The following is a 57671-nucleotide window of genomic DNA, read 5'->3' as shown; positions in this document are numbered from 1 at the left end:
ATGTTTTTTACTTTTATTCTTAAAGTTATTTACGTTGAGTTCGATAACTGTGAGTACCGCTTTTTTTGAGTTAGGAAGATGCAAAAAAATCAAAAAAAGTATAAAAAGTATAAAAAAATATTAAAGATCAGCGCGAATGTGTCGATAACTTTAATAAGAGACAAAAACCAAATAACTAATTAAATCAAAAGGTTGTCTCGTTTAAAAAATATTTTTAGGAGAGAAAAAATGGCTTTATATGTAAATACTAATGTGTCCTCGCTGAATGCTCAGCGACTACTTTCAAACTCTAGTCGTGACCTTGATACGGCATACCAACGCTTGTCATCTGGTCGTCGAATTAACAGCGCTGCAGATGACGCTGCAGGTCTTCAAATTTCAGATCGTTTGACCTCACAGATTAATGGTTTGAACCAATCTGTACGAAACGCGAACGATGGTATTTCTTTATCTCAAACAGCTGAAGGTGCCCTGGACGAAACGACAAGCATGCTACAACGTATGCGTACTCTATCTATTCAGGCAGCAAACGGATCAAATTCAGACAAAGACCGTGTCGCGCTACAGCAAGAAATGGCGCAATTGTCTAAAGAGATCAACCGTGTTGCGGAAACAACCACATTTGGTGGTGCGAACTTACTAGACGGTACTTACCAAGGTGTTTTCCAAGTTGGTGCCGACGCAAACCAAACGATCAGTTTTACTTTGGAGTTTGGTGGTCCAAATAATTCTATTGATTACCAAGCTAATAATGGTTTCACCATGTCCGGTTTGTCCAGCCAAGCTTCGGCTCAAGTTGACGAAGTTACTGCGTCTATTTCAACTATGGTGAATGCGCAAAGTATGATCGGTATTATTGATAGTATGATTTCTGCGGTAGATTTTAAACGAGCAGAGCTGGGTGCGGTACAAAACCGATTTAGTTCTACTATTACTAACTTGAGTAACATTTCTGAAAACGTATCTTCGGCTCGTGCTCGAGTTCGTGATGCCGACTTTGCTCAAGAGACGGCCAATCTGACTAGTACGCAAATTTTGCAGCAGGCGAGTAGTACCATTCTTGCTCAAGCAAATCAGCGTCCTCAGACTGCGCTTTCTTTATTAGGTAATTAATTTATACAAAATAGCGTGAGGTGAAGCCGCACTAGATTGCAGCTTTCGCAAATGATTCGAGTTTGTCTCGGAAAATAGGCTACTTCTCTCTCCTAGAGGTGCCTTTTATGCCGGGTGATTTTTTCACCCGGCTTTTTTTTGCCCAAATAGTGAGTTTTTGTGCGTTTTTTGATGCTTTTGGGTGGTTTAGGAGAGGGGATGTTTGGTGTTGAGGCTTATGCCGCAGGCGATTATTGAGCAAACAGATCGCGATATATATGTCGTTTTGCTCTTGACCGGCTTTGAGATGAGCTTTTTTGATGGAGTTCTTTTAAAAGTATAGATCATTCTTGATGAGTAATTTCAGTGATGAGTTTGTGCCTTAAATATATTGTTCAGTTTGCGAGAAGCTATAGATGATTTTGCTAGGTTTTCAGTGGTCAGGCTCGCATCTAAAAGTGAAGTATGCGGAATAGAGAAAGCTCTAGCGAATTGAAATGTGTCGAATGCATGTTGTGGCTATGCCGTATTTCGTTGTGTGTAAGGCTGTTGTGGTTGTATGAACAATGAATTTTTTATGGGCAGCGCAGCCGCGCCTTTTTTCACGGACTCGGGTTGCACGCTGAGCGCTTGGTTTTTGAGGAGTCAAGTTTGGTGACAGGTTGCTTATTCGTATTTTTGCATAGATTACTGCTGTGACTGTAGCACGGTCATTTGTTGATGAAAAAGTTAGGTTTCTGGCGCTATTTGTGTGGATGAATAACGGGCAGAATTTAGTTTTCCAGATGTTCCCGACGGCACAGCTGCGTCTTTTTTTTAGGATTTTGGCTGATTGTTGATTCTGAGGAGTCGAGCTTGGTAATAGGTTGCTTATCCGTATTTTTGCATGAGTTACTGCTGTGACTGTGGCGCGGCCATACATTGACACAAAAGTTAGATTTCTGACCCTATTTGTGTGGATGAATCGTGGGCGAAATTTTGTTTTTCGGGTTTCTTGATGGCACAGCTGCGTCTTTTTTTAGGGTTTTGGCTGATACGTTGGGTGTGTTGATTCTGAGGAGTCGAGTTTGGTAATAGGTCGCTTATCCGTATTTTTGCATAAGTTACTGCTGTGACTGTGACTGTGACTGTGGCGTGGCCATACATTGACACAAAAGTTAGATTTCTGACCCTATTTGTGTGGATGAATAACGGACGAAATTTTGTTTTTCGGGTTTCTTGATGGCACAGCTGCGTCTTTTTTTAGGGTTTTGGCTGATACGTTGAGTCTGTTTATTCTGAGGAGTCGAGTTTGGTGACAGGTCGTTTATTCGTATTTTTACATAGGCTACTGCTGTGGCTGCGATATGGCCACGCATTGACACAGGCGTTAGATTTCTGACGCGATTTGTGTGGATGAATAACGGGCGAAATTTCGTTTTTAGGGTTTTTTAATGGCACAGCTATGTCTTTTTTTTCGCGGTCTTGATTGGAGGTTGAGCCTGTTGATTCTGAGGCGTTGAGTTTGGTGGCAGGTTGCTTATTCGTATTTCTACATAGGCTACTGCTGTGGCTGCGATATGGCCACTCATTGACACAGCCGTTAGATTTCTGACGCTATTTGCGCGGATGAGACACGGGCGAAATTTCGCTTTTCGAATCCTTTTAACGGCGCAGCTGCGTCTTTTTTTCAGGGCTTTGGCTAATACATTGTGGGTTTTGATTCTGATGGCTAGCTTGGTGACAGATTGCTTATTTGTATTTTTGCATAGGATGTTGCCGTGAGCGTGGCATGGCCACTCGTTGGCGAAAAATCGGGGGCTGCCGGTATTTTTGTGGATGAAGAGTGGGCTGAATTTCTTTTTTAAGATGTTTCGAAAGGCATGGCCGAGTCTTTATTGATTTTTGAGCGAAACATAGACGACTTTGTCTTCAATAATGGTTTGAGTGGCAGTTTTTGTCTGTTTTTTAATGTGGTAGCCATTTCTTTGGTGATTGTTTGCCGTCTTGGTGAGTTGGAAGTGGAGACCTAGTGAAAGATCTTTGTCAGATTATTTACTTTTGGATCAGGTTTAAGGGATTTTAAGGCGTGTTTTTGGGGCTTTAAGGTAAAAAACACAGTGTTTTAAAAAAAAGTGTAAATAAATTTAATTGTTTTAAATTTATTTTAAAACAATTACTTAGGCATTTATTTGCCGCTATATAGGAGGTTATTTTCCGAAAAACGGAAAAATATTTCCTAAATTGACTAAAGGTTTTCAGATTCTTGTCGAAAACCTTATACGATCTGCTTTTTTGCAGGATTTAATAAAACCTAGGAGGCTATGATGGCTCTTTATGTAAATACGAATACTTCATCTTTAAGTGCACAGCGCCAGCTAATGGGCTCAGCTAAATCGTTGGATACTTCTTTCCAGCGTTTGTCTTCTGGTTTGCGTATTAACAGCGCGGCTGATGATTCGGCAGGTCTACTTATCTCTAACCGTTTAACTTCTCAGGTAAATGGTTTGAATCAGTCGGTTCGTAACGCCAATGATGGTATTTCTTTGTCTCAAACGGCAGAGGGTGCATTGGATGAAACAACAAACATGTTGCAGCGAATGCGTACGCTATCTATTCAGGCATCAAACGGTTCAAACTCAGATAAAGACCGTGCAGCACTACAGCAAGAAGTTAGTCAGCTATCTACTGAGATTAACCGTATCGCATCGGATACTACATTCGGTGGTGAAAACTTATTGGACGGTACTTACACTGGTATTTTCCAAGTAGGCGCGGACTCTAACCAAACTATTAGCTTTAACTTAACCGATGGTGGTATTAACAACACAATCGATTACGCTGGTAATGGTGGTTTCACTATGTCTGGTTTATCTAGTAATGCTACTACTGCTCAGGTTGATGTTGTAAGTGCTTCTGTATCTACAATGGCTAATGCTCAGAGCATGGTAGATGTACTAGATACTATGATTTCTGCAGTTGACTCAAAACGTGCTGAGTTGGGTGCGGTGCAAAACCGTTTTGGTTCTACAATTACTAACTTGAGTAATATTTCTGAAAACGTAGCCTCTGCTCGTTCTCGTGTACGTGATGCTGATTTCGCAGAAGAAACTGCTAAGCTAACAAGTTCTCAAATTCTTCAGCAAGCAAGTTCATCTATTTTGGCTCAAGCAAACCAACGTCCACAAACTGCTTTGTCTCTATTAGGCTAAGCATTATTGGTAGCGGAAAGCTGGGACCTAGTCCCGGCTTTTGTCTATTTGGGGGAACTCTGATATGTCTATTAATGCCAGTGATTTTTCTAAGCAGGGTCTCAATTACTCTTTAAAGCCAGAACAGCGTGCCGCAGAAGATTTTGCCGCATTACGCCAAGCAAATGCTAAAGTTGTACAAAATACAGCCGATACGAGCAGAGCAGATAAAGATAATCGAAACTCTCAATTTTCAAATTCTTCTGCAAAGGTAGAGCCTCACGACGTCGAGATCATGAATCAAAAAATGTCTCAATTAAATGTGCATTTAACCTTTGAAATGACAGAAGACAGGGCGCAAAATATCGTAAAAGTGTTAGATCAGACAACGGGGGATGTGGTACGCCAAATCCCAACAGAAGAGTTTCTTAAAATGTCTGATAGAATAGACGCTATTATGAGCCAGCTAAGTGATATCAAGGGAACCTTGGTAAACAGTGAGGTTTGATTTAGATAACAGATAATGTAGGTGTCAGGAGATAAAGTTATGTCGGTAGGCTCATTAGGTGCAGGGTCTGGTATTGACCTAGAGTCCCTTGTTAAACAAATGGTGAGTGCTCAAAAAGACGCTAAAGTAAAACTTTATCAAGATAAAATTGATGGCTATGAGGCGGAGTTGTCTGCATTAGGCAAAGTTGGCTCAGCTATTGATACTTTTAAATCTTCTGTCAAAGCTCTAAATGATGATGAGCTTTTTACTGGGCGTGATGCAAAAATCGCCCAAACAGAAGGTGAAGAAGTTATTGCTATTACGACAGACAATACGGCCTCAAATGGCTCTTATTCTATTGATGTCAATCAGCTAGCAAAGGGCAGTCGAGTCATGTCGGCGCCTGGTACTTTTTCCTCTGCGGATGATGTTGTTGCTAAACAAGATTCGCGACTTACCTTTAAGGCTGGTAGCAACGAGTTTTCTATTACCGTTGATGCTGGTACGACTTTATCCGAACTTCGTAATCAAATTAATACATCAGAAGATAACTTTGGTGTGTCTGCTAATTTGGTTGATGATGGTAACGGTAATCTATTCTTCACAGCTACCTCTGCCATTCAGGGGGCTGCAAATACACTTAAAATTATCAATACTGCTGTTGTGAGAGATGAAAACGGCAATATTATTGATAATCCTATTGAGGACAGCTCAGACAAAACACTTGATGAGCTTCCTGCTGAAGATGTCGCCGACGGAAAAGATGAATTGGACTTGGCGGGAGATGATGTTGACTTTGCTAATGATGGACCGATTCCTGCCGATGAAGAAAAAGACATAGCAGATTCAGAGAGAGATTCTGCTTCTGTTGATGGCAAAGATTCAGATATTGCTGATAAAAAAGATACTTCTCCTACTGCAAAAAATGCAGTGCTTAGTTTAGACACCATTTCAACCGAAGGAATATCTGCTGGCCTTTATACGCCTTTAGGAGATGAGGCTCGTGATGCAATTATTACTGTAGATGGTATTCAAATTAGAAATGATACCAATACTTTTGATAATGCCGTTGCTGGTTTATCCATTGAAGCATTAGCGCTGACAGATAAAACTACAAAAGTAGACATCAGCTTTGACCAAAAGACAGTTCAGGAAACTATAGAAGAGTTTATTGCTTCTTATAATGATGTTGTTGGATTGCTGCAAGCTAGCTCAGATAGGGGCGCTGTTTTAAATGGTAATAGCATGGTCCGGAACTTGCAGTCCTCCCTATCTACCCAGTTAATGAGTAGTCATGGTGATTCTGGAACCTTTACTTCTATTTTCGATCTGGGTGTGAAAATGGATAACAAAGGTAAGCTTAGTTTTGACAACGCTAAGTTTGATAATGCCATGAAAAAAGGCTATAGCGATATCGCACCATTGATATCTGGTGATAACGGGTTGGCTCAGTCATTAGAAGATCTGCTTGATAACTATACCGGATCTGATGGAATGACAAATTCATTAAAGGATTCGGTTCGCCGGTCGATAGATAATACAGAAGGGACGTTAGAGGCTTATGAAGACCGTATGGTCAAATATGAAGATTCTCTACGGTCCAAGTTTACAAGTTTAGATTCTCGCCTTGCAAATATGAATGCTCAAGGTGGCTATTTAAATTCTGTATTGTCGAAAATGTAGCTGTTTTAAATTGTAATACACGTATTAATGGGGTTGTTTATGTACAAGAGTAAAGGGATCCAAGCCTACAGAAAGGACTCAATTAAGTCCGACTTAGCCTCGGCTGACCCTCATCGCGTCATTCAGCTCTTAATGCAAGGCGCGCTTGAAAAGCTAGCTTTAGGCAAAGGTTGTATCGAACGTTCAGACTGGGAAGGAAAAGCCGCAGCATTAACTCGCGCTAGTGAAATTATTAATGCGTTAAGAGACGCATTAGACCGTGACGTTAATCCAGAGCTTGTGGATAATCTTGAGTCACTTTACGAATACATGATAGTTCGTATCACTGAAGCCAGCATTGCTAAAGACACGAGTATCCTTGATCAAGTAATGGGTCTTATTTTGCAAATTAAAGGTGCTTGGGATCAAATATCTACAGCCGATAAGCAAGCTGCTTATGAAGGTCAGACTGAAGCTCGAGTTGGAGCAGTTTAATGTTTGATATGTCTCACTTAACTGAGTTGAGTGCCGCATTAGAACAAAGTGTTATTGATAAAGACGTAGAAAAAATACAGCTATTATGTGAAGAAAATGATGCCTTTATTCGCTCCATTCAACCGCTTTCTACGGCAAAGGATAATGAGCGAATAAAGCATTTCATATTGGTTCATCAATCCGCTATTCGGTTTATTCGTGATGTTCATGCGGAAATGCAAAAACAACTTTACCAAACTAATAAAACTCGTAAGAGTGTGAATAAGTACAAAGGCGTGAAAAATGCAGAATGAGGAAAATTTATCCTCTCTTGATCAGGCTGAAGCATTCGCTTCGCTGTTTGAAAGAGGTGCATCACGCCTCAAAGAGCATGATCAAGAGTTGACTGAACGATACCTAAGAAACATGACCGTGTTTTCTCAGATCATGCCTCACATATTTGAATCCTTTCAAGATTATCAGCCTAAAAAACGTCATATTTACATGGAAGAAAGCGGTGAGCTTAATCTTTACCGTGAAGATGTTGGTGTGCCACTTTTTTCTAAAAAACCAAGAGCTCAGTCTGCCGAAAGGGTAAACCGAGCCTTTATCAAGCCTAATAAAACGGTATTGAATTTAGAACGCACAGCCAATCATCCAAGTCGCCATGTGTACTATAGTAATAAAATACTAGATCAAGTTGAGTTGCAATCGGCAGGATTAGAGCCACAAAGCGGTTGGCCTGAATTTGTTGGGTCTGCAATATTGTTTGGGGTGGAGTTTGGTTATCAGCTTGAAATGATTCTTGCTGAGCGAGAGATAAAACACCTTTATCTGTATGAGTGTGATCTGGATTTTTTTTATTACTCATTGTTTGCCATTGAGTGGCAGAATATTTTAGAAATCTGTAACCGTGATGGCCGTACCATTCATTTCTTTTTAGGAGTGAGCCCAGAAGAATTTACCGAAAAATATCTTCGTCAGTTAGAAGAAAATGGTTTTTTCATGGCGCCAGAAACTTATCTTTATGTCGGTTATGGCAGCCCTGAAAATGATCTGGCGATTGATTATTTTAAAAAGCAGTATGCTCGTCAGGTGATGGGTTGGGGTTTTTTTGATGATGCTCTAATTGGTGTTGCACAAGGTTTGAAATCCTTGCCTAAAACCAAAGTCGCTCATTTTCAGAGTCGTGAAGCGTTACCTAAATGGGTGAGTAATATTCCTGTTTTCATTCTAGGGAATGGCCCATCTCTTGATCAAGGCATTGAGTTAGTCAAAGAAGTTCGAGATCAAGTTTTGCTAATTTGCTGTGGCTCAACCATTAATACCTTAAAAAAGTTAGGTGTGACGCCTGATATTCATGTAGATATTGAACGCCTTAAGCAAACGGTTGATAAGTTCCAGTTTTTAGATCAAGACTACTTAGATAAAATTTGGGCTTTGTCTGTAAACGTCATGCATCCAGGCTTGTTTGATTGCTTTAAACGCTCAGGCATGGCGATGAAACCAGGCGAAGCCATAACCTCTTTAATGTTAAGCCAAGCGCGGTCCCATGGTGATAGCAAAGAATACGTGCAGCTGAACTACTGTAATCCCGTGGTTGCTAACTTGGCATTGTCTTATGTTCATCTCTTTGGTTTTAATAATGTCTATTATCTTGGTGTAGACAATGGCTTCAAAGACAAAGGCAGCCACCACTCAATTCACAGTGGATATTATAAAGACGGCAAAGAATCTGGATTCCAAACTTTCCAAGAAGCTAAATTGGTAGAGCGTGAAGGAAACTTTGGTGGCACAATTTATGCCACAGGGATTATGGATACTTCACGAGTTCAGTTGGAATCCCTTACTCGACAATTGAATAAACGCCGTAATTTTGCCAGTTTTAATTTATCTGATGGGGCAAAAATCGAAGGCGTAACACCGTTACGGTTTGAAGATGTTCTCATCATGGACCCTAAAATTGATCACGCTAAAGTCATCGATATTCTAGAAAGCGTATTTTTTACCGAGCCGCCAGAGTCGTTAGTCGGCCAATCAGCCGATGAGCTTATTTCTGTGGATGACTTCCGTAAGATTAGCCGGACGCTGCAACAGGGCTGGGATGAGTCAATAACAACACGCGAGCAAGTATGTGACTTATTTTGGTCTCATCATCGTCAGATTTATTTTTTGAAGGGCAGTATTCATCGCCATATTTATGATTTGTTAATTGGTTCTTTTACATACTCCACCTTTTTGATCGTGCAGTTTTTGTTTAAGTATCAGGACGAAGCAGAAGCCGTGGCTCGTGCCCGTCATTTATTTGCACCATGGTGTGAATTTCTTGAGGAAATGCCAAGCATGCTCCAGCAAGCGTCAGAGTATGTGGATCAAGGTAATGATCACCTAGTCACTTTTTACAATGGTTAATTATGTTCGAAGCTATGTTTGAAAAAATGCCTTTTATTATTGCTGAGTTATCGGGCAACCATGACCAAGATTTGGAACTCGCTAAAGCTATGATTCATGCCGCAGCTGATGCGGGTGTAGATGCGATCAAGTTACAGACCTATACACCAGATACCATGACGTTAGATGTTCGCCACGGCGAATTTATGGTGTCCGAAAGTGATAGCTTGTGGCGCGGTTCCAATCTTTATGACCTGTATAAAAAAGCCTCAACACCTTGGGAATGGCATAAGCCGTTATTCGAGTTGGCAGAGTCTTTAGGTTTGGTGGCGTTTAGTTCTCCGTTCGATTTAAGCGCAGTGGCATTTTTAGAATCCATCGACGTGCCCTTATATAAAATCGCGTCTTTTGAGATGACCGACATTCCGTTAATTCAAGCGGTAGCGAGAACGGGCAAGCCGATTATCATGTCGACCGGCATGGCAAGCGAAGAAGAAATCGCCGAAGCCGTCGCAACCATCAGAGCCATTGGCGATAATCCGCTAACATTACTCAAATGCACCAGTACGTATCCTTCCAAAATAGAAGATTCTAACTTGGTAACTATGGCCGATTTGGCAGCGAAAACCGGTTGTCCTGTTGGCTTGTCTGATCATACTAAAGGTCTGGGCGCGGCTGTTGCTGCAACAGCTTTGGGCGCAACCGTGATTGAAAAACACTTTGTGTTAGATCGCAGTGCTGGTGGTGTGGACGCAGAATTCTCCATGGAGCCAGATGAAATGAAAGCGCTGGTAGTTGCTTGTCGGGCCGCAAAAGCAGCGCTTGGTACGGTGACTTATGGCGGCTCAGATGCCGAGCAAGCAGCGAAGAAATACCGTCGCTCTATTTATGTGGCAGTGGATTTACCCGCTGGCACCATATTGACCGAAGAGCATCTGAAAATCATTCGTCCGTCGTTTGGTCTTGCGCCTAAATATTGGCCAGAAGTATTAGGTAAAAAATTAGTGGCAGATGCGCAAAAAGGCCAGCCGCTTGCTTGGGATATGATGGCGTGAAACTCTTGGTGCGAGCCGATGCCTCTGTCGAAATCGGCATGGGACATAGAGTTCGCTGCCAAGCCTTAGTCCATTCTTTTAACGAACTGGGCTGGCACTGTCAGTTTGTGGTTGATCGTCGGTATCAGGCCTTTGCCTCTCAGCAAGACTGTTTGATTGGTGGCGAGTCAGAAGGGTGTAAGTCTGAGTTTTTAGCTTTGGCGAGACAAGTTGATCTAGTGGTATTAGATCATTATGGCTACAGCGCCGAAGAAATTACCGAGCTTCATCAATACCAGCCGAACTTACTGGTGTTGGATGATATGAATGATCGGGGCGAATTCTCCTGTAAATGGCTCCTAAATCCACTGAAAGAAACCTATTCCCAACGGGTAGAACTTCCATTAACTGGAAGTTCTTATGCGTTATTAAGACCCACTTTTCAACACGTAGAAGAGCATGTAAGCAACCCTGAGCAACTGCTTATTACCCTTGGCGGAACCGACCCGCTTACTCTAACTTTGCCTATTCTAAACGCCTTGCTGGCGTCAGGTTTTCCTACGAAAGACATTCAGGTTCTATTGGGTGCTAATGCCAAAAATGCCGACCAAGTGATCAAATTTTGCAATGATAATAGTATCGCTTTTGAGCAAGGTTTAGCGGATGTCACGCCTTTGATGAAGCAAGCCAAGATGGCTATTTCTGCCGCTGGTGGCACCTTGTTTGAATTGGCTTGCATGGGTGTGCCGACAGTCTTTGCTCAAGTCGCAGACAATCAAACTCGCTCATTGGAGCAGCATGTTCCACTAGATTGGTGTCGTTCTATTCGTTTTGATAATGTGCCGGAAGAAGTTCGGCAGCAACGCGTTGAGCAGTTAGTCGAAGACGTGAATCGTTGCTGGCTGGATATTGAGTGGCAAGAAAATGCTCGTAAAACGGCTCGTAGCTTAGTTGATTGTGATGGTGCCAACCGCGTAGCAAAAACCATTAACTCATATTTTGCAGCTTCATAATTTGCGTTAAGCGCAACCAATCTTCCTCTGTGTCCAAATCCTGAATTCTATGTCTTGGTAATAATAAAGGCTTGGATTTAGGGCCAAATATTTCTTCATCAAACCAGTCTTGAGTGCTCGCCCAATAGAACTGCCCCGCATCATGAATAGCTTCCACCAAATCTTGTGAGCGTTTGCCGATATGTTCAGGGAACATGGGCGCCAATTCGCCGTTTTCTTTGAGGTGAAGTGCTCTTTGAATCGGGAAGGCAAAGGTAGTGGCTGAAAAGCAAAATGCTGTGTTTTGGTCTAGTTGTACCAAGCCTTGCTGCAAATCTTCTGGTGTCAGCATTGGGCAAGTCGCATAAATCAAACACGCTTGGTCTGGTATTTTGCCTTCATCAATCAAACAACGCAGTGCATGCTGCATTACCGGTGTTGTACCTGTCATATGATCGGCCAAATCGGCAGGGCGAAAAAACGGAGTCTCTGCGCCAAATTTGCGTGCGACTTCTGCAATTTCTGCGTCATCGGTAGAAACAATAACGCGATCGAATAACCCTGAAGCAGTCGCCGTTTCGATGGAATAAGCGATCAAAGGTTTGCCATCTAACAAACGAATGTTTTTTCTAGGAATGCGCTGAGATCCACCACGAGCTGGAATCACCGCAACTCGATAGGGCTTTTGGTTTTCTTGTGAAAGAGCGCTATTTTTCATTGTTTAGGCTCTCATTACACGATTAGCAATTAAGGCATGTTTTAAGATCAGTGCCACTCGCTCTTGTTGAGCATAAGTTAAGTCGGCAAAAAGCGGCAAACTCAGTGTGCGAGCGTAGTAATCTTCCGCGATAGGGAAGTCGCCTTGTTTAAATCCTAGCTCTTGATAATAAGGTTGGGTGTGCACAGGGATGTAATGCACCTGAGTACCAATTCCTGCTTGACGTAAAATATCAAACACGCCTTTTCTCGCGGTCTTGTTATGTTCTGGCAATAAAATTGGAAATAAATGCAGAGCTGAGTAATTATCATCCGCTTGATAAGGTAAGGTAATAGGTAAGTTTTTTAACAAGGTCTTATAATTGGCAAATTGCTGATGGCGACGTTCGATAAAGTCATCCAAGCGAGATAATTGTGATAAACCAAGAGCAGCCTGTAATTCCGTCATGCGGTAATTAAAGCCCAGCGTGTGTTGTTCATAATACCAATCTCCAGGCGTTTGCGTTAATTCATCAACAGATTTGGTTGTACCTTGTTGAGCATGCGTACGCATGTGCTTAGCAAGTTGTTCGTCATTGGTAATTGCCATGCCACCTTCAGCCGAGGTGATGATCTTCACTGGATGAAAGCTGAAAATACAAATGTCGCTAAATGCTCCGTTGCCCACGTAATTGTCTTGGTATTTCGCACCAATGGCATGGGAAGCGTCTTCTATAATGCGAAAACCATATTCTTTCGATAAAAGGTGAATGGCTTCCATATCACAGGATTGACCCGCGAAATGCACCGGAATCACAACTTTTGGTAATTTGTCTTGTGTTTTTGCTATGGCTAATTTCTCAGCCAATTTATTCGCACACATGTTGTAGGTGCGAGAATCAATATCGACAAAATCTACATTAGCACCGCAATAACGAGCGCAATTGGCGGAAGCAATAAAGGTGTTAGGCGATGTCCAAACCGTATCGGCTGCCCCAACACCTAATGCCAAGCAGGCTAGATGTAAGGCCGATGTGGCGCTGTTTGCTGACACAGCATAACTGGCGCCGACTTTTGTGCAAATAGCTTGCTCAAACTCACTGACGCAAGGGCCTTGGGTCAAAAAGTCAGAACGGAGCGATTTTACGACGGCAGCAATGTCGTCTTCGCTAATGGATTGTCGGCCGTAGGGAATAAAATCAGTGTGCGTCATCGAAGGTCAAAATCTCTTCAATACTTAAAAAATGTGGATTGCTGCCAGATTGATATTCATAGCCAGGCTCAACCAACTCGCCCGTTTCGCCTAAACGGTTGTGAGCAAAATCCATATCGTCTTGATAAAACTTGATGCTTGGCGAAATCACATAATGATCTTTAAATTCATAAGTATGAAAAGAATCATCCCCAGGACACATCACTTCGTGGAGCTTTTCGCCGGGACGAATACCAACGTCTTTGGTTGGAATGTTTGGGGCATAAGCCGCTGCCAAATCCATGATGCGCACAGAAGGAATTTTCGGCACAAATATTTCGCCACCGTGCATACGTTGGAAGTTCTTCAATACGAAATCCACACCCATTGGCAAAGTGATCCAAAAACGTGTCATGTCTGGGTGAGTAATCGGGATGGATTCTGCGCCATCAGCAACCAACTTTTGAAAAAACGGTACAACAGAGCCCCGTGAACCAACCACATTACCGTAGCGAACCACAGAGAAACGCGTGCGACCTTGGCCGACCATATTATTGGCGGCAACAAACAGCTTGTCAGAAGCAAGCTTGGTAGCGCCATAAAGGTTGATTGGTGCAGCGGCTTTGTCTGTGGATAACGCAATGACTTTTTCAACATCATTAGCAATCGCTGCAGCAATTACATTTTCAGCACCATGAATGTTGGTTTTGATACATTCCATCGGGTTGTATTCAGCGGCTGGAACTTGTTTCAGTGCCGCAGCGTGAATGACAAAATCTACATCTCGCATGGCTTGAGTTAAACGATCTTTGTCTCGAACATCACCGATAAAATAGCGCATGCAAGAAGCATCAAAATCTTGCTGCATTTCGTACTGCTTCAACTCATCACGAGAATAAATAACCAGTCGTTTAGGTTGGTAGTTGGCCAATAGTGTTTTCACATACTGACGACCGAAAGAGCCCGTGCCACCAGTAATAAGAATGCTTTTGTTGTTAAACATGTTTTTTACCAAACTAAATAATGGAATTTGAAAGCCCAATGAGCATGGACATTGTACAAAGAATCTTTTTACTATATCGACTACTTTAGGCTAAACATTAATGAAATCAAGGAACTGCTATTGATTATAACTGTTTAATCAATTTATTTTTCTTCCGCGAGACACAGTCTGCAATATGATCATTAACCATGCCCGTGGCCTGCATAAAAGCATAACAAGTCGTGGCGCCAAGAAATTTAAAACCTCTTTTCTTTAAGTCTTTGGCGAAACGAGTCGATAACTCGGTGACAGCGGGAGCATCAGTATGATTATTGATTGGGTTATCAATGATTTTGTTGTCGCTAAATGCCCAGTAATATTGGCGAAACGAGCCAAATTCGTCGGCAATTTTTAAAAAGGCTTTGGCATTGTTAATGGTGGCTTCAATTTTAGCCCGATGGCGAACGATACGTTCATCCATTAATAAGCGTTCTACGTCAGCTTCGGTCATGTTAGCGACCTTAACTGGGTCAAAACCATGAAAAAGCGCTCGATAACCTTCTCGTTTGCGTAAAATAGTAATCCAGCTTAGACCTGCTTGAGCGCTTTCTAGTACAATACATTCAAATAACGCTTGGTCATCATAAATAGGGATTCCCCATTCAGTATCATGATAATGAATGTATTCGGGAGATCCTAAACACCAAGCGCAACGTATATTTTCCATTTACGACACTCCAAATTTGTCATTGCGACTTTTGTAATAATGGCTTTTGTAAAAAGTGATTGCCTGAGTTGCTAATTAATCATATCAGACCTTATTTGAAATAGTGGTCTGCTTAGGACGAGATAATATGAAGTTTAAACCGACGTATAGCAAAAAAGATGTTGAGGTATTAGCCGACGAATGTCTTTACAAGGGCTTTTTCGAAATGCGCAAACTGACTTTGAAGCATAAGAAGTTTAACGGTGAATGGAGCCAACCCATGACCCGCGAAATGATGGTGCGAAACGATGCTGTATGTGTGTTGTTGTTTGATCCAGTAGCCGACAAAATTTTATTAATAGAACAGTTTCGTCCTACTGTGTTGAGAAGCGAATCGCCTTGGTTACTGGAATTGGTTGCGGGCATGGTGGAAGAAGGTGAAAGCGATGAAGACGTGGCGCGCCGTGAGTCTTTCGAAGAAGCCGGCGTGACGGTAAAGCGCCTTGAATACATGTTTAAGTTTGTGCCGTCACCGGGTGGATTGGTTGAGTACTTACGCATGTACGCGGGAGAGTTTGATTCGAGCCTTGTGGATACCACAAAAGTTCATGGTTTAGATGAAGAAAATGAAGACATCAAATTACATCTTGTTTCGTCCGACGATGCTATTGCTTTGCTTAAGAATGATGTAGAAAACGCCAGCACTATCATGGGGTTGCAGTGGTTTGCATTAAACAAAAGCGATATCGTAAAACGTTGGAGCGCTTAAATCAATGAAGTCAGACACAGCCATTTTTACAAATAAGAAAACTTTGTTGCAGCCAGTTGTAGGTCTCGTTTCTTTTGTTTTTATGTGTGGCAACGTACTTTTCTGGACCTTATTGGTTCATCTTGTTGCGCCTTTATTAGTGTTAAAAAATACCCGCTATGAGAATTTTGCAGAGCGTTGTTTCAATCGCTTGTATGATGGTTGGGTGGCTTCTTGTGAGTGGTGGTTTCAAAACATCTTAGGTGTAAGGTGGGAACTTGATGACACCATGAAAGCAGATTTTGATCATTGGAACTTGATCATTGCGAATCATAGATCTTGGGTTGATGTGTTTGTGATTTTTGCCCAGCTCAAAGGCCGTCGTCCTTTACCAAGAGTATTTATGAAACAAGCCCTCATTTGGTTGCCGTTTGTCGGATCGGCTGCTTACATAATGGGGTTTCCTTTTATGAAACGCTATACTAAAGGACAAATTCAACAGCATCCAAAATTAGCGGGAAAAGATTTAGCCACCACAAAACGCTCTTGTAAGCGCTTGCTTAAGCGTCCAAACTCAATCATGAGCTTTGTTGAAGGTACGCGTTTTACCGAGGCTAAACATAGACAGCAAGCATCGCCTTATCGTTGTTTGCTTAAACCAAAAGCAGGTGGCGTCGGTTTTATATTGCAAACTATGCCTGAGGCCATAAAAAGCATTACTGATATCAATGTTTTATATGAACAAAAGACAGTAACAGGCTGGGATTTACTGTGTGGGCGAATTGGAAAAGTTAAGGTCATGGTGCGAGAAGTAGCCATTCCTGACACCATGTTAATGCCTGAATACCAAGCGTCTGGAAAGGACAGAGAACACTTTTTTACTTGGTTTAATCTATACTGGCACGATAAAGACACTCGTATGAACCACCAACTTGTCGCCTTAAGACAGGCTTCTGTTGATGGTTCAGAACAAGATTTTTCAAAAGGAAACACGTCACAAGAATGACAGATACTATGAAGACACAGAAAACATCGAAACACTATGTGCCAGATTTGGTGAGTTTGCAGCTGCTCGGCGAGTTGAATTATCGTCGTTTAGGTAAACTCATGCGCGGTCAAGAAGAGATGGATTCTTGGAATTTTTCCGTTCATAGTGCAGGTGATCAAGAGAGTCGATTATGCTTAACGCTTGGCAAAGAAAGCCGTTTCACCTCTGAAATTGCATTAGAGTTTGGCCCTGAAATTCCTAAAAAACTTCTGTTCAAGACGACACTATCCATGACCGTGCGCTTGTATCATGATGTAGGCATTGCTGAAATTACTGATGGTCACCGACAATACAGTGGCACATACCCTTATCCAAATGATGCCATGCTGCATCGAGACGAGAAATTTCGTTTAAATCAGCAACTGGCAGATTTGTTGGAGCTGTGTTTGAAGCATGGTCATAGGCTGAGTAACACCTTGTCTTTTCAGTTTGCCTGATCTTAGCTTTTACCCTGATAACTTAACCTAAGTAAAGAGACGAGATCCTTTGACTGCTTTATTGTATATCCATGGTTTTAATAGCTCTGAACGTTCCCATAAGGCGACGGTGCTAGGTGAGGCTGCGAAAAAAATGGGCTTGCCTGATGCGGTTATTTCGCCACGTTTGTCTTGGCAGCCAGCGCAAGCCATTAAGCAGCTAGAAAGCATTATTGAAGCCAATCAACAACAAGGAATCACGTTAATTGGTAGTTCTCTTGGTGGATTTTATGCGGCATATCTTGCCGAAAAGTATCGTGTGAAAGCCATTTTGGTGAATCCTGCGGTACAAGCTCCCGTATTGTTACAAGACTTTCTTGGTCCGCAACTCAACCCTTATACCAATGAAGAATACGAATTAACTCAAGCGCACATGATAGAGCTTGAGCAATTGGTTGTTACAGAACCAACTGCTGATTTTTATTGGCTTATGGTTCAAGAAGGTGATGAAGTGTTGGATTATAAAGAAGCACTTAAGGCTTTTCCTAAAACAGCACGACTTACTCACGAAGAAAAAGGCGATCACAGTTTTACTGAATTTGAACGATTTTCCGCTGAGATTCTTCGTTTTGCTGAAATATTAACCGAGTAAGCTACTGCTTTTGTTGGACTATTTCACACTGCGTAAAACCAGTGATAGACTCTAGCCAATCTAATTTACACTCGCACGTAATACAGCGACTGAAACCTGTATTTCACGATCAACTTGGAAGTAAAAACACGCATGTCTGCAAAAGAATATAACGCCGGATCGATAGAAGTTCTTAGTGGCTTAGAACCTGTACAAAAACGCCCAGGAATGTATACGGACACCTCACGGCCAAACCATCTAGCACAAGAAGTTATCGACAACTCCGTCGATGAGGCCTTGGCTAACCATGCGGATCGTATCGAAGTTATCTTGTACAAAGACGGTTCTTTGAGCGTCGAAGACAACGGTCGAGGCATGCCAGTCGATATTCACCCAGAAGAGGGGATATCGGGTGTTGAGTTGATCCTGACAAAGCTTCACGCTGGTGGTAAGTTTTCTGGCGATAACTACCAGTTTTCAGGTGGTTTGCACGGTGTCGGTGTATCGGTTGTTAACGCCTTGTCTACGTCGTTGGAAGTTTGGGTAAGACGTAACGGCATTCAGTACCACATTGGCTTTGAAAATGGTTTTAAAACCTCAGAATTAAAAGAAGTCGGCACTGTTGGTAAGAAAAACACCGGTACGAAAGTAAAATTCACTGCCGACACCAAATATTTCGATAGCCCTAAGTTCTCTCTGTCTCGTTTAAAACATTTGCTGAAAGCCAAAGCGGTTCTTTGCTCTGGTCTTCATGTTGTTTTTATTGATCAAAGCGGCAGCGAAGAAGCTCGCGAAGAATGGTTTTATCAAGATGGTCTAAAAGATTATCTAGCGCAGGCCAATGCGGGTTTTGTGTTGTTACCAGACGAGCCTTTTATTGGCGGCTTGACAGAAAAAACGCAAGGGGTCGATTGGGCGGTACAGTGGTTGCCTGAAGGCGGCGAGTTGGTAACAGAAAGTTATGTCAACTTGATCCCAACGGCGCAGGGCGGTACTCACGTCAATGGTTTACGAACAGGCTTGCTAGAAGCAATTCGTGAATTCTGTGATTTCCACAACCTCTTACCTCGTGGCGTTAAGCTAACCGCAGAAGATGTATGGGATCGTTGTAGCTATGTGTTATCAGCGAAAATTCAAGAGCCACAGTTTTCTGGTCAAACCAAAGAACGATTATCGTCTCGTCAAATAGTGGCCTTTATTTCCGCGACAGTAAAAGATTCCTTTAGTCTTTGGTTGAATACACATGTTGAAGACGGTAAAAAAATCGCCGACATCGTGATTAACAGCGCACAAAAACGCCTAAAAGACAGTAAAAAAGTCGTTCGTAAACGAGTAACTCAAGGCCCTGCATTACCAGGTAAATTGGCGGACTGTTCTGGGCAAGACTCGTCTCGAAGCGAGCTTTTCCTTGTGGAAGGGGACTCTGCAGGCGGTTCTGCCAAACAAGCTCGTGAGAAAGACTTCCAGGCTATTTTGCCGCTACGAGGAAAAATATTAAACACTTGGGAAGTAGATTCTAACCAAGTGCTTGGCTCTCAGGAAATTCATGATATTTCCGTAGCACTTGGTGTCGATCCAGGTGATGAGGACTTGAGTGGCTTGCGTTATGGCAAAGTTTGCATCTTGGCCGATGCCGACTCGGATGGTTTACACATCGCAACGCTAATTTGCGCCTTGTTTGTTCGCCATTTTCCAGCCTTGGTAAACAGCGGACATGTCTTTGTTGCCATGCCGCCTTTGTACCGAATCGATATTGGCAAAGAAGTTTACTACGCCCTAGATGACGAAGAAAAAGACATCACCTTGCACAAAATCGCCGCCGAAAACAAACGTGGCACGCCAAACGTACAGCGATTTAAAGGTTTGGGTGAGATGAACCCATCACAGCTTCGTGAAACTACCATGGCGCCAGATACGCGCCGCTTAATCCAGCTCACCATGGAAGACAAGCCGGATACTAATGAGCTTCTAGACAAACTGCTGTCGAAAAAACGCGCAGGTGATCGTAAAAGCTGGCTAGAAACCTACGGTAACTTGGCAATTATTGATTAATGAATCAATAATTTATCGCTTTTGCCCAAGCAAGCTAAAATATATGTATAGCTCAACTAAATGGAAACGAATGAATGTCTGAAGAAAAAGACGATGATGTCATCAGCGAAGAAGTCCTGTACGAAAAAATAGACCACTATTTATTGACCTTTGGGACAGATCGCTCACTGATGTGTGTATCGGAGTTAGATGGCTTTTTAACGGCACTGGGTTGCTCTGTGCAAGAGTTAGAGCCTGATGTTTGGTTGAATGCTATTTGGGGCGCGGACGAAGATCAGCCTGTTTGGGAGTCAACCGAACAAGAAGACGAGTTCTTGAGCCTTGTACTTATCATGTATATGGAAACCATGAATAGCTTGTTGTTTGGGGATTTTTATCCAGTGTATTTAGAGCAAGAAGTTGATGGTGAATATACTTTATTAGTTGAAGAATGGTGTGTTGGCTTTATTCGTGGTGCTAAACTGATCGGTTTAGGAATTGGCGGTGATCGAGAGTTTTTCGATGAGGTTCTAGCGCCAGTGCGTTTATTTGGTACTGAAGCCGGTTGGGAAAAGCTTGAAACTATGGTTGCAGCAGAAGTGACTTTCTGGCGAGAAACCTTAGAGCCATCGATATTACGCTTGGTGCAGCATTATCATCCTGAAATGCAAACTGGTACAAAAAACAAAGAAACTCGCGTATTGCATTAGGTTTTAATTATTTATTAAAAACTGCTTTATAGGTACGTTGCTTATAACAGCAAGAAAAAAACCGTGATCTAATCAGATCACGGTTTTTTCGTTTTAGAACGTTGCTTTTACAAGTAACGTTTTTTTATATTAACCTACAACTTTCGCAATGCTTTCGCACAAATAATCGATGTTGTTATCACTCACACCAGCAATGCTCATGCGGCCTGTGTCAGCAATGTAAATCGCGTATTCGCTGCGCAATGTACGAACTTGCTCTAGTGTTAAACCTGAGTAAGAGAACATGCCGCGCTGATCTTTGATGAAGCTAAAATCTTTGCTCACGCCAGACGCTGCTAATTTAGCAACGAGCTTTTCACGTAAACCATTAATACGATCACGCATAGCGGCAACTTCTAAAATCCACTCAGCTTTTAGTTCTGGGTTGCTCATGATGGTATAAACTACTGCGGCACCGTGAGCAGGCGGCATAGAGTAGTTCGCACGAATGGCTTGACCAATAATAGAGAATGCAGCATTCGCTTCGTCTGCAGATGCAGCAATAACGCTCAAACCACCACAACGTTCACGGTAAATGCCGAAGTTTTTCGAGAAAGAGTTCGCGATCAACATATCTTGAACATTGGCAGCCATATAACGCAAGCCAGCCAAATCTTCATCTAAGCCGTCGCCAAAACCTTGGTATGCCGCATCAACTAATGGCAACAAACCACGCTTGTTAACGAAATCGGTTAGGATTTTCCAGTGATCGAATTGTAAGTCGATACCTGTTGGGTTGTGGCAGCAAGCATGAAGCAACAACACATCGCCTTCTTTTACTTCGGCTTCTAACTTCGCCATCATGTCGTCAAAACGTAGGCCGTTTGTTGCTGGATCATAGTAAGGGTAAGATTTTACCTCCACGCCTGCAGAGTCGAAAATAGACTTGTGGTTACCCCAAGTCGGATCACTTACCCAAAGGCGAGCGTCTTTCAAGTTGGCGCTAATAAAATCCGCCGCCACTTTTAATGCGCCTGTACCGCCAGGTGTTTGCGTAGAACGAATACGACCAGAAGTGATCAATTCATTGCCTTCGCCTAAAATCAAATCTTTGATAATGGCTTCAAACTCAGTGGCACCGTAAATACCTAGATAACTTTTAGAGTCTTCTTGTTCAAGCAAAATGGATTCGGCTTTCTTTACCGTATTTAAAATCGGCGTATGGCCATTGTCGTCTTTATAAACACCCACACCCAAATCAATTTTCTTTGGGTTTGTGTCATTTTTATGGGCAATAATAAGAGCTAAAAGAGGGTCGCCTGAAACGGCTTTAAGATGCTTGAACATGATAGTTACGGGGTCCTTGTTTTATGTCACAGGAAAATCGCTGTGAATATGATCGTTGCTTGAATAGCCTCTTCATTTTGCCGTTTTTATGACAAAATACAATGCAAGAGAGAGGGAAATTTCCTCAATACTGTAAAGAAAAAAAGACACCTAGTTTTTCCTTCCTGACGAGCCAGTTTATGACCTCTTTCCAACAGCGCTTTCAATCACTTGATACTTGGCTAAAAACGCATACTCAACTCTGGCAGTTCGACACCTTTGCTCGACTTGATAACCCTTGGAAACATACCTATCCAGAGTTGGCGTCGGTTTTAGAGCGAGAAAACCTAGAAATAGACAGTGAGGCTTTTTATGTAGAAGTATTTCGGGTCCGCCCAGATTTAAAAGCCGAACTTAACTTTTCAAAGCCTGATTTACTTGATCAATCACCGCAGCGAACACTTACTTATGATGTTCCAAGTTATGTCTCAGCGGGAATAAAAGGCCGAAAATGGGCACAAATCCAAGCCTTTGTTGCATATACGCCAAAAGCCAATAGCTATGTAGAATGGTGCGCAGGAAAAGGTCATTTGGGCAAATTATTAGCCTTTCAAGACAGCAAGCCAGTTCACAGCCTAGAATGGCAAAAGACGCTGTGCGAAGCGGGTGAACAAGAAGCTAAGCGACTAAAACTGCCGCAATCCTTCACTCACGCTGATGTGCTAAAAGGAGAAGGGCGACCCGCGTTAGCAAACGCTCACTGTGCCGTTGCACTCCATGCCTGTGGAGACTTGCATCGTGAACTCATCCAACAAGCGATTGTGGCAAACACAGGCAAACTTTGCATTTCTCCATGCTGCTATCATTTGACGAAAGATGAGTTCTATCGCCCGCTATCTCAGTTGGCGCAGCAATCCCAACTTAATTTACGCCAAGCAGACCTTAAACTTGCCGTAAAAGAAGTCGCCACCGCTGGTGCCCGTGAACAACGTCTTAAACAACTTGAACTGACTTATCGACTTGGCTTTGACGCATGGCAAAGAACTGCTCGTCAGCAAGACGACTATCTGCCTGTTCCCTCCATTCAAAAAGCCATACTCAACCAAGGCTTCGATACTTTTTGTCACTGGGCAGCCGAGCAAAAAAGTCTAACGGACTTAATCGGCAAAACCTCTTTTGAAGATTTTGAAAGTATTGGCCAAACTCGTTATCAACAAATACAAAAACTCGAAGCCATTAGCCAGCTGTTTCGCCCCGCGTTGGAATACTGGCTCGTCCTCGACCGCGCCATGTGCCTAGAAGAAAACGGCTATAAAGTCGAGATAGGCAAATTCTGCGAAAAAAACCTAACCCCAAGGAACTGGATGATCAGGGCTGAGAGGAAACAAAAAGAACAGTGAGCATTGCTATGCCCACTGTTGAAAATAGAGAAGGGAATTAAATCAAATCACACCAAGTCAAAAAGCAGTGCTTTAACGCGTTGCTCGCTTAGTCTCTCAAAGTTAATTTCTGACACGTTTTCAATCTTCGCGCCGTCGCCAGGTTGCATGGTGATGCCGTCGCCTAGGGACAGTTCGCCTTCGATCAGGTGCACGTAGTAATGGCGGTTGTTGTCCGCTTGCCATGTGGCAGTTTGCTGATCTTCAAGGATCAGTTGGATGAGTTGCATGTTTTGTTTAACGTGCAGTGTGCCATCCTTTCCATCTGGTGTGATGATGGTGGTGAAACCTTGTGTTTGGCTAAATTCTTTTTGTTGGTAGCCTGGTTCTCCGCCTAGTTTATTTGGCATGATCCAAATCTGTAGGAATTTCAGCATGTCTGTTTTAGAGGCGTTGAATTCACTGTGGTAAACGCCTTTGCCTGCGGACATGAGTTGGTATTCACCTGCCGGTAATTCTTTTACGTTGCCTGCGCTGTCTTTGTGGGCGATGGTACCTTCTAATACTAGGCTTAGTATTTCCATGTCTTTATGACCATGGGTTTCAAAACCCGCGCCTGGGGTGACGGAGTCATCGTTGATCACGCGTAGGTCTGAAAAGCCCATATGTTGTGGGTCGTAGTAGCTACCAAAAGAAAACGTATGATGGCTGTCTAGCCAACCAAAGTTTGCGTGTCCACGGTCTTGTGCGTTGCGAATAGTGATCATGGTATTTCTCCTATTAGTTACCGGAAGACAGAGTGGCTTGCGGTGTATGAAGTGAGTGTAGTCGTCGGGAAAAAGAAAGAAAATCGGAAGGTTTTGAGCTAGTATTTCAAAAAATTTGAATAAAGGTTGAGCTATGGCATACGCGGTGACTTTGGAAGCATTACGGGTGTTGGAAGCAATTCATCAGTTGGGCAGTTTTGCGGCCGCGGCGGATGCTCTGTTTAAAGTGCCGTCCGCTTTGACTTACACAGTTAAAAAGTTGGAAGACGATTTGGGTGTGGTCTTGTTTGATCGCTCACGACAAAAAGCCGTATTAACCCCAGCGGGTCACCTAGTGTTGGAGCAGGGTCGAGCCATTTTAGAGGCAGCCATGCGTTTAGAAGATTCAATTAAGCAATTTGAGTCTGGCTGGGAGCCAAAGCTTCGAATCGCCCGAGATACGGTGTTGTTAGAGTCACCTTTAATGTCTGTGGTAGGGGACTTTTTATCGCAGAATAGACCGGTGGAATTGACCTTGTCGGAAGAGGCTGTCGGCGGCGGTTGGGATGCTCTGCAAGATGATAGGGCGGATTTGGTCATTGGCGCGACGGGTGAGTTGCCCAAGGGGAATGTTCATATTAGAGCCATTGGTGAGATAGAGTTTGTGTTTGCGGTGTCACCAACGCACCCGTTGGCTTTGACCAACGGGATGATTACCGCCGCGCAATTGCGCCAATATCCTTCTATTGTTGTGGCGGATAGTTCAAAAATTTTGCCAGCCCGTAGCAGTGGGATTTTTGAGAGTCGGCAAGTGCTTAGAGTCGATACTATGCGCAGTAAAATTCAAGCGCAATGTTTGGGTTTAGGCGTAGGGTATTTGCCGAAACATCGCATTGCTGATGAGTTAAGTTCTGGGCGGTTAGTGCTACGCCAATGTGAGTTGCCAAGACCAAATCAGATGGCGTATTTGGCGTGGCGCAAAGATGATCCCGGCAAAGGTTTGTCGTGGTTTGTAGAACAATTGGCAATTCAGGATTGGCAGCTTTGTCATTCTCGCGAAGGAGGCTTTCGTTAAACAAATTCCGTCGATCTTGTAGGTCGTGCTTTAGCGCGTCAAGGTTTTTGGTTTGGTGTTATCGGGCTTTTGACGGCCTAAAGGCCGACCTACAGGTGATTACCTCGTGCTTTCGGGCAGGGGGCATTTGGGCTATTTTTTAAGGGGTATTTGTGTTTTCTCTCTCTCTTTCTGTGTTGCCGGTATTTTTGCTGTTGATGGCTGGGGCTGTATGCCAGCGTTGGCGTTTTCCGATGGAAGGCTTTTGGTCTGGTGTCGATAAGTTTACTTATTGGGTGCTGTTTCCTGCTTTGTTGTTTAGTAAGACGTCACAAATCGATTTCAGTAATCCCATGCTGCCGAAATATGCGTTTATTTTGTTGTTTGCCTTGTTTGTGACGGCGGTTTTTGTATTTATCAGTACTTGGCTGATGAAGGTGGTCGCGCCGACGGCGTCGTCTATGTTGCAAGCCGGTGTGAGGTTTAACACTTTTGTTATGTTGGCTTTAGCGGGCAGTTTGTACGGCAATGATGGTTTGGTGTTGGCGGCGTTGGGCGCATCAGTGTTGATTCCTTCTGTTAATGTGTTTTTGGTGGTGTCCATGACCTTGATGCATGGGCCGTCTTCGGTTGATAGTTCGTCAGCCAATTCCTTGTCTCGTTTGTTAAGTGGTGCTTTGATTCGCAACCCTTTGATCGTGTCTATTGTGCTTGGTAGTAGTTTGAATTTGTTAGGGCTGACGCCGATTATTTTAGTCTCTGATGTGCTTAGCATGTTGTCTCAGGCAGCGTTGCCATTGGTGTTGCTGGCTGTCGGCGCAAGTGTGCGTTTTGAGACGATTCGCTCTGTCGGCATGACGTTTGTGATGTCTGCTGTGGCGCGCTTTGTGGTGTTTCCTTTGGTGATTGGCTTAATGTGCTGGTGGCTTGATGTACGTGGCCTACCAGCCTTGGTGGCGGTGTTATTTGGTGTCGTGCCAACGGCCACGTCGGCTTATGCGTTGGCGCGTCAGTTAGGGGGCGATGCAGATAGGATGTCTGCTTATATTACGATGCAAACTTTACTGTCTGTGGTGACTTTACCGGTAAGTGTTTGGTTGAGTCAGTTGTATTTGATGTGATGTAAAGGCTTATTTAATGGCTGAAAAAGTACTATATGGTGAATAAAACAGTCATGTTACGGTGCTTTTTCATATCAATATTGATATGGAGTTCGTTGTAACTTGCATTTGAAAGGAGAGAGGGCGGGCTATATTCTCAGTTGCAGAGTCCCAGATGATCGGCAATAGCGGGTATGTGGGCTCAGTACAGATAACAACAAAAACAAAAAGGAATCTAGTATGCAATCTCTCTCTGTTCGTTCTTCGTTGCCATGGCTGGGTGCATTTAAACGCAAGGCTGTGTTAACTACTTTCTCGGTATTACTTCCTGTGTTGTCCGCTTCGGCGATGGCAGCAGATCTCACGATAGGTTTCTCGCAAATCGGCTCTGAAAGTGGCTGGCGGACGTCTGAAACTGAATCTATTAAAGCCGAAGCTGAACGCCGTGGCTACGATCTAAAATTCTCCGATGCACAACAAAAGCAAGAAAACCAAATCAAGGCTGTGCGTTCATTTATCGCTCAAGGTGTTGACGGTATTTTGCTCGCTCCTGTGGTGGAAACCGGTTGGGATCAAGTATTGAAAGAAGCGCAACGAGCTAAAATCCCCGTTGTGTTGATTGACCGTGGTGTGGCGGCAGATCCAAGTTTGTACCTAACGAAAGTGGCGTCTGATTTTAAAGAAGAAGGCGCGTTAGCGGCATCTTGGTTAGCAGCGAAAACCAATGGCCGTTGTAATATTGTTGAGTTGCAAGGCTCCGTTGGTTCATCTGCGGCTATTGACCGTAAGACGGGCTTTGATTCTGTTATTAGTAACTTCCCTAATATGACGATTACTCGTTCTCAGTCTGGTTCATTTACTCGTGCAGGCGGTAAAGAAGTCATGGAAAGTTTCTTGAAAGCCGAAGGCGGTGCGAAGAATATTTGCGCGCTATTTGCTCACAACGACGATATGGCGTTGGGTGCGATTTTGGCGATGAAAGAAGCGGGCGTGAAACCAACCAAAGACATTTTAGTGGTTTCTATCGATGCGGTTCCAGATATCTTCAAAGCCATGGCAGATGGTGAAGCGAATGCGACTATCGAGTTGAACCCTCATCTTGGTGGCCCTGCATTTGATGCCATTCTAGCGGCTCAGGATGGTAAAAAAGTCGACAAGTGGATCAAAGCAAACGGTCCTTTGTACCTACCTGATACAGCTGCTGCGGAATACGCGAAGCGTAAATAATAGTGCGACACACCTAGGAGCAAGGCGCTTCTAGGTGTGATTATTGTTTTATGTTAGCGGAACGGAGACGGCGTTATGTCGCAATTAGTTAATGAAACCTTGATGGTCAAAGAGACGGTCGAGGCAGCGCAGAGCGCAGTTAGCCCCTTGCTCGAAATCAAACATCTATCTAAATCTTTTACCGGCGTTCAAGCTCTGAATGATGTGTCTTTACAGATTCAACAGGGAGAGATTCGCGCTTTACTGGGTGAAAATGGTGCCGGTAAATCTACTCTTATTAAGGTGCTGACAGGTGTTTATCCGCGAGATGGTGGTGAGATTCTATTAGATGGCAGCTTGATCAGTGCTTCTGATAGCGGCCATGCCCAGCGCTTGGGAATAAGTACGGTTTATCAAGAAGTGAACCTTATTCCTACCATGTCTGTGATGGAAAACCTGACATTACAGCATCAAGAAAAAACCTTTGGTCTGATTAGCTGGAAGAAAGCCGAAATCCGCGCCCGAGAGTTATTAGCGCAAGTGGGTTTAGACATAGATCCATTACGTCAGTTAGATACTTATTCTATTGCGATTCAGCAATTAGTTGCCATTGCCCGAGCGTTAAGTACGCAAGCGAAAATGCTGATTTTAGATGAGCCGACAGCCAGTTTAGACAGTGATGAAATCAAGCAGCTGTTTGACTTAATGGCACGTCTGAAATCTGAAGGCTTAGGTATTATTTTCGTAACGCACTTTTTAGATCAGGTTTACAGTATTACCGATAGCATCACTGTTCTACGCAATGGGGAGTGCATTGGTACTTTTAAAACCGCCGAGTTATCGCGTTCAGATCTCGTCAGTCACATGGTGGGGAAATCCTTAGAAGATCTTGCGCCAACTGCCCATGACCACTCTATTAAAAGAGAGCGTACTGAGCTTCTACAGTTAAATAATGTCGGCAAACAACGCTACCTTCAGCCGTTAGATTTGAGTATTGCCGCAGGGGAGATTGTTGGTGTGGCGGGCTTATTAGGTTCTGGTCGTACTGAGCTTTGTGAATTGGCTTATGGCTCGGTGAAGCCGGATCAAGGCGATGTCACGCTTGGTAAGCATTCACTGACTAAGTCTTCTTTGCGTCGTGCGATTCAAGTCGGCATGGGGTATTGCCCAGAAGACCGTAAGCAAGACGGCATCGTGGCGGAATTGAGCGTTAGGGAAAACATGATCCTTGCGTTGCAAGCGAGTAAAGGTTGGTGGTCGCCGATTTCCATGGCAGAGCAGCAAAAGCTAGTGGAAGAAATGATCCAGCGTTTGGCGATAAAAACGCCTGACATGGACAAACCTATTGGCGAGTTAAGCGGAGGGAATCAGCAAAAAGTCATTCTTGCCCGTTGGTTGATTACGCATCCGGCCTTGCTGATATTAGACGAGCCAACACGCGGTATTGATATCGGCGCTCACCACGAAATTATCCAGATCATTAAAGAGCTATGTGAGCAGGGCATGGGCTTGTTAGTTGCCTCTTCCGAGCTGGAAGAGTTGGTCATGTTTGCTCATCGCGTGGTGGTGATGAAAGACCATCACAAGGTATCTGAGCTTCATGGTGATGAGGTTTCAGAGCAAGCGATATTGCGCACGATTGCGAGCTAAAAGTCTCATTGTAAATCTCTCGATTAATCTCTTTTATAAGCCAGTATTCAAAGTAGTTGTTCCTATGAAAAAGCATAATTTTCTGCATAAACATCAAAAAACACTCGCTCCCTTGTTGTCGCTGGTGCTGATTATTTTGGTTACCGCATCGATAACGCCTGGGTTTTTGAGTCTCAGAATTGTAGATGGGCACCTGTTTGGTAGCCTGTTGGATATTTTGCATCGCGCAACGCCAACGGCCATTGTGGCATTAGGCATGGCGGTGGTTATCGGTACTCGCGGTATTGATTTGTCGGTAGGCGCGGTGATTGCTATTTCTGGTGCTGTGACGGCCGTATTGACGGTGAATACAGACTTTCCCGTGTGGTTGGTTATTTTATGTGCCTTGGGCACTGGAATTATCTGTGGCTTGTGGAATGGCATATTAGTGTCTGTGTTTAACATCCAACCTATTGTTGCCACGTTAATTTTGATGGTGGCTGGTCGTGGTATCGCACAGATGATTACCGAAGGACAAATCGTCACTTTCCATTCTGATGTGTTAGACGCCATTGGTAATGGCTATTTCTTAGCATTCCCTATTCGTGTATGGATTGCGATAGGCATGATTGTGCTGACGGTGTTGGTGATGCGAAAAACCGCGCTGGGGTTGTTTATTGAAGCGGTTGGCGCCAACGTGCGAGCTAGTCGTTTAGTTGGCATTGAAGCGAGATTGCTGGTGTTGTCTGCCTATGTTTTTTCCGGTTTTTGTGCGGCGATGAGCGGCATTATCCTCGCGGCGGACATTCGTGGTGCCGATGCCAATAATGCCGGGTTGTGGTTAGAACTGGATGCTATCTTAGCTGTGGTTTTGGCTGGCGCTTCGTTAGCGGGTGGACGTATTTATTTATTACTGACGATTGTTGGTGTGCTGATTATTCAAACTTTAACCACGGCGATTCTGACCAGTGGCCTACCTGCTCAATATAATTTGGTGGTGAAAGCGACCATTATTCTTGCGGTATTGTTGATTCAATCGCCTAAAACACGTCAATGGTTGTCAGGCTTCTTCTCGAAGAATAAGAATGTAGGTAAAAGTAGTACCGATAAAGGGAGCACAAGAGCATGATTAATGAACGGAATTTGCCGATATTGGCAACCTTGCTGGTTTTCATCATGCTGTATGGTTTTGGCATGTACCAATATCAAGGCTTTCGTGACACCTTGGTATTTTCAAATTTATTGACCGATAACGCATTTTTGATCATTACAGCTATTGGTATGACATTTGTTATTTTGTCTGGTGGTATCGATTTATCAGTTGGGTCCATGATCGCGTTTATCGGCGTGCTGATGGCCTATCTAATTACCAATACTGGCATGCATCCCTTGTTTGCTATTGGTATTGCTTTAGTTGTCGGCGTGGCCTTTGGTGCGATAATGGGGGTAATTATTGCGTTTTTCGAGATTCAGGCATTTATCGTTACCTTAGCGGGGATGTTTTTGTTTCGTGGTTTGGCGTATTTGATCAACCTAGACGCCGTACCGATTGATCATCCTTTTATTGCAGGGTTATACGATATTTATGTGCCGTTGCCAGGACGTGGTGGTTTGACCTTTATTGCTATGGCGATGTTGGTCTTGCTCGCGTTGGGGATATTAATAGCCCGTAGAACTCGTTTTGGGATGAGCGTGTATGCCTTGGGTGGCGACAGTCATTCTGCCGCTTTGTTGGGTGTACCAGTGAAAAAGACCATTATTAAAATTTACGCCTTGAGTGGTTTTTATAGTGCTATGTCTGGGGTGATCTTTGCTATCTACACGAGCTCAGCTTATCCACTAGCGGCGGTTGGCGTGGAGTTAGATGCCATTGCTGCGGTAGTTATCGGCGGGACTTTGTTAACGGGTGGCGTGGGTTATGTATTTGGTACTTTCTTGGGGGGAATGATCCAAGGCATTATTCAAACCTTAATCACGTTTGATGGTTCGTTAAACAGCTGGTGGACAAAACTCGCGGTTGGTGGTTTGTTGTTATTCTTTATTTTGCTACAAAAAGGTATTGTGGTTTGGGTGAGAAAGCGCTCGGCGGCTTAGTGCTTTGTTGACGTAAAAAAACCAGTACTTTAGGAGTACTGGTTTTTTGTTTCTATATTTGCTCTATTTTAGTGCAATTTTTTGCCGTAGAGAAAATTACGCTTCAGTAGGGTCTTTATAAATATTTTTGTAGCAGAAGTTGGTTGCTTCAACGAAGCCGTCAACGCTACCACAGTCAAAGCGTTTGCCTTTAAATTTATAAGCTAATACACAGCCTTCTTTTGCTTGTTGCAAGATGGCGTCGGTGATTTGCACTTCGCCGTTACGGCCCGCTGGCGTATTACGGATCTTGTCAAAAATATCGGGTGTTAGAATGTAACGACCGATGATGGCAAGATTCGATGGCGCTTCTTCTTTAGACGGTTTTTCTACCATGTCGGTAACACGGTAGAGGCCTTCCATCATGGATTCACCTTGGATCACACCGTACTTATGTACTTCGTCTTCTGGTACTTCTTCGATAGCAACAATGGTGCAACGGAATTGGTTATACAGTTTAACCATTTGCGCCATAACGCCGTCGTCTTCGCCAAAGCAAAGGTCATCTGCTAGTACAACACCGAAAGCTTCATCGCCAATTAGTGGCTCGCCTGTCAGGATCGCATGACCTAGACCTAACATGTTGTTTTGACGAGTAAAAGAGAAGTTGACGTTGTCGATTAGGTAACGGATTTCATCTAGGTATTTTTCTTTGTTGGTGCCAGCGATTTGATGCTCAAGCTCGTAGCTGATATCGAAATGGTCGGCAATAGCACGCTTACCACGACCAGTCACGAAAGTTACGTTGTCCAAACCCGCTTTGACCGCTTCTTCTACACCATATTGAACCAAAGGCTTATTTACGATAGGAAGCATTTCTTTTGGCATGGATTTAGTGGCAGGCAAAAAACGTGTGCCATAACCAGCAACAGGGAATAGACATTTACGAATCATAATTTTTCCTTAAATATAGTTATGTTAAATGGCGGACCAAAAAGTGACTGTCCAAAATTAATATATAGCAGCCTGTCTTAACGAATGACTTTATTATAAAGATTCTCGTGTGACAGTTAATATCACCTTGGTTAACCTATCTAATACAGGTGAATTAAGTTTGTACCAATGCCAATAAAGAGGCAAGGCCAGACGCTTGTTTGGCAGCAAGGATACCAGTTTCTTGCTTTTTATTTTCTGTTTAATTTGAATACTAGGTACTAAAGCACAGACTGTGCCACCCATTACCAGCTCAACAAAGCCATGTGAAGATGGATACCAATGACTGTGGCTAATATCGGTTTTGACTTCTAAACACTCATTTTGATAGCGTGCCCAGAGTTCATCATGCTCGTCATAAATCAAAGATGGGGATTTTAGAACGGCCTCGGCGCTAAGGTCACCTTTTAAATGCTCTCCAATAAAACTAGGCGTGGCGACCAGTTCATAATACATATTGCCAAGAAATATTGAATCGCCACCAGACACTGGCGTACCAATTTGACTAATACAAGCGACTACTTCGCCAGTTTGTAATAAGGCGCGAGTTTTAGCTTGGTCGGCGGCTTTAATATGAAGTTTGGTGTCATCCGTCGCAGAGAACTGATTAACCACCTCGGTAAACCAAGTAGCGAGTACATCGTTGTTGACGGCAATACTTATCGGTTGAGTTGCCTGATTACCTTGAATAGCTTCTTGTAAGCCTTCTTCTAGCATGGTGACTTTATTGAAATGCGCCAGCATCTGTTCACCAAGTGGTGTGGCAACCACAGGCCTTGCGCGAATAAGTAAAGGGCGACCGCATTCTTGCTCCAAGCGTTTTATGTTTTGTGACACGGCAGATTGCGTTAGATGAAGATATTCCGCCGCTTTGTCAAAGCTTTGGAATTTCAAAACAGCATGAAGAGAGGAGAGTGCTTTATAATCCATCATAATTTTATCTAATATAACTTTAGTTTAATTAATTTTAATTTATTACCTGCTTTACGTAAGATCAAGCCACTTTTTGGAAGGAACGTTGTAAAAGATACTTTTTAGACGAAACTTTTTAGGTAATAGGTAAATTGGAGAAGATTGTGCTGGCATTTGTGAGTGGAGCGATTACGGGCGGTGGATTGATTGTCGCGGTTGGTGCGCAAAACAGTTTTTTATTAGAGCAAGCGCTGAAGCGACACTATGCGTTTCCGATTGCCTTGTTGTTTGTTTTGAGCGATGCCATTTCCATTGCGCTCGGAGCCTTTGGTTTAGGCTTGATCTTGCAAAGCCATGATTGGCTGTTGTCAGTATCTCGTTGGGCTGGCGTGGCTTTCTTGGTGTGGTTTGCCATAGGTAAATGGCGAGCGTCTTTTCAAGAAGAGCATTTGATTTTGCGGCAATACAGTAAACGTCTCGCTTTATGGCCACTGATTATGATGGGCTTTGCGGTGACTTGGCTCAATCCGCATTTTTATTTGGATACCATGATTTTAATGGGGAGCTTAGCAAACCAATGGCAAGGGGCGAAATGGGAGTTTGTTTTTGGTGGAGTTTGTGCATCTGTACTGTGGTTTTTGTCTTTGGCTTTAGTCGGAAAGCTCTGCGCCAAGTGGTTAGAAAAAGCATTGTTCTGGCGTTGGTTTAACCGCATCAATGCGATCTTAATCTGGAGTATTGCTCTTAAAATCGCCACACAACCCTTGTCATAACTGCACAAGCGTTGTGTGGTTGTTATCGGTTTTTAAAGCTTAATCTCCACTTCGTGGCTTTTTTCTTCTACTGTTGTGTTAGAAGAGTCTGCCTCGACAAGCATTTCTGCGGTTGCTACAGATGATACCGTAAGGGCAACTGGGATTTGATCCCCTTGCTCTTCGATGATCATGGCTGGTTTGCGGTTGATGCGATACAGGGCAACCAGTGCAACCGTCATATTAAGACTAGCGACAAACCAGAATAAGGCGTTTATTTGTAGCGTATCCATTAAGGCCGCCGCTATTAAAGGTCCTAACATCCCGCCAATACCGTTCAGCAATATCATGCCACTACTCGCGGAGAGGATTTGCTCTGGACGTAATTGGTCATTCATATGAGAAGAGGCAAGCGAATACATAGGGAAGGTAAATGCACCCAATGCAAACATGCCGACCATCATTAATATTTGGCTATTTATTACGCCACCTAGCGGCACAATAAAGGCTACTAATGCGCCGACAACGCCAACCCAAAGTATGGTGACACGACGATCTTGGCGATCAGATAATTTCCCTATTGGCCATTGTAGTAACATCCCGCCTACATAACTTGCGCCAATAAAAATCGAAATCTCAGCAATGTTCAAGCCGATGGTTTTGGCATAGAGTGCGCCTAGACCTAATAGTGCCCCCGAGGTTGCCCCAGCAATGGTGACACCTGTAACACCGAGTGGTGCGGTTTTAATCAAACCAAGAATATTGAGTTTTTCCGGCACGTTGATGGTGGGAGATGGCGTTCGAACCAACAATAACGGCACAACAGCTAAAGAAATTAATACTGAGGTCAAGATGAACAAACCGTAACCGCTAGGAGACGATAGGTTTAATAATAGCTGACTGATGGTTTGGCTTGCCCAAATTTCGATAATATAAATCGAAAATAAACGACCGCGGGTTTTGTTGGTTGCGATATCGTTTAGCCAGCTTTCGGTAACAATAAATAGACCTGCGTAACACAAGCCTGTGCCCATTCGCATTAACATCCAGAACCATGGGTTAACCACAACCGATTGCATCAAAATGGTAATAGAAGCTAAAGATGCCACAGCGGCAAAGACTCGAATATGGCCCACATTTTTGACCCAGTTTGGCACCAAAAGGGAGCCAAGTATAAAGCCAAGATAGTAGGCGGACATAATCAAACCTGTCGCTGTCGTATTAAACCCCTCAATAGAGGCTCGAATACCGATCAGTGAGCTTTGCAAGGCGCTTGCCATGGTGAGTACAGCAATACCTATGAGCAGACTCCAGATGGGGAACAGGGTTTGCTTTAACATTCAGTGTCCTTTTGGGCTTTCTATAGTAAACATAAAATTCATAATGGGTCGGGTTGATCATTATTTCGGCTGACTATACGGATTGAGTCCCTGATTGCAATGACAAGCAGGTGATGAATTCGTATTTTTAGTCATAGAACATATCATAGCCCATAAATTGTGACGGTACGGATTGCTGCATGGCAATATCTTATGCAAATCACATACCTCCTAAGGGATATGGTGTTTTATTATCTTGCTCAGTTAGTTTAGACAATAGAGCGAAAAATGAACCATTTAAGAAAGGACATAACATGAAAACCTATCAAGAATGGCAAGCGTTGCGAGCCACCGTTAAGGTGCCATATGACGCTTACATCAATGGACAATTTGTTGCTGCGCAAAGCGGCGAGACATTCGATTGCATCAATCCAAGCGATGAATCATTACTTGCTAAGGTGGCTAGCTGCGACAGCGCCGATGTTGATCTTGCTGTGGCTGCGGCAAAGCAAACCTTCAAAAGCGGTGTTTGGTCGGAATTGGCGCCGGGCAAACGCAAGCGTATTTTGCAAAAATGGGCGGACTTGTTGGAACAGCATCAAGATGAGCTAGCCTTGATTGATACCCTCGACATGGGGAAATCTATTTCCGAGATGGTCGGCATTGATGTGCCTGATTCGCTTGATTGTTTGCGTTGGTCGGCAGAATGCATTGATAAACTCTATGGCGAAATTGCCCCAACGAATCCACAGAACCTTGCCTTAATTAGCCGCGAACCGTTAGGTGTGGTTGCTATTATTACACCGTGGAATTATCCGCTGATGATGGTAATGTGGAAAATTGCGCCTGCGCTTGCCGCAGGCAATAGTGTCATTCTGAAACCTTCCGAAAAATCACCATTAAGTGCGTTACGCATTGCGCAATTAGCGACTGAAGCTGGAATGCCTGATGGTGTGTTTAATGTGTTGCCAGGGTTTGGTCATACGGCGGGCAAGGCGCTGGCGTTACATCATGATATTGGCACCTTGGCGTTTACTGGTTCTAGTCGTGTGGCTGGCATGTTGATGCAGTACGCAGGTCAATCCAATATGAAGCGTGTTTGGCTGGAAGCGGGTGGCAAATCGCCTTGTTTGGTGTTTGATGATTGCAAAGATATAAAAGCCGCAGCCAAAGGCGCTGCAACAGCGATTTTCACCAACCAAGGAGAAGTCTGCATTGCTTGCTCGCGTTTGTATTTGCACAGCAGTATCAAAGAGGAATTTATGGTCGAGCTACTAAAAGCTGCCCGTGAATATGTGCCAGCAGATCCACTCGATCCAGCGACGAAAATGGGGCCAATGGTCGACAAAGCCCAGTTTGATACCGTGTCAGGTTTTATCCAAAGTGCTATTGATGACGGTGCAACGCTAGAACTTGGTGGCGTGCCTGAGTATCAGCAAGGTAAAGGCTTCTTTATGAATCCGACGATTTTCTCCGATGCTGATCACACGATGCGTTTCGTGCAAGAAGAAGTATTTGGTCCTGTGTTGGCGGTGATGACCTTTGAAACGGAAGAGGAAGCCATTGAGCTTGCCAACGACTCTAAATATGGCTTAGGCGCGGCGATTTGGACCAATGATTTGTCTCGCGCTCATCGCGTTAGTCGCAAGCTTGAATCTGGCATGGTGTGGGTAAATACCTGGGGTGATGGCGATACAACCGTGCCGTTTGGTGGTGTGAAAGCGTCGGGTAATGGCCGTGATAAGTCTTGGCATGCGCTCGAAAAATACACCGAAATCAAAAACACTTGGATACGTCTTTAATCATAATGGTTAAAGATTAATGCTTTCGAAAGGAGTACCTAGTTTATGCCTTCACCAAGTCATGTGAACTCGTATTATGCTGATTCTGCCAACGATAAGGTGTTACGTCCTCAGTTAGCGGGGGAGCAACGTTTTGACGTTTGTGTGATTGGTGCTGGATTTACGGGCATTTCCACCGCGTTGAGTTTGGCCGAAAGGGGCCATAAGGTCGTGGTATTAGAAGGCTCTCGAATTGGCTTTGGTGCTTCTGGTCGTAATGGTGGTCAGATAGTAAATAGCTTTAACCGCGACATTGACTACATTACCGCCCAATACGGTGAGGTTATTGGTGAAAAAATGGCGGCGATGGCGTTTTCGGGTCAAGCTTTGATTCGTCAACGCGTGGCTAAATACAACATAGATTGCGATTTGAAAACGGGCAATATTTTTGCTGCTTGCAATTCTAAACAGTTCGAATCGCTAAAAGCGAAAAAAGCCCTTTGGGAAGCCCATGGACATGAAGGCCTGACGCTATTGTCCGCGTCTTCTATTCAAGACCATATTGGCTCCGAACGTTATGCGGGTGGCTTGTTAGACATTCATGGTGGTCATATTCAGCCCTTGAATTTGGTCTTGGGTCAGGCGCGGGCGTTTGAATCTTTAGGTGGCGTGATTTATGAGGATTCAAAAGTCATTCGGATCGAGCAAGGCAAGCCTGCCAAAATTATTACGGAAAATGGTTCGATTGTCGCGGATACGGTTGTTGTGGCGGGAAATGCGTACGTGTTTGGTTTAATTCCAGAAGTGGAGAAAAAAGCCATGCCTTGTGGCACTCAGGTCATTGCTACTGAACCGCTTTCTAAGGATTTACAAAAGCAGTTATTGCCTACGGATCATTGTGTGGAAGACGGTAATTATTTATTGGATTATTACCGATTATCTGGCGATGGACGTTTAATTTATGGTGGTGGTACCACCTATGGCGCTCGTGAACCGGATAAAATCGAAGCGATTATTGGCCGTAAAATGCTTAAAACTTATCCTATGTTGAAAGACGTTAAGATCGATTTTGCTTGGACGGGAAATTTCTTATTAACCATGATGCGTATGCCGCAAGTAGGTAAAATTGGTGATAACCTGTATTACGCGCAAGGTTATTCGGGCCATGGTGTAACAAACTCTCATTTGATGGGAGAGATCTTGGCTGATGCGATCGAAGGGGATATTACTCGTTACGAAGTGTTTGCCAGCATGCCTCAGTATCCATTCCCAGGCGGCCGTTTATTGCGTGTGCCTTATACGGCGATGGGCGCAATGTATTATAGCTTACGAGATAAGTTAGGCATTTAATCTCTAGCGTTTATCGATCAGCGATCAGCGATCAGCGCTACGAGGCTCGTCTAGTTTCATCATGATGATCTAGATGAGTGAGAAATAACGTGAAAATTTCCGATTGTGTCGAAGTATTGAGTCGGGAGTGGATATTCTTGCGATGGACTTTCACTGTTCCCGCACTAATTTCCAATAGATCTGCAATGGATTTTGACGAATGGCCACGCAACAACAATTCCAGCACTTCCTGTTCTCTATTTGTCAGTACGCCGCGAGCAAAGGTTTTTAATGCGTAGTTTAGCGGCCCAGAGCTGGTGGTTTTCTCTACATATTCGCTTTCTTGGGATAACCAAAATTGGCAAACAAGCGCATCAATCATAGGAAAAAGGCTTTTTAGGTGATTCAGTTCGGTGCGGCGGATTGAGCCTATGGCCTTCTTTCTGCCCAATGAAATCGCGCACCTGGTGTCTTTATTTAGCGGAATGATCAGGTTAATTTCATCTACCAAGTCAAAATCGCGATAACAAGTTTGGTAGTACTCTGTATCTTCAAAGGAGTCAGGGGATAAATCTGCCAGACGGTAAATTCCTGGCGAAATTCCCATTTGAATACCATTAAAAACCGGATCTAAAAGATAGGCTTTACTCAAATAAAAGCGCAGCGCAGCACTTTGTTGTGCTGGGTCTTGTGGGTGAATCAATATGGGTTTGAGGGCTTTTTTATAAGTGATGATAGTAATGGTGTCGAAATGGCAAAGCTTGCTCAAAAAATCATCTAGCATGGCAGGGAAACTAGGTACACGCACATAGTTGGTTAGCGTGGCCAAATCCCGAATTAGCTCTGAAATAGTTGGATGTTCTAAGGTGATGTTTTTTTGCATACCTGCCTCGATTTATTTCCTGTTTGCTTCAAATTAGGGCGCTTATGTTTTGTGTTTATTTCCATCGATCCATTTTGATGCGTTTACCTATATTCTAGGGAAAGTCTTATCTTGGAAATTGATTTCTATCTCATGACAATGCAAGAAGTTGAACAATTATTTAGTTTTTATAACGACTTGCCATCATTTTTGCATATACCCACTTGGGGATAGTTACTCATAACATTTGCTTAGGGTAATGTGAAATTATTGTGATCAGGAGTGAATAAAAACAATCCATTAAAAGATCGGTATCGACACAAAGTTCAGCTTTTATTCAGCAACTTTCTAACTGTTGCCCCATTTTAGAAGAGTATTTTATATGTCGGAAATGAACGAAGGGAACACAGAGTTTGATTTATTTATTGCCGATTTAAATGGCAATCTTCGAGGTAAGCGCATTCCTGCGAGTGGTTTAGACACTGTTATGGCCCAAGGCGTTAAATTGCCGCAATCGGTTATTGGCTTTGACAACTGGGGGGATGATGTTCTTACCAATGGTTTGGTCTTTGAAACCGGAGATACCGACGGCGTTTGCATGCCTGTTTATGATGAGCCGACATCTGTGCCTTGGGCGGAATCGCCCCGAGATCAAGTGTTAGCCATGATGTTCAATATGGATGGCACGCCTTTTTATCCTGATCCACGGCAGATCCTAGTGCGTATTGTTGATCGTTATAAAGCATTAGGTCTAACGCCAGTAGTGGCGACTGAGCTGGAGTTTTATTTATTGGATGGTGAATCCGAATTTAAACGTCGTCCAGAAGAGCCAATTATTAACGATGGAAATGGTCGTAGGTTGAGCGAAACAGATTGTTATTCGATCGATGAAATGGATGGGTTGGAAGGCTTTTTTACCGAGGTTCGTGAGGCTTGCGAAGCTCAGGGAATTCCGGCTGATACGATAGTGTCAGAATTAGGTCCTGGACAGTTCGAAATTAATATGCAACACACCAATGACGCAGTATTATCCGCCGATCATGCGATCCTTTTTAAACGCCTGGTCAAAGGTGTTGCCCGTCGTCATGACTTGGGTTCCACCTTTATGGCAAAACCTTATGCCAATAAAAGCGGCAGCGGGATGCATGTGCATTTTAGTTTGCTGGATGAAACAGGCAAAAACGTATTTGATAACGGTGATGAAGATGGCTCTTTGCTGCTTCATCAAGCGGTGGCAGGTTTGTTGGATCATATGCCAGAATCTATGCTGGTATTTGCGCCACATATGAACTCTTACCGCCGTTTTCAAAATGGTGCTCATGCGCCAACTTTTGCAAGTTGGGGTTATGAGAACCGCACGGTTGCTGTACGCATACCGGAAAGCGAATGCGAGGCTCGTCGTATAGAGCATCGAGTCGCTGGTGCGGATGCGAACCCTTATCTTGTGTTGGCGGCAATATTGGGCGCAGCATTGCATGGTATAGAAGCCAAAATGTCACCGCCTGAGCCAATTATAGGGGACGCATACGCCGTTTATGAACGCTATGAAGCCTTACCAAATCGTTGGGAATTGGCGACGGAAGCGTTTAAAGACAGTGCATTTATGTGTGAATATCTTGGTGACACCTTTGTCCGAGTGTTTAGTGCGGTGAAGGAGCAAGAGCAGGAAAAAATCTATGGGCGTATTTCCGATGTGGAATACGAAGCGTACTTATAAAGTTTAAACGTTGGCTTTTGCCAATGTCATTAGCTTATTTATTAGTTAATAGTGGGAGATCCCTAAATGAAAAACAAAACGCTTGGTTTTATGCTCGCATGTGCGGCTAGCTCTGCAACACTTCACGCACAAGACGTCGTTAATATTTACAACTGGTCTGACTATATGGCACCAGGCACTTTGGAGCAGTTTACCGCTGAAACTGGCATTAAAGTGAACTACGATGTATACGACAGTAACGAAGCTTTAGAAGCCAAAATGATGGCTGGCGGTTCGGGTTACGATGTCGTTATGCCGTCGAACTCCTTTTTCGAACGCCAAGTGAAAGCGGGCGTTTATCAGACGATCGATAAAAGCAAATTAAGCAACATCGGTAATTTGGATGGCACCTTGCTTAAACAAATCGAAAAACACGATGCGGGCAACCAACACAACATTCCTTATGCTTGGGGAACAATCGGTATTGGTTACAACACGCAAATGATCGAAGAACGTTTGGGTACCAGTGATATCGATTCATGGGATATTTTATTCAACCCTGAGATTGCGGCTAAGTTGAAAGACTGTGGCATTGCGGTATTGGATTCACCAGCCGAGGTGATGTCTATCGTCAATAATTACCGTCAAGTTGATCCAAATTCAGAAGACACGAAAGAGTTGGAAGCATCGGCAAAATTGATGAGCCAAGCTCGTCCTTTTATTAAATATTTCCATTCTAGTACCTATATTTCTGATCTAGCGAATGGCGAGATTTGTGTTGCTATCGGTTATAACGGTGACATTCTTCAATCCCAAGGCCGAGCAGAAGAAGCCAATCAAGGTGTTGATATCAATTTCGTGATTCCAAAAGAAGGCACCTTGGTGTGGTTTGATTTGATGGCGATTCCAGCGGATGCACCACATCCTGCGGCGGCATTGGCATTTATTAATTATATTTTGCGCCCAGAAGTAGCTGCGTCGATTTCTAACTATGTGTATTATGCCGTGCCGAATAAAGCCGCTGAGCCATTGTTGGACGATGAAGTGGTTTCCAACAAGGGTATTTATCCTACGCAAGCTGTGAAGGATAAGCTTTATGTACAAGTTGCTCACACGGCGCGTTTTGATCGTTCTTTGACTCGTGCATGGACGAATATTAAAACAGGTCGTTAATCGACGTATCGGCGGGGCTTTCTTGCTCCGCCATTTTTTCGCTCAATCATTTGGATAGGTCGTAGGTTATGTCTGCTTTTCCCAATACTTCTACTGTACAGACGCAATCTGTGCCGACATGGCGTCAAAAAGACGCTAAGCCATTTGTGCAAATTGAACAAATCACCAAGCAATTTGGCCAGTTTACTGCGGTTAATTCGGTATCGCTTGATATTTATCGCAATGAACTTTTTTGTTTATTGGGTGGCTCAGGTTCAGGGAAAAGTACCTTGTTACGAATGTTGGCAGGATTTGAAGAGCCAACGTCCGGTCGTATTCTAATTGATGGCGTTGATATGACTGGCATTCCACCTTGGGAACGTCCGGTTAATATGATGTTTCAATCTTATGCCTTGTTCCCGCATTTATCGGTCGAAGCCAACGTGGCTTTCGGTTTGAAGCGTGAAGGGTTAAAAAGCGCAGAAGTAAATAAACGTGTTGCTGAAATTTTAGGCATGGTTCAGTTAGGCCATCTAGCGAAACGCAAACCTCACATGTTGTCTGGAGGACAGCGTCAGCGCGTTGCTTTGGCTCGTTCTTTGGTAAAGCGTCCAAAGCTTTTACTGTTAGACGAGCCATTGGGTGCTTTGGATAAAAAACTGCGTGAAGAGACTCAGTTTGAATTAATGCGTTTGCAAGATGAGTTGGGTATTACCTTTATTGTGGTCACTCATGACCAAGAGGAAGCCATGACTTTGGCAACGCGTATTGGCGTGATGAACAATGGCGACATTGTTCAGACGGCAGAACCTCATGAAGTATATGAATATCCGCAAAACCGATTTGTTGCCGAATTTATTGGAAACGTTAATTTGTTTGACGGTACTGTAATGGATGAAGAGCGGGACAGTACAACAATTCGTAGCTCGGATATCGATGGATTATTGAAAGTTGACCATGGCATTAGTGGCGCGCCGAACCAAAATGTGAGCGTGGCGATTCGTCCTGAAAAAATTCGTATTAGCCGTGAGCCAATCGATTTAGCAGTAAATGCCACAACGGGTGTGATTTCTGATGTGGCGTATATGGGCAGTCAGTCGATATTCAAAGTTCGTCTTAATTTCGGCAAAGAAATTCGCATTACTCAGCCCAATGTATCTCGCGAAATGGGCAACCGTTTAACATGGGAAGATCGCGTTTTCCTCTCTTGGGACGCGGATAGCTGCGTTGTGTTAGTAGCATGATGTTGAGTAAGCTGCGTTTGGGGCGAATGGCGGTTATTCTGGTGCCAATGTTGTGGTTGGCAGCGTTTTTCTTTATTCCTTTTTTGGTGGTGTTCAAGATCTCCCTAGCTGAAGCCATGATTGCGGTGCCGCCGTATTCACCTTTGCTGCAATGGGATTCGAGCAATGCTTATCTCACGTTTAAAGTGACGTTTGGCAACTACCTGTATTTGTTTGAATCACGCTTTTATTTGGATGCGTATTTAAGCTCGTTAAAAATAGCGGCCATATCGACGTTTTTTGCTTTGCTAATTGGTTTTCCGATAGCCTATTTGATTGCTCGCAGTCGTCCCACTATGCGGACGATTTTGCTCGCCTTGGTTATTTTGCCTTTTTGGACGTCTTTTCTATTGCGTGTTTACGCTTGGATGGCCTTGTTGAAAAAGAATGGCTTGGTTAACGATTTCTTACTGGCTACTGGCATTATTGATCAGCCAATTCAAATTCTGCAGACCGACTTTGCTGTCTATCTTGGCATTGTTTATACCTATCTACCGTTTATGATTTTGCCCTTGTATACCACTCTGGAAAAAATGGATTTAAATCTGCTTGATGCGGCGCAAGATTTAGGTGCGAAGCCTTATCAGTCATTCTTCTTGGTGACCTTGCCATTGGCGAAGCCGGGGATTATTGCTGGCTGTTTGTTAGTGTTTATTCCTGCGGTTGGGGAGTATGTGATTCCGGCCTTGTTGGGCGGATCGGATACCTTGATGATTGGCCGTGTGTTGTGGGATGAGTTCTTTTTAAATCGTGATTGGCCTTTGGCATCTGCCGTGGCGGTGGTCATGCTGATTGTTTTGGTTGGGCCAATTATGTTTATGCGAAACAGCAATAAGGAGGCCGAATGAAACAGGGCAGTTCAGTAGCTTTAAAAGTGATGGCTGGTGCGGGCTTTGTGTTTCTGTATGCGCCGATTATTGCCTTGATTGTGTATAGCTTTAATGAATCCAAACTGGTCACAGTGTGGGGCGGTTGGTCGTTAAAATGGTACGTCGAATTGTTCCGCAACGAGCAAATTATGAGTGCGGCTTGGGTAAGTCTGAAAATCGCTTTTATCAGTGCGACCTTGGCGTCTGTGTTGGGTACTTTAGCGGGTTTTGTCTTGAGTCGAATGCGTAAGTTTGCAGGCAAAGCCATGTTAACCGGTTGGGTGACAGCGCCTTTGGTGATGCCGGAAGTCATTACTGGCTTGTCTTTGCTGTTGTTATTTGTGTCTTTGGAAAATATGTTTGGCTGGCCTGCTGGTCGTGGTGTAACCACCATCGTTATCGCTCATACAACCTTTTGTTTGGCTTATGTGGCCGTGGTTGTGCAATCTCGCTTAGCTTCTTTGGATGAGACATTAGAAGAAGCGGCGATGGATCTAGGTGCCAAACCTATATCCTTGTTCTTTTTGATTACTTTGCCTTTGATTGCACCTGCGATTATCTCTGGTTGGTTGTTGTCTTTTACCTTGTCGTTGGATGACTTAGTGATTGCCAGTTTTGTTTCTGGCCCAGGTAACAGCACCTTGCCAATGGTGATTTTTTCGAAAGTCCGTTTAGGCGTGACGCCAGAAGTGAACGCTTTGGCGACCTTGATGATAGTGACGGTGTCGATTGCTGTCATCGCGGCGATTGTAATTATGCATAGACAAAATCGTTTTAAAGATACGAATAAATAGTGCTGTTTATTGAAAAACATTTTAAGGATAAATGAATGAAGATCGGTATTCTTGCTGCAGGTATTACACCTGATTCTTTACTGGGCGAGTTCCCAACCTACGCCAATATGTTTGCCGAACAGCTGGGGAAATTACAACAGGATTTTTCTTTTGTTACATATGATGTGCGTTTAGATGAGTTCCCAAATAGTGCTGAAGAATGTGATGCTTGGTTGATTACCGGATCGAAAGCCGATGCCTATTCTGATGAGCCTTGGATTCTGCGCTTGTGCACTTTGATCAAAGAAATCGATCAGTTACAGCGTCCTTTGGTCGGCATATGTTTTGGCCATCAAATCATTGCTCGTGCATTGGGCGGACGCGTTGAAAAATTCCAAGGCGGCTGGGGCGTAGGCATTCATCAATATGATATATGTGGATCTTTGCCAGTGCTTCCAGAGGCAAAAGAGCTTGCCTTGTGTGCTTTTCATCAGGATCAGGTCGTTGAAAAGCCTGCACGTGCGCGAGTGATTTTACGTTCAGAGTTTTGTGAAAATGCAGGCTTGCTTTATGAAGATCATATTTTGACTTTTCAGGGGCATCCTGAGTTTTCCAAAGTGTATGAAAAAGCCTTGGTCAATTTATACGATGGTAAGCAACTTACTCAAGAGCAAGCCAAGACAGCTTTAAATTCTCTTGAAAGCAGCGACATTCATTCTAATCAGATGATGTCGTGGATTGGTTTGTTTTTAAAGAAAGAGTCTTAAAAAATAAAGACTCTCTGTGAAACGGCTTTTGTATTTTGTTAGGGTAATCGATCCAGCATAGAGTAATACAACATCCCCGCGACTAACCCCGGCCAACGCAGTAATGTACCGCCGGGGAAGTCTTTTATCGGTAAACGCTCAAAGGCGTCTATGCCTTCTAGAGAACCTTGTACCGCTTTTGCAAAAATAGCGCCCGCGTAAGTCGCCAGCGCCACGCCATGACCAGAATAACCTTGTGCGACAAAGATATTTTGCTCTTGTCGAGCAATATGCGGCATGCGATTTAGCGTGATGGCTAAAGTGCCACCCCAAGCGTAATCAATTTTGTGAGAGGCCAGTTCTGGATAAACTTCAACCATGTGCTTTTTTACAAAGCTCGCGATGTCTTTGGGGAAATGTTGGCTGTAGTTTTCACCGCCGCCCCAAAGCAAACGTTGGTCAGCAGACAGGCGGAAATAGTTCACCACAAATTTTGAATCAGCCACTGCGACTCGTTCAGCATTGATGCGATTTGCCTGTTCATCACTCAAGGGTTCCGTGGCAATAATGAAGTTATTAATCGGCATGATTTTTTTCGCCGCTGCGCCATTAAGTTTGCCCAAATAACCATTGCAAGCGAATAGCAGGTAGCGACAACGTATCTTGCCTTTTTCGGTAATAACCTCCGGTTTCTCACCCGTTTTATAAGAGATGACAGTGGAGTTTTCGTAAAGCGTGGCGCCATGAGCAGTTGCCGATTGCGCCATGCCTAAGACGAAGTTAAGCGGATGAATGTGCGCGCCTTCTTGATAAAATTCGCCACCAAAATAACGGTCCGTGCCGAGTTTTTTAGCAACCTCGTCAGCGGTTAGATAGTCGACTGCGCTGTAGCCTAATGTATTGCGTTTGTATTCCACGGATTCTTTAATTTCGTCACCATGACGGCGTTTGCTGGCGACGTGCAAAACGCCTGCAGTCAAGTCGCAATCTATGTTGTAGCGCTTAACAAGTTCTTTCACTAAAGCAACCGAGTCCACCGAGCTTTGCCATAGCAAATCGGCGGTGTCTTTGCCGACCTGTTTTATCATGTCTTCGTGGCCCATGTTATGACCTTGGCAAATCTGACCACCATTACGACCAGACGCTCCCCAGCCAATTTTATTGGCTTCGACTAAACTTACTTTAAAGCCAGCTTCAGCTAAATGCAGTGCGGCAGAAACGCCAGTAAAACCACCACCAATAATACAGATATCGGTTTCTTGTTCGCCTGTTAGGTTTGGGTAATCTGTCTGTATATTCGCTGTTGCGGCGTAGTAGGATGCTTCGTGAGTATTCACTTGGTGAGTCCTTTGAAAACAGATAGCAACGAAAGGTTGGTATCGAATTAGATGATGGTTTTATTTTGGCCCATTCTGGCAAAAGCAGTTGCTTTAGTCGATCAACTAAAATATGTTCAAAGCCAAATTATCAATTAATTTAGTGATCATAGTAAACAAATAGACTGTATCCGCAATAGGCATTTTTTTAGCCGTTTTAATAAAGAAATTCGTTGGCACAAGGTGGGTTATGACAGAGTTTGAAGCTTTTTTGAAAGAACATTCAATAACGGAAGTCGAGTCAACGTTGGCAGATATGACGGGCAACGCTCGTGGTAAATTTTATCCAACGTATAAATTCTTGGCAGAATTGTTCGGGCGTATTCCAGAGACTATTCTCGTGCAAAGTGTCACCGGTGATTGGGCTGACAATCACTACGAGTTGGTGGATGCGAGCGACCGAGACATGGAGCTTCACCCTGATCCGAACACCTTCCGATTAGTGCCTTGGGCTGATGAACCTACGGCGCAAATCATCAATGATTGTTATGATAAAAGCGGCCAGCTGCATCCTTTATCTAGTCGTACGATTCTACGTAATATTCTTGCTCTGTATGCGAAAGAAGGCATCACACCAGTGATTGCCCCAGAAGTAGAATTTTATTTGATTGATCCAAACACCGATCCAGATTATGAATTAAAACCCGCAGTAGGGCGCTCTGGCAAACGAGAGACTTCTCGTCGTTCTTACAGCATAGACGCAGTGAACGAGTTCAACCCAGTGATTGATACGCTTTACAGCTATTGCGAAGCACAGGGTTTGGATGTGGATACTTTGATCCATGAGTCTGGTGCGGCGCAGATGGAAATCAACTTTATCCATGGTGATCCGTTAGATTTGGCCGATCAGGTATTTGTCTTTAAACGTACTTTGCGTGAAGCGGCTATGAAGCATGGTATGTACGCGACGTTTATGGCCAAACCAATGCAACATGAGCCGGGCAGTGCGATGCACATTCACCAGAGTTTGGTGGACAGCAAAACAGGGAAAAACTTGTTTGATGACAACGGCAGCCCAAGTGAACTGTTTTATAACTACTTGGGTGGATTGCAAAAATACACACCAAGTGCGATCAGTTTTTTTGCCCCAAACGTCAATTCTTACCGTCGTTTCTCTCCAGATATGGCGGCACCAATCAATATGCAGTGGGGATTTGATAACCGTACTGCAGGACTAAGAATTCCGTTTTCGCCACCAGAGGCGACGCGCATTGAAAATCGTTTTCCGGGTGCAGATTGCAACCCTTACTTAGGGATAGCTGCAACATTGGCGTGTGGTTATCTTGGTATTAAAGAGAAACTGCATCCTACTGAACCTGTGGAAGGTAAAAAGCCACCTTCGGAAGAAGTTGAAATCGCTCGTACTCTTGAAGAAGGTTTGCGTCTTTTGGAAGAATGCCAACCGCTTTGTGACATCATGGGCGAACATTTCGTCAAAGCCTACATGGGCGTCAAACGCAGTGAATTTGAAACCTTTAACCGAGTGATTAGTTCTTGGGAACGAGAGCACTTGTTGCTGAACGTTTGATGATTTAGGTGTGAAAGCAGCGTCAAAACAAGAAAGGCCAGATGGATTAAACATCTGGCCTTTTTATTTATCTGTATTTCAAATTGGTCTTATTTCTTTATTTGGTCTTATCTAGAGAAAAGCGCTAAGCCGCGGCTTCTTCGCGTCCAAAGTGTTTACCTAGTAGGGCGTGGTAAAAGTTATGGTCGTTGAGAATGCCGACGCATTGATCTGCTTCTTCTAATACCATGAAATGGTTGGAGTGATAGCGTAACTCTACGGCATCACGCATGGCGATGTTGGCTGGAACGATAAAGACGGTATTATCTGGCACGTTGGCAAGGATGGTTTCTGGTGTCCAGCGAGCCGTTGGAATGTCGCCTCTTGGTCCTTGCACAGAAACCAGTTTACCGTTTTCTAGTTTCATTTTAATGTCTTCATTGATAACAACATGCTCGTCTTGTACTGCCAATTCAGTTAGTGGTGTCATTAGCGAGCTACCGCGTAACACGTTCAGAGGGTTGGTATGAGCAACGAACTTCTCTACGTACTCAGTAGCAGGATTTAGGACGATTTGCTCAGGAGCGTCTTCCTGAATGATTCTAGCGGATTCCATGATGGCAATCTTGGTGCCGATCTTCAGTGCTTCATCTAAATCGTGACTAACGAAAATAATGGTCTTATTTAAGCGTTTTTGCAGCTCGATCAGTTCATCTTGAAGTTGTGAACGGATTAATGGATCGAGCGCAGAGAAAGGTTCGTCCATTAGCAAAACGTCTGTGTCCATGGCAAAAGCTCTTGCCAAACCTACACGTTGGCGCATACCACCCGACAGCTCGTCTGGTTTTTTGTTTGCCCATTTGTCTAAGCTGACCATTTTTAGCTGCTCGCGTGCTTTTTTAAGACGCTCGGCTTTTGGCATGCCCTGCATCTCTAAACCAAAGGCGACGTTTTCAAGTACGGTTAACCAAGGCATTAAAGCAAAGCTTTGGAATACCATGGATACGCGACGAGTACGCATGTGACGTAGAGTTGCATCGTCACATTTGGCCATATCGACCATTTTGTCGCCATCTCTTACAAGACAGCGGCCACGGGCGATTTTATTCAAACCGTTGACGGCGCGCAGTAGGGTCGATTTGCCAGACCCAGATAGTCCCATTAATACGCAGATTTCACCTTCGTTGACTTCAATGTTGGCGTTCTGCACACCAACTACGTCGCCAGTCATACCAAGGATTTGATCACGAGTATGACCTTTGTCCATAAGAGGGAGTGTTTTTGCTTTATTGTCACCGAAGACAATGTCGACGTTTTCAATTGTTACAACAGACATAAATTACCCCGCGTTCTTAGATGATGGCGACTTACAAATTCGGTCTAGCATGATGGCAACCAATACAATGGCAACACCTGCTTCAAACCCTTGGGAAATGTTTACCGTGTTCAATGCTCTGATAACCGGCTTCCCTAAGCCATCTGCTCCAACCAAGGCTGCGACAACCACCATGGATAAAGACAACATAATACATTGAGTGACACCAGCCATGATGTTTGGCATAGCAGCTGGCAGTTCAACTTTGTATAGCAATTTTGATTTTGTACAACCGAAGGCTAGGCCTGCTTCGATAAGCTCATTGGGTACTTTACTGACGCCTAAGTAGGTCAAGCGAATTGGTGCGGCAATCGCAAAAATAATGGTCGATATCAAGCCTGGTACGTAACCTAGACCAAATAGAATGAGTGTTGGAATAAGGTACACAAAGGTTGGAATCGTCTGCATCAAATCCAAAATTGGACGCAACATGGTGTATAGCCAAGGCCGATGGGCGGCCGCAATGCCAATAGGAACACCAATTAATACACTTATTGCTGTTGCCGAGACGACAAGTACTAGGGTTTGGATAGTTTCCACCCAATAACCCATATTAATAATCAGTAGTAAGGATAGGGTTATAAAAATAAGCAGGCCAATGCTGCGATGAAGAAACCAAACGCCAACTAAAATAATGGCAATAACGGCAAGCGGATGAATCGAATCAATCGCGTCGACCATTGTGACTATCATGGTTTCTAACGTTATAGAGACTAGATCAAAAAAACCGGAAGCCGCAGTAACCAGCCAATCGACAAAGTTTTCCATCCAAGCGCCAAGAGGGATTTTATTATCCGTCAGCCAATTCATATATGTGTTCTCCCGATAGTTCGATGACGCTCCCTCAACGGTGTGTCGTTAAGGGAGCCGTTATGATGTGCAAGTGATGTATTACAGACCTAGGTGTGATTTCACCGCGCTTAGGCCGTTATCACCAGATTTAGTGGTTACACCTTTAAGCCAAGCATCAAGAACTTCAGGATTCGCTTTTAACCATTCTTTTGCTGCGATATTGGGTTTTTTGCCTTCATCAAGAATGGCGCCCATTATTTGGTTTTCCATCGGCAAAGAGAATTTTAGGTTTGTGATGAGCTTGCCAACGTTAGGGCATGCTTGGATGTAACCTTTACGGACGTTAGTGTGTACGTCGGCACCACCGTAGTTAGGGCCAAAGTAATCATCTCCGCCAGAAAGGTATTCCATTTCAAAGTTGGCGTTCATTGGGTGTGGTGCCCAACCTAGGAAGGCAATCCATTTGTTGCGGCGGGTATTTCGGCTAACTTGAGACAACATGCCAGCTTCGCTGGATTCAACTAGTTGGAAATTGCCTAAATCAAAGGCGTTAGTATCAATCATGTCTTGGATGATGCGATTGCCGTCATTGCCAGGTTCGATACCGTAAATGCGGCCAGAAAATTCTTTGCGGTGTTTTGCGATGTCAGAGAAGTCTGTTACACCAGCATCAAAAGCGTCTTTGCTAACGGCTAGAGTGTATTTAGCACCGACTAGGTTTGCACCAAGGTCTTCAACAGTACCTGCTTTTAGGTAAGGTTCAATGTCTGCCTGCATGGTTGGCATCCAGTTGCCAAGAAAAACATCGATATCGCCATTTGCTAACGAAGTGTAAGTAACAGGAACAGATAACAATTGTGTTTTGGTTTTGTAGCCTAGACCTTCGACGATCTCGCTGGTTACTGCTGTGGTGGCGGTAATATCTGTCCAACCCACATCTGAAAAGCGAACTGTTGAACAATCTGCAGCCATGGTGAGTCCCGAAACACTTGCCATACTAATGGCTATTGCGGTCTTCTTTGCCTTATTTAACATACCCTTACCCTCTTTCTATTGAACTCAAAATCAATGAGCGAATACAGTGCCGAGTGCTGGCACTGACCGTGAACTCCTAAAACGTTGGCAGTGTTGTTTTGTAGACTGCCTAAAAAATGTAAGAAAAAAATCCGTGTGATAGCGTGTTTAAGGCTTATTCTTTAAACACGAGATCCAAATAATCTTGTATTTGAGCCGCTGATTCTTGTTTATTTATGCCGCCGGCTAATGAGCCTCGTAGCCACATCCCGTCAATCAGTGCAGCAACTGTTAGGGCGATGCGGCGGGCTTTGCTAATTTCAAATTCTTCTTTTAGTACGCATACCAATGCTGTCTGTAAGCGATTGGAGTAAATATTTTGCAATCGATACAAAGAGGGCGTGTGCATGGCTGATGCCCAAAATCCCATCCAAGCTTTGACCACTTGGGGGTGTGTTTGAGATTGACTAAAGCTGGCTTTCACTATGGCCATGACTTTTTGTTTCGCTGTTTTATTTTTCGCTTTTTTGACTTCTTGCGATAAACCTTCAAAGAATTCCCTAATTAGGCTTCTCATTGTGGCTTCGTATAAACCATCCTTGCCACCAAAGTAGTGGTTGATGATGGCAGGAGAAACACCTGCTTTTTTACCAATAACACTGACTGTTGCCCCCGCAAAACCATATTTATCTATGGCCTTTATTGCGGCCTCGATGAGCTGAGGTTTACGTATTTCGGGCATTCCAACTTTTGGCATTTTGGATCCTTTTTTATTAAACAGCCGTTTAATGAAAACTATACTAGGCTGATTGTGTAATTTAGGTCAACCCTTGACAATTAGGAAACTTAGTGCTCTAAAGAATATAATTATATGATTTTAAAGGGGTAATTTGTTTTTAAAAATTTTTTGTCTTTTTTTTCAGAGGTATTTTGTCGGTATAAGATAAGAAATGAGTGTTTTTGTGCTCATATTTTACTTAATGTACTATTTTAACTTGCTCTTTTTCGTTTCCCCTATTGGCTATTATGGCTGGAATTTTCAGGCGCGATAGTGTTAATTATAAAGCTAAATTAAAGGTTGGAGTGCTATTTTATGGATGTCGGCTTTTCGGTATTTGATACCCTGATAGATAGATCGGATATGAGCAGTGATAAGTGGTCAAAATACCCTGAAAATGTCATCCCTATGTGGGTGGCGGACATGGATTTTGATTCGCCAGATTGCATTAAAGATGCTTTAAATCAACGAGTTGGAAAGGGCGTTTATGGTTACACGCATACGCCTAAAGCTTTATCAAAAGCCATTCAAACACATTTGTCTACTCGTTATGGCTGGGATATTTCTAGCGCGCATTTAGTTCATTTACCTGGACTAGTTTGCGCTTTGCATTTGAGTGTTCGTGTTTTCTCAAATGCAGGTGATGGCATCGTTGTACCTGGCCCTGTTTATTATCATTTAACGAAAGCGCCATTAGCATCGGAGCGTGATTTATTAAATGTGGATATGGTCATTGATGATGGCCGTTGGGTGCCAGATATGGTGCAATTTGAAGCGGCTTGTGCCAACCCTAAAAGTAAGATGATTTTGTTATGTAATCCACATAATCCAGGAGGGACGGTTTATACCAAGGCGGAATTATTAAGTATTCACGCGTTAGCAAAAAAATACGATTTGCTGGTGGTGAGTGATGAAATTCACTGCGACTTGATCTTGGATGATTTGCCTCACGTGCCTTTTGCCAGTTTGAATAAAGACGCTGCGAATCGCACCATTACCTTAATGGCGCCAAGTAAAACCTTCAACATTGCGGGTTTGGGTTATGCTTTCGCGGTGATTGAAAACGCTGAATTGCGTCAAGCATTTAACAAAGAAAGAGCAGGCTTAATTCCATCGCCCAATATGTTAGGTCTAACTGCTGCTATTGCTGCTTATGAAGAAGGTCAAGAGTGGCACGATGAGCTGTTGGTGTATTTGAAAGGCAGCCGAGATTTGTTGGTTGAACGATTGGCTTCGACACCTCTGAAAATGGTGCATTTAGAGGCCACTTATCTTGCGTGGATAGATGCGTCAGCTTTGTCGCTCGATAATCCGTATCAATTTTTTGTTGATGCTGGTGTTGGTGTTTCCGATGGTAAAGATTTTGGTAATCCTAACTATGTTCGCCTAAACTTTGGTTGTCCCCGATCCATTCTCGACCAAGCGATGACTCGTATTGAAGAGGCACTCATAAAACACAAATTTATGTGATTTATTTGCTTTTAAAACAGTCAAATAAGTGAGATCGAGCTCAGGTTAAAGTGCATCTACAGGAGCTGTTCTTATGTTGACGTTAGCATCGAGTAATTTTGTTAGTCGCTATATCCAGCAAGCTTCTCCTGCGATTCGAGAAGATTTGCTGGAAATAATTCAAATGATGGAATTAATTGCCCCCGAGGCTGAGCTAGTCGGCGGTTTGGGCATTCCTTACTTTCAGCAGAATGCTGGTTGGCTTTATGGTGTGGCGGCACGAGAAGATCATTTGTGCGTATATTTTTCGGATCTTAGCGTACTTTACCCATTTGCTGAGCGTTTACCTCATGTTCAATTTGGGGATAATTGTTTTATTATTCACCGATTAGATGAGATCAACCTTAATGTATTAGCGGAACTTTTTGGACAGATAAAAGTTCATTTTTTACTGAATCATCGAGAACCTTCAGTACTTATTCAGTAAGCTTTATTACAGCTTGTTATTTGATATTTAAGGTTTTTTTATCCTAGGCTATTTGCTAAATGATAGATTTCACTATCCGTATGGGTGTTTTTTTTCTGGTCTTTAGTGTGCTGCTTTTTTGGCAATGGTATTGGCCAAGAGGTGCTCTTTTGCAGTGGCGGCAACGTTGGTGCCATAACCTTTTTTTGTTAGTCATCGGTGCGGTTAGCGTTCGAGTTTTTCAGCCTTTATTGCTATCTTCTGTGGCTTTATTTAGCCCAGATTTTGGTCTTTTTTGGGTGTTGGGTTTGCCTTTTTGGGCTGTTTTTCTACTGAGTGTTCTATTGCTAGATTGCCTTATTTATTGGCAGCATCGGCTATTTCATCGTGTTCCTTTCTTGTGGTGTATTCATCGCATTCATCACTCTGATCCTGAATTGGATGTGAGTTCTGCGATGCGTTTTCATCCCATCGAAATTGTATTGTCTCTTTGTATTAAGGCCTTAGCCGTTTGGTTATTGGGGATTCCAGTGGAAGCCGTGCTGGCGTTTGATATTTTATTGAATGCATCCGCTATGTTTAACCATACTAATGCAAGGTTGCCTGTTAATATCGAGGCATGGGTTAAGAAGCTAGTAGTTACTCCAGATATGCATCGCATACATCATTCAAGAGTGAGCCTCGAGGCGAACAGTAATTACGGATTTTTCCTGAGTATTTGGGATACGTTTTTTAAGACAAAAAGAAATATTGCCTTAGAAGGAGATGAACATTTAAAAATAGGACTGCCTGATACGGTTACGTATCAACCAAGATCGTTAAAGGAAGTATTGGTGATGCCTTTTACATTATTTAAAAAGCATCGTTAAAGACGAATAAAGAAGAAGCAGTTAGGAAAAACTATGAGTTATCACGAAGTAAATTTTATCGAAATGCGTGTTATTGGTTGTCTTATGGAAAAAGAGATTACCACGCCAGATCAATATCCTCTTAGTTTGAATGCCCTCGTAAATGCCTGTAATCAAAAGTCCAATCGTGAGCCAGTTACTCAACTGTCTGAAATAGAGGTGCAAGGCGCGGTAGATGCTTTAGTGGCTCGCGGCTTGGTGACTGAAATCAATGCATCTCATAGCCGAGTCAGTAAATATCAGCACAGGTTTTGTAATACGGAGTTTTCCGATTTGCAATTATCGCCTGCGGAAACGGCGATTATCTGCCTGATGTTTGTTCGTGGTGCTCAAACGCCAGGAGAGCTTCGCTCACGCAGTGGTCGTTTGCATAGCTTCCAATCTCGTGACGAAGTGGAAATAGCTTTGCAGTCGCTGCAGTCGAAAACGGGTGGCCCTTATGTTTGCCTGTTACCAAGAGAGCCGGGTAAGCGCGAGCAGCGCTATCAAGAATGCTTCTGTACAGAATCAGAGCGGCCAGCTGCCTCCTTTTCTTCTGATACAAGCGATGAATACACTCAACAACTTGAAGCCAAAGTTAAAGAATTAGAAGTGCAAGTTGAAAAATTAAATGAACGCATTCATGAACTTGAAAATGCCAGTGGACTATAGTCTTCTTTGACGTCAAACTTAGCGAGATATTTGCACGACTACTGTGCTTGCTAATACTTTGTTAAAAACAGACTCGAAATGCTCATTTATAACTCATAAACTCTGCTTTCTCGTCTATTTTTGCCTCGTCTTGGTTTCGCTCGTAACGTCGTGCAAAGGTCTCTTACGTGCGTTTTTTAGTGTCGCTATTTTTAACACTAATAAGTTGTTGGCGTTAATGCTTTGATTAAGTCTATGGGGAGAATCCTATGAAGAAGGTACGCTGGGGTATTATTGGTACAGGTCAAATCGCGCATTTATTTGCCAGTGATTTTTGTCATGTCAAAGCGGGCGAACTTCGTGCGGTTGCTTCTCGTGATAAGGCATCAGCGGATGCATTTGCGGCCGAATTTGATATCGAATTGGCCTTTATTGATTACTTTTCACTGATTAATAGTCATGAAGTGGATGTTATCTATATAGCGACACCTCATGTATTTCATTACGATCTTACCAAAGCCTGTATTTTGGCGGGTAAGGCTGTATTGTGTGAAAAGCCTTTCACTATCAATGAGGTGCAATCTAAAGAGCTTTACGATTTAGCGTTAGAGCATAACGTGTTTGTCATGGAAGCCATGTGGACGCGTTTTAATCCTGTTATAGAGCAAGTTGTAGAGTGGGTTGAAGAAGGTGAAATTGGCGACCTGAACAGCATTCAGGCAAGTTTCAATTTTGTTGGGCCTACAGATCCTAATCATCGTTTGATGAATCTTGAGCTTGGCGGCGGCGCTTTATTGGATGTAGGGATTTATCCGGTGTTCTTAGCACAATTGTTTTTCGGTAAGCCGGACTTTGTTCAGAACCAAGCGGTGATTGGCGACACGGAAGTGGATCTGTTCGAGCAAATTCTATTAGGTTGGGAAAGTGGACAGCTTGCTTCTTTGGATGCGTCTTTGATCTCGTGTAATCCGAACCGTGCCATGTTATCTGGTTCTAAAGGTTATATTGAAATCGATTCAGAATGGTTCAAAGCCAAATCCTGCCGTGTTGTTAGCGCTGATAATAAAGAGCGCGCTGTGGAGTTTGATTTCCCCGGAAATGGCTACCAGTTTGAGGTAGATGAAGTGAACCGCTGCCTTGAAGAAGGTTTGATTCAAAGCCCTAATCATAGCTGGCAGAACAGTTTAGAGCTGATAGCAACGTTAGATGAGATTCGTCAAGATATAGGTTTGTTCTATCCGGGTGAAGATGGCTCTAGTGACCACCACCATCACCATGATGAAGAGGATTTACATCACCATCATCATGAACATGGTCATCATAAGCATTAATTAGAAAATAATTATCATAAAAAAGGCTCTTTTCATCGCTGAAAAGAGCCTTTTTGTCTATGTTCTTAAACCAAAGTTCAGTTTTAGTTTAGGTGTTTGTTTAGAGTTGGCAGCAATACTTTAAACAAACGTGGTGCTGCGCAAAGTACATCGCCTTTTTCTAGGCTTGGTGAGCCATCAAAACCAGCGAATAAACAACCAGCTTCTTTTGCAATGAATAGCGGCGCTTGCATTTCCCATTCTTGAAGTTTAATGCCCCAAGCTGCATCAAGACGACCAGCTGCAACGTTAGCAAGCATCAATGCTGGGCAGTCTTGCATAACAGCACGAGCGCCTTGCTCTGCAATTTCAGTTAGCACAGCGAATTGTCCAGATAGGTAAGGCATCAAGCGATCAGTTGCAGGGAATTGTGCTGCGACAGTCACGTTTTCTAATGTACGTGCAGAGCTGCTACGGATTCGAGAGTTGTTCAGGTAGGCACCACGACCTTTACTAGCGTAAAACTCGTCTTTGGTGTGAGGGTTTAGCACAAGAGCGTGCTCCACTTTACCGGCAACTAGGTAGCTCATAGTAATAACGTTGCCCGTTAGGCCACGTGAAAATAAGTGCTGTCCTTGGATT

The 57671-nt window shown here is 43.5% G+C and carries 54 protein-coding genes (1 of these 54 cut by a window edge); 38 read left to right on the top strand and 16 right to left on the bottom strand.

Annotated elements, in window-relative coordinates:
* Positions 1 to 228 precede the first annotated feature (228 nt).
* The 10 genes from CYL31_RS16530 (at position 229) to pseG (ending at position 11326) form a co-directional block, all read left to right on the top strand.
* A complete protein-coding gene (locus CYL31_RS16530) occupies positions 229 to 1113 on the top strand; it encodes a flagellin N-terminal helical domain-containing protein (protein WP_212916268.1) in 885 nt (294 codons plus the stop codon).
* Positions 1114 to 2954: 1841 nt separating this feature from the next.
* Positions 2955 to 3104, top strand: coding sequence for a hypothetical protein (locus CYL31_RS16525; protein WP_212916267.1), 150 nt, complete (start codon positions 2955 to 2957; stop codon positions 3102 to 3104).
* Positions 3105 to 3398: 294 nt separating this feature from the next.
* A complete protein-coding gene (locus tag CYL31_RS16520; RefSeq protein WP_212916266.1) occupies positions 3399 to 4283 on the top strand; it encodes a flagellin N-terminal helical domain-containing protein in 885 nt (294 codons plus the stop codon).
* Positions 4284 to 4347: 64 nt separating this feature from the next.
* Positions 4348 to 4770: a flagellar protein FlaG gene (locus tag CYL31_RS16515; protein ID WP_212916265.1), complete on the top strand. Its 423-nt coding sequence runs from the start codon at positions 4348 to 4350 to the stop codon at positions 4768 to 4770.
* 39 nt (positions 4771 to 4809) lie between these two features.
* Positions 4810 to 6435 (top strand): flagellar filament capping protein FliD, encoded by a 1626-nt coding sequence (gene fliD, locus CYL31_RS16510; RefSeq protein ID WP_212916264.1) that lies wholly within the window; start codon positions 4810 to 4812, stop codon positions 6433 to 6435.
* Between the two features lie 39 nt (positions 6436 to 6474).
* On the top strand, positions 6475 to 6909 hold the full coding sequence (fliS, locus tag CYL31_RS16505; protein ID WP_212916263.1) for a flagellar export chaperone FliS: 435 nt from the start codon (positions 6475 to 6477) through the stop codon (positions 6907 to 6909).
* On the top strand, positions 6909 to 7202 hold the full coding sequence (locus tag CYL31_RS16500) for a hypothetical protein (protein ID WP_212916262.1): 294 nt from the start codon (positions 6909 to 6911) through the stop codon (positions 7200 to 7202). Before fliS ends, CYL31_RS16500 begins: the two co-directional genes overlap by 1 nt.
* Positions 7192 to 9300, top strand: coding sequence for a motility associated factor glycosyltransferase family protein (locus tag CYL31_RS16495; protein WP_212916261.1), 2109 nt, complete (start codon positions 7192 to 7194; stop codon positions 9298 to 9300). Before CYL31_RS16500 ends, CYL31_RS16495 begins: the two co-directional genes overlap by 11 nt.
* A gap of 2 nt (positions 9301 to 9302) precedes the next feature.
* Positions 9303 to 10334 (top strand): pseudaminic acid synthase, encoded by a 1032-nt coding sequence (gene pseI / locus CYL31_RS16490; protein ID WP_212916260.1) that lies wholly within the window; start codon positions 9303 to 9305, stop codon positions 10332 to 10334.
* On the top strand, positions 10331 to 11326 hold the full coding sequence (gene pseG / locus CYL31_RS16485; RefSeq protein WP_212916259.1) for a UDP-2,4-diacetamido-2,4,6-trideoxy-beta-L-altropyranose hydrolase: 996 nt from the start codon (positions 10331 to 10333) through the stop codon (positions 11324 to 11326). Before pseI ends, pseG begins: the two co-directional genes overlap by 4 nt.
* On the opposite strand, the gene pseF is transcribed toward pseG, so the two are convergent.
* The 4 genes from pseF to CYL31_RS16465 form a co-directional block, all read right to left on the bottom strand.
* Positions 11301 to 12023: a pseudaminic acid cytidylyltransferase gene (gene pseF / locus CYL31_RS16480; RefSeq protein WP_212916258.1), complete on the bottom strand. Its 723-nt coding sequence runs from the start codon at positions 12021 to 12023 to the stop codon at positions 11301 to 11303. The two genes, pseG and pseF, sit on opposite strands and share 26 nt — an antisense overlap.
* A gap of 3 nt (positions 12024 to 12026) precedes the next feature.
* Positions 12027 to 13214 (bottom strand): UDP-4-amino-4,6-dideoxy-N-acetyl-beta-L-altrosamine transaminase, encoded by a 1188-nt coding sequence (gene pseC, locus CYL31_RS16475; RefSeq protein ID WP_212916257.1) that lies wholly within the window; start codon positions 13212 to 13214, stop codon positions 12027 to 12029.
* On the bottom strand, positions 13201 to 14196 hold the full coding sequence (pseB, locus tag CYL31_RS16470) for a UDP-N-acetylglucosamine 4,6-dehydratase (inverting) (RefSeq protein ID WP_212916256.1): 996 nt from the start codon (positions 14194 to 14196) through the stop codon (positions 13201 to 13203). The genes pseC and pseB overlap by 14 nt, the downstream gene beginning before the upstream one ends.
* Positions 14197 to 14320: 124 nt before the next feature.
* The gene (locus CYL31_RS16465) at positions 14321 to 14902 is read right to left on the bottom strand and encodes a DNA-3-methyladenine glycosylase I (RefSeq protein WP_212916255.1); all 582 of its coding nucleotides are present in this window, start codon (positions 14900 to 14902) and stop codon (positions 14321 to 14323) included.
* A 127-nt stretch (positions 14903 to 15029) separates the two neighbouring features.
* Here CYL31_RS16465 and CYL31_RS16460 point away from each other — a divergent pair, with 127 nt between their 5' ends.
* The 6 genes from CYL31_RS16460 (at position 15030) to CYL31_RS16435 (ending at position 20465) form a co-directional block, all read left to right on the top strand.
* Positions 15030 to 15650 carry an NUDIX domain-containing protein gene (locus CYL31_RS16460; RefSeq protein WP_212916254.1) on the top strand — a complete coding sequence of 207 codons (621 nt, stop codon included), beginning with the start codon at positions 15030 to 15032 and terminating at the stop codon, positions 15648 to 15650.
* Between the two features lie 4 nt (positions 15651 to 15654).
* On the top strand, positions 15655 to 16635 hold the full coding sequence (gene yihG / locus CYL31_RS16455) for a 1-acylglycerol-3-phosphate O-acyltransferase, YihG family (RefSeq protein WP_212916253.1): 981 nt from the start codon (positions 15655 to 15657) through the stop codon (positions 16633 to 16635).
* Complete coding sequence (locus tag CYL31_RS16450; protein ID WP_212916252.1) at positions 16632 to 17114, top strand: DUF1249 domain-containing protein; 483 nt, start codon at positions 16632 to 16634, stop codon at positions 17112 to 17114. Before yihG ends, CYL31_RS16450 begins: the two co-directional genes overlap by 4 nt.
* Positions 17115 to 17163: 49 nt before the next feature.
* Positions 17164 to 17745 carry a YqiA/YcfP family alpha/beta fold hydrolase gene (locus CYL31_RS16445; protein WP_212916251.1) on the top strand — a complete coding sequence of 194 codons (582 nt, stop codon included), beginning with the start codon at positions 17164 to 17166 and terminating at the stop codon, positions 17743 to 17745.
* Positions 17746 to 17877: 132 nt separating this feature from the next.
* Positions 17878 to 19776, top strand: a complete 1899-nt coding sequence (gene parE / locus CYL31_RS16440; RefSeq protein WP_212916250.1) for a DNA topoisomerase IV subunit B — start codon at positions 17878 to 17880, stop codon at positions 19774 to 19776.
* A 74-nt stretch (positions 19777 to 19850) separates the two neighbouring features.
* Positions 19851 to 20465 (top strand): UPF0149 family protein, encoded by a 615-nt coding sequence (locus tag CYL31_RS16435; RefSeq protein ID WP_212916249.1) that lies wholly within the window; start codon positions 19851 to 19853, stop codon positions 20463 to 20465.
* Between the two features lie 129 nt (positions 20466 to 20594).
* On the opposite strand, the gene CYL31_RS16430 is transcribed toward CYL31_RS16435, so the two are convergent.
* Positions 20595 to 21791, bottom strand: a complete 1197-nt coding sequence (locus tag CYL31_RS16430; protein ID WP_212916248.1) for an amino acid aminotransferase — start codon at positions 21789 to 21791, stop codon at positions 20595 to 20597.
* A 179-nt stretch (positions 21792 to 21970) separates the two neighbouring features.
* Here CYL31_RS16430 and CYL31_RS16425 point away from each other — a divergent pair, with 179 nt between their 5' ends.
* Positions 21971 to 23170 carry a methyltransferase gene (locus CYL31_RS16425; protein WP_249411613.1) on the top strand — a complete coding sequence of 400 codons (1200 nt, stop codon included), beginning with the start codon at positions 21971 to 21973 and terminating at the stop codon, positions 23168 to 23170.
* Positions 23171 to 23217: 47 nt separating this feature from the next.
* On the opposite strand, the gene CYL31_RS16420 is transcribed toward CYL31_RS16425, so the two are convergent.
* A complete protein-coding gene (locus CYL31_RS16420; protein ID WP_212916246.1) occupies positions 23218 to 23916 on the bottom strand; it encodes a pirin family protein in 699 nt (232 codons plus the stop codon).
* A 133-nt stretch (positions 23917 to 24049) separates the two neighbouring features.
* On the opposite strand from CYL31_RS16420, the gene CYL31_RS16415 reads away from it, so the two are divergent.
* From CYL31_RS16415 to yjfF, 6 genes are all read left to right on the top strand, one after another.
* Entirely contained in the window at positions 24050 to 24970 is a 921-nt protein-coding gene (locus tag CYL31_RS16415) for a LysR family transcriptional regulator (RefSeq protein ID WP_212916245.1), read from the top strand.
* A 152-nt stretch (positions 24971 to 25122) separates the two neighbouring features.
* Positions 25123 to 26070 (top strand): AEC family transporter, encoded by a 948-nt coding sequence (locus CYL31_RS16410; RefSeq protein WP_212916244.1) that lies wholly within the window; start codon positions 25123 to 25125, stop codon positions 26068 to 26070.
* A gap of 219 nt (positions 26071 to 26289) precedes the next feature.
* The gene (locus CYL31_RS16405; RefSeq protein ID WP_283248209.1) at positions 26290 to 27276 is read left to right on the top strand and encodes an ABC transporter substrate-binding protein; all 987 of its coding nucleotides are present in this window, start codon (positions 26290 to 26292) and stop codon (positions 27274 to 27276) included.
* Between the two features lie 75 nt (positions 27277 to 27351).
* Complete coding sequence (locus tag CYL31_RS16400; RefSeq protein ID WP_212916243.1) at positions 27352 to 28905, top strand: sugar ABC transporter ATP-binding protein; 1554 nt, start codon at positions 27352 to 27354, stop codon at positions 28903 to 28905.
* Positions 28906 to 28969: 64 nt separating this feature from the next.
* Complete coding sequence (locus CYL31_RS16395; RefSeq protein ID WP_212916242.1) at positions 28970 to 30013, top strand: ABC transporter permease; 1044 nt, start codon at positions 28970 to 28972, stop codon at positions 30011 to 30013.
* Positions 30010 to 30978, top strand: a complete 969-nt coding sequence (gene yjfF / locus CYL31_RS16390; protein WP_212916241.1) for a galactofuranose ABC transporter, permease protein YjfF — start codon at positions 30010 to 30012, stop codon at positions 30976 to 30978. Before CYL31_RS16395 ends, yjfF begins: the two co-directional genes overlap by 4 nt.
* Before the next feature lie 96 nt (positions 30979 to 31074).
* Here the strand turns inward: yjfF and galU are convergent, their stop codons facing one another.
* Both galU and CYL31_RS16380 read right to left on the bottom strand, forming a co-directional pair.
* Entirely contained in the window at positions 31075 to 31911 is an 837-nt protein-coding gene (gene galU / locus CYL31_RS16385; RefSeq protein WP_212916240.1) for a UTP--glucose-1-phosphate uridylyltransferase GalU, read from the bottom strand.
* A 93-nt stretch (positions 31912 to 32004) separates the two neighbouring features.
* On the bottom strand, positions 32005 to 32883 hold the full coding sequence (locus tag CYL31_RS16380; RefSeq protein WP_212916239.1) for an ArgP/LysG family DNA-binding transcriptional regulator: 879 nt from the start codon (positions 32881 to 32883) through the stop codon (positions 32005 to 32007).
* Positions 32884 to 33026: 143 nt separating this feature from the next.
* On the opposite strand from CYL31_RS16380, the gene CYL31_RS16375 reads away from it, so the two are divergent.
* Positions 33027 to 33635, top strand: a complete 609-nt coding sequence (locus CYL31_RS16375) for a LysE/ArgO family amino acid transporter (RefSeq protein WP_212916238.1) — start codon at positions 33027 to 33029, stop codon at positions 33633 to 33635.
* Between the two features lie 32 nt (positions 33636 to 33667).
* Here CYL31_RS16375 and CYL31_RS16370 read toward each other — a convergent pair whose 3' ends face one another.
* A complete protein-coding gene (locus tag CYL31_RS16370) occupies positions 33668 to 34954 on the bottom strand; it encodes an MFS transporter (protein ID WP_212916237.1) in 1287 nt (428 codons plus the stop codon).
* Positions 34955 to 35247: 293 nt separating this feature from the next.
* Here CYL31_RS16370 and CYL31_RS16365 point away from each other — a divergent pair, with 293 nt between their 5' ends.
* Both CYL31_RS16365 and CYL31_RS16360 read left to right on the top strand, forming a co-directional pair.
* The gene (locus CYL31_RS16365; protein ID WP_212916236.1) at positions 35248 to 36735 is read left to right on the top strand and encodes an aldehyde dehydrogenase; all 1488 of its coding nucleotides are present in this window, start codon (positions 35248 to 35250) and stop codon (positions 36733 to 36735) included.
* 45 nt (positions 36736 to 36780) lie between these two features.
* Positions 36781 to 38064, top strand: a complete 1284-nt coding sequence (locus tag CYL31_RS16360) for an NAD(P)/FAD-dependent oxidoreductase (RefSeq protein ID WP_212916235.1) — start codon at positions 36781 to 36783, stop codon at positions 38062 to 38064.
* A gap of 37 nt (positions 38065 to 38101) precedes the next feature.
* Here CYL31_RS16360 and CYL31_RS16355 read toward each other — a convergent pair whose 3' ends face one another.
* Entirely contained in the window at positions 38102 to 38926 is an 825-nt protein-coding gene (locus CYL31_RS16355) for a response regulator transcription factor (RefSeq protein WP_212916234.1), read from the bottom strand.
* Positions 38927 to 39287: 361 nt separating this feature from the next.
* Here CYL31_RS16355 and CYL31_RS16350 point away from each other — a divergent pair, with 361 nt between their 5' ends.
* From CYL31_RS16350 to CYL31_RS16325, 6 genes are all read left to right on the top strand, one after another.
* A complete protein-coding gene (locus CYL31_RS16350; protein ID WP_072841108.1) occupies positions 39288 to 40622 on the top strand; it encodes a glutamine synthetase family protein in 1335 nt (444 codons plus the stop codon).
* 66 nt (positions 40623 to 40688) lie between these two features.
* Entirely contained in the window at positions 40689 to 41774 is a 1086-nt protein-coding gene (locus CYL31_RS16345; protein WP_212916233.1) for a polyamine ABC transporter substrate-binding protein, read from the top strand.
* Positions 41775 to 41842: 68 nt separating this feature from the next.
* Complete coding sequence (locus CYL31_RS16340) at positions 41843 to 42997, top strand: ABC transporter ATP-binding protein (protein ID WP_212916232.1); 1155 nt, start codon at positions 41843 to 41845, stop codon at positions 42995 to 42997.
* Positions 42994 to 43884, top strand: a complete 891-nt coding sequence (locus CYL31_RS16335) for an ABC transporter permease subunit (protein WP_212916231.1) — start codon at positions 42994 to 42996, stop codon at positions 43882 to 43884. Before CYL31_RS16340 ends, CYL31_RS16335 begins: the two co-directional genes overlap by 4 nt.
* The gene (locus CYL31_RS16330; RefSeq protein WP_212916230.1) at positions 43881 to 44699 is read left to right on the top strand and encodes an ABC transporter permease subunit; all 819 of its coding nucleotides are present in this window, start codon (positions 43881 to 43883) and stop codon (positions 44697 to 44699) included. Before CYL31_RS16335 ends, CYL31_RS16330 begins: the two co-directional genes overlap by 4 nt.
* Before the next feature lie 35 nt (positions 44700 to 44734).
* Positions 44735 to 45445: a glutamine amidotransferase-related protein gene (locus CYL31_RS16325; RefSeq protein ID WP_212916229.1), complete on the top strand. Its 711-nt coding sequence runs from the start codon at positions 44735 to 44737 to the stop codon at positions 45443 to 45445.
* A 38-nt stretch (positions 45446 to 45483) separates the two neighbouring features.
* Here the strand turns inward: CYL31_RS16325 and CYL31_RS16320 are convergent, their stop codons facing one another.
* Positions 45484 to 46761: an NAD(P)/FAD-dependent oxidoreductase gene (locus CYL31_RS16320; RefSeq protein ID WP_212916228.1), complete on the bottom strand. Its 1278-nt coding sequence runs from the start codon at positions 46759 to 46761 to the stop codon at positions 45484 to 45486.
* A 229-nt stretch (positions 46762 to 46990) separates the two neighbouring features.
* Between CYL31_RS16320 and CYL31_RS16315 the strand changes: the two genes are divergently transcribed.
* Complete coding sequence (locus CYL31_RS16315; protein ID WP_012071185.1) at positions 46991 to 48328, top strand: glutamine synthetase family protein; 1338 nt, start codon at positions 46991 to 46993, stop codon at positions 48326 to 48328.
* Between the two features lie 124 nt (positions 48329 to 48452).
* Here CYL31_RS16315 and choV read toward each other — a convergent pair whose 3' ends face one another.
* The 4 genes from choV to betI form a co-directional block, all read right to left on the bottom strand.
* The gene (gene choV, locus CYL31_RS16310; RefSeq protein WP_212916227.1) at positions 48453 to 49643 is read right to left on the bottom strand and encodes a choline ABC transporter ATP-binding protein; all 1191 of its coding nucleotides are present in this window, start codon (positions 49641 to 49643) and stop codon (positions 48453 to 48455) included.
* A gap of 3 nt (positions 49644 to 49646) precedes the next feature.
* Positions 49647 to 50492, bottom strand: coding sequence for a choline ABC transporter permease subunit (gene choW / locus CYL31_RS16305; protein ID WP_212916226.1), 846 nt, complete (start codon positions 50490 to 50492; stop codon positions 49647 to 49649).
* A gap of 81 nt (positions 50493 to 50573) precedes the next feature.
* The gene (locus tag CYL31_RS16300) at positions 50574 to 51509 is read right to left on the bottom strand and encodes a choline ABC transporter substrate-binding protein (RefSeq protein WP_212916225.1); all 936 of its coding nucleotides are present in this window, start codon (positions 51507 to 51509) and stop codon (positions 50574 to 50576) included.
* A gap of 154 nt (positions 51510 to 51663) precedes the next feature.
* Positions 51664 to 52245 (bottom strand): transcriptional regulator BetI, encoded by a 582-nt coding sequence (gene betI, locus CYL31_RS16295; protein WP_212916224.1) that lies wholly within the window; start codon positions 52243 to 52245, stop codon positions 51664 to 51666.
* A 336-nt stretch (positions 52246 to 52581) separates the two neighbouring features.
* Between betI and CYL31_RS16290 the strand changes: the two genes are divergently transcribed.
* The 5 genes from CYL31_RS16290 to CYL31_RS16270 all read left to right on the top strand — a co-directional run bounded on the left by CYL31_RS16290 (position 52582) and on the right by CYL31_RS16270 (position 57050).
* Positions 52582 to 53736, top strand: coding sequence for a MalY/PatB family protein (locus CYL31_RS16290; RefSeq protein ID WP_212916223.1), 1155 nt, complete (start codon positions 52582 to 52584; stop codon positions 53734 to 53736).
* Positions 53737 to 53809: 73 nt separating this feature from the next.
* Positions 53810 to 54202 carry a DUF1801 domain-containing protein gene (locus tag CYL31_RS16285; protein ID WP_212916222.1) on the top strand — a complete coding sequence of 131 codons (393 nt, stop codon included), beginning with the start codon at positions 53810 to 53812 and terminating at the stop codon, positions 54200 to 54202.
* A gap of 59 nt (positions 54203 to 54261) precedes the next feature.
* Entirely contained in the window at positions 54262 to 55050 is a 789-nt protein-coding gene (locus CYL31_RS16280) for a sterol desaturase family protein (RefSeq protein WP_212916221.1), read from the top strand.
* Positions 55051 to 55083: 33 nt separating this feature from the next.
* Positions 55084 to 55740, top strand: coding sequence for a YceH family protein (locus CYL31_RS16275; protein ID WP_212916220.1), 657 nt, complete (start codon positions 55084 to 55086; stop codon positions 55738 to 55740).
* Positions 55741 to 55988: 248 nt separating this feature from the next.
* Positions 55989 to 57050: a Gfo/Idh/MocA family protein gene (locus CYL31_RS16270; protein ID WP_212916219.1), complete on the top strand. Its 1062-nt coding sequence runs from the start codon at positions 55989 to 55991 to the stop codon at positions 57048 to 57050.
* 83 nt (positions 57051 to 57133) lie between these two features.
* Here the strand turns inward: CYL31_RS16270 and CYL31_RS16265 are convergent, their stop codons facing one another.
* Positions 57134 to 57671, bottom strand: partial view of an inositol monophosphatase family protein gene (locus CYL31_RS16265; protein WP_212916218.1) — the 3' portion only. The gene runs 251 nt beyond the window's last position; 538 of the gene's 789 nt are visible here — the last part of the coding sequence; the start codon falls outside the window, past its right edge; it ends in the stop codon at positions 57134 to 57136.

It is taken from the genome of Marinomonas sp. A3A (assembly GCF_018336955.1).
Taxonomy (GTDB): Bacteria; Pseudomonadota; Gammaproteobacteria; order Pseudomonadales; family Marinomonadaceae; genus Marinomonas; species Marinomonas lutimaris.
The sequence above is the reverse complement of the archived record's forward strand: the minus strand, read 5'-3'. Positions and strand labels throughout refer to the sequence as shown.

Coding starts and splice junctions, on each gene's coding strand:
- CYL31_RS16530 (WP_212916268.1), top strand. CDS start 229: ATGGCTTTATATGTAAATACTAATGTGTCCTCGCTGAATGCTCAGCGA.
- CYL31_RS16525 (WP_212916267.1), top strand. CDS start 2,955: ATGGCCGAGTCTTTATTGATTTTTGAGCGAAACATAGACGACTTTGTC.
- CYL31_RS16520 (WP_212916266.1), top strand. CDS start 3,399: ATGGCTCTTTATGTAAATACGAATACTTCATCTTTAAGTGCACAGCGC.
- CYL31_RS16515 (WP_212916265.1), top strand. CDS start 4,348: ATGTCTATTAATGCCAGTGATTTTTCTAAGCAGGGTCTCAATTACTCT.
- fliD (WP_212916264.1), top strand. CDS start 4,810: ATGTCGGTAGGCTCATTAGGTGCAGGGTCTGGTATTGACCTAGAGTCC.
- fliS (WP_212916263.1), top strand. CDS start 6,475: ATGTACAAGAGTAAAGGGATCCAAGCCTACAGAAAGGACTCAATTAAG.
- CYL31_RS16500 (WP_212916262.1), top strand. CDS start 6,909: ATGTTTGATATGTCTCACTTAACTGAGTTGAGTGCCGCATTAGAACAA.
- CYL31_RS16495 (WP_212916261.1), top strand. CDS start 7,192: ATGCAGAATGAGGAAAATTTATCCTCTCTTGATCAGGCTGAAGCATTC.
- pseI (WP_212916260.1), top strand. CDS start 9,303: ATGTTCGAAGCTATGTTTGAAAAAATGCCTTTTATTATTGCTGAGTTA.
- pseF (WP_212916258.1), bottom strand. CDS start 12,023: ATGAAAAATAGCGCTCTTTCACAAGAAAACCAAAAGCCCTATCGAGTT.
- pseC (WP_212916257.1), bottom strand. CDS start 13,214: ATGACGCACACTGATTTTATTCCCTACGGCCGACAATCCATTAGCGAA.
- pseB (WP_212916256.1), bottom strand. CDS start 14,196: ATGTTTAACAACAAAAGCATTCTTATTACTGGTGGCACGGGCTCTTTC.
- CYL31_RS16465 (WP_212916255.1), bottom strand. CDS start 14,902: ATGGAAAATATACGTTGCGCTTGGTGTTTAGGATCTCCCGAATACATT.
- CYL31_RS16460 (WP_212916254.1), top strand. CDS start 15,030: ATGAAGTTTAAACCGACGTATAGCAAAAAAGATGTTGAGGTATTAGCC.
- yihG (WP_212916253.1), top strand. CDS start 15,655: ATGAAGTCAGACACAGCCATTTTTACAAATAAGAAAACTTTGTTGCAG.
- CYL31_RS16450 (WP_212916252.1), top strand. CDS start 16,632: ATGACAGATACTATGAAGACACAGAAAACATCGAAACACTATGTGCCA.
- parE (WP_212916250.1), top strand. CDS start 17,878: ATGTCTGCAAAAGAATATAACGCCGGATCGATAGAAGTTCTTAGTGGC.
- CYL31_RS16435 (WP_212916249.1), top strand. CDS start 19,851: ATGTCTGAAGAAAAAGACGATGATGTCATCAGCGAAGAAGTCCTGTAC.
- CYL31_RS16430 (WP_212916248.1), bottom strand. CDS start 21,791: ATGTTCAAGCATCTTAAAGCCGTTTCAGGCGACCCTCTTTTAGCTCTT.
- CYL31_RS16425 (WP_249411613.1), top strand. CDS start 21,971: ATGACCTCTTTCCAACAGCGCTTTCAATCACTTGATACTTGGCTAAAA.
- CYL31_RS16420 (WP_212916246.1), bottom strand. CDS start 23,916: ATGATCACTATTCGCAACGCACAAGACCGTGGACACGCAAACTTTGGT.
- CYL31_RS16415 (WP_212916245.1), top strand. CDS start 24,050: ATGGCATACGCGGTGACTTTGGAAGCATTACGGGTGTTGGAAGCAATT.
- CYL31_RS16405 (WP_283248209.1), top strand. CDS start 26,290: ATGCAATCTCTCTCTGTTCGTTCTTCGTTGCCATGGCTGGGTGCATTT.
- CYL31_RS16400 (WP_212916243.1), top strand. CDS start 27,352: ATGTCGCAATTAGTTAATGAAACCTTGATGGTCAAAGAGACGGTCGAG.
- CYL31_RS16395 (WP_212916242.1), top strand. CDS start 28,970: ATGAAAAAGCATAATTTTCTGCATAAACATCAAAAAACACTCGCTCCC.
- yjfF (WP_212916241.1), top strand. CDS start 30,010: ATGATTAATGAACGGAATTTGCCGATATTGGCAACCTTGCTGGTTTTC.
- galU (WP_212916240.1), bottom strand. CDS start 31,911: ATGATTCGTAAATGTCTATTCCCTGTTGCTGGTTATGGCACACGTTTT.
- CYL31_RS16380 (WP_212916239.1), bottom strand. CDS start 32,883: ATGATGGATTATAAAGCACTCTCCTCTCTTCATGCTGTTTTGAAATTC.
- CYL31_RS16370 (WP_212916237.1), bottom strand. CDS start 34,954: ATGTTAAAGCAAACCCTGTTCCCCATCTGGAGTCTGCTCATAGGTATT.
- CYL31_RS16365 (WP_212916236.1), top strand. CDS start 35,248: ATGAAAACCTATCAAGAATGGCAAGCGTTGCGAGCCACCGTTAAGGTG.
- CYL31_RS16360 (WP_212916235.1), top strand. CDS start 36,781: ATGCCTTCACCAAGTCATGTGAACTCGTATTATGCTGATTCTGCCAAC.
- CYL31_RS16355 (WP_212916234.1), bottom strand. CDS start 38,926: ATGCAAAAAAACATCACCTTAGAACATCCAACTATTTCAGAGCTAATT.
- CYL31_RS16350 (WP_072841108.1), top strand. CDS start 39,288: ATGTCGGAAATGAACGAAGGGAACACAGAGTTTGATTTATTTATTGCC.
- CYL31_RS16345 (WP_212916233.1), top strand. CDS start 40,689: ATGAAAAACAAAACGCTTGGTTTTATGCTCGCATGTGCGGCTAGCTCT.
- CYL31_RS16340 (WP_212916232.1), top strand. CDS start 41,843: ATGTCTGCTTTTCCCAATACTTCTACTGTACAGACGCAATCTGTGCCG.
- CYL31_RS16335 (WP_212916231.1), top strand. CDS start 42,994: ATGATGTTGAGTAAGCTGCGTTTGGGGCGAATGGCGGTTATTCTGGTG.
- CYL31_RS16330 (WP_212916230.1), top strand. CDS start 43,881: ATGAAACAGGGCAGTTCAGTAGCTTTAAAAGTGATGGCTGGTGCGGGC.
- CYL31_RS16325 (WP_212916229.1), top strand. CDS start 44,735: ATGAAGATCGGTATTCTTGCTGCAGGTATTACACCTGATTCTTTACTG.
- CYL31_RS16315 (WP_012071185.1), top strand. CDS start 46,991: ATGACAGAGTTTGAAGCTTTTTTGAAAGAACATTCAATAACGGAAGTC.
- choV (WP_212916227.1), bottom strand. CDS start 49,643: ATGTCTGTTGTAACAATTGAAAACGTCGACATTGTCTTCGGTGACAAT.
- choW (WP_212916226.1), bottom strand. CDS start 50,492: ATGAATTGGCTGACGGATAATAAAATCCCTCTTGGCGCTTGGATGGAA.
- CYL31_RS16300 (WP_212916225.1), bottom strand. CDS start 51,509: ATGTTAAATAAGGCAAAGAAGACCGCAATAGCCATTAGTATGGCAAGT.
- betI (WP_212916224.1), bottom strand. CDS start 52,245: ATGCCAAAAGTTGGAATGCCCGAAATACGTAAACCTCAGCTCATCGAG.
- CYL31_RS16290 (WP_212916223.1), top strand. CDS start 52,582: ATGGATGTCGGCTTTTCGGTATTTGATACCCTGATAGATAGATCGGAT.
- CYL31_RS16285 (WP_212916222.1), top strand. CDS start 53,810: ATGTTGACGTTAGCATCGAGTAATTTTGTTAGTCGCTATATCCAGCAA.
- CYL31_RS16280 (WP_212916221.1), top strand. CDS start 54,262: ATGATAGATTTCACTATCCGTATGGGTGTTTTTTTTCTGGTCTTTAGT.
- CYL31_RS16275 (WP_212916220.1), top strand. CDS start 55,084: ATGAGTTATCACGAAGTAAATTTTATCGAAATGCGTGTTATTGGTTGT.
- CYL31_RS16270 (WP_212916219.1), top strand. CDS start 55,989: ATGAAGAAGGTACGCTGGGGTATTATTGGTACAGGTCAAATCGCGCAT.